53 protein-coding genes and 2 pseudogenes (2 of these 55 running past the window's edge) are annotated in these 56733 nt (G+C 62.7%); 29 read left to right on the top strand and 26 right to left on the bottom strand.

The window, feature by feature from the left end; genetic code table 11:
• From shc to FVF58_RS14965, 6 genes are all read right to left on the bottom strand, one after another.
• Positions 1-412, bottom strand: the 5' portion of a protein-coding gene (gene shc, locus FVF58_RS14990; protein ID WP_149670686.1) for a squalene--hopene cyclase. The gene continues 1658 nt to the left of window position 1, outside the view; the window shows 412 of its 2070 coding nt (coding positions 1-412); its start codon is at positions 410-412; its stop codon lies beyond the left edge, outside the window.
• Positions 409-1677 carry a hydroxysqualene dehydroxylase HpnE gene (gene hpnE / locus FVF58_RS14985; protein WP_149670685.1) on the bottom strand — a complete coding sequence of 423 codons (1269 nt, stop codon included), beginning with the start codon at positions 1675-1677 and terminating at the stop codon, positions 409-411. Before hpnE ends, shc begins: the two co-directional genes overlap by 4 nt.
• A gap of 4 nt (positions 1678-1681) precedes the next feature.
• Positions 1682-2530, bottom strand: a complete 849-nt coding sequence (gene hpnD / locus FVF58_RS14980) for a presqualene diphosphate synthase HpnD (RefSeq protein WP_149670684.1) — start codon at positions 2528-2530, stop codon at positions 1682-1684.
• Positions 2531-2851: 321 nt separating this feature from the next.
• The gene (locus tag FVF58_RS14975) at positions 2852-3790 is read right to left on the bottom strand and encodes a sensor domain-containing diguanylate cyclase (protein WP_149670683.1); all 939 of its coding nucleotides are present in this window, start codon (positions 3788-3790) and stop codon (positions 2852-2854) included.
• Positions 3787-4410, bottom strand: a complete 624-nt coding sequence (locus tag FVF58_RS14970; protein ID WP_149670682.1) for a chemotaxis protein CheC — start codon at positions 4408-4410, stop codon at positions 3787-3789. The genes FVF58_RS14975 and FVF58_RS14970 overlap by 4 nt, the downstream gene beginning before the upstream one ends.
• Positions 4403-4771: a response regulator gene (locus FVF58_RS14965; protein ID WP_149670681.1), complete on the bottom strand. Its 369-nt coding sequence runs from the start codon at positions 4769-4771 to the stop codon at positions 4403-4405. Before FVF58_RS14965 ends, FVF58_RS14970 begins: the two co-directional genes overlap by 8 nt.
• A gap of 691 nt (positions 4772-5462) precedes the next feature.
• Here FVF58_RS14965 and FVF58_RS14960 point away from each other — a divergent pair.
• Positions 5463-7772 (top strand): hybrid sensor histidine kinase/response regulator, encoded by a 2310-nt coding sequence (locus FVF58_RS14960; RefSeq protein ID WP_149670680.1) that lies wholly within the window; start codon positions 5463-5465, stop codon positions 7770-7772.
• 453 nt (positions 7773-8225) lie between these two features.
• Positions 8226-9281, top strand: coding sequence for a hypothetical protein (locus tag FVF58_RS14950; protein WP_149670679.1), 1056 nt, complete (start codon positions 8226-8228; stop codon positions 9279-9281).
• 108 nt (positions 9282-9389) lie between these two features.
• Here the strand turns inward: FVF58_RS14950 and FVF58_RS14945 are convergent, their stop codons facing one another.
• The gene (locus FVF58_RS14945; RefSeq protein WP_149670678.1) at positions 9390-9944 is read right to left on the bottom strand and encodes an NADPH-dependent FMN reductase; all 555 of its coding nucleotides are present in this window, start codon (positions 9942-9944) and stop codon (positions 9390-9392) included.
• A gap of 521 nt (positions 9945-10465) precedes the next feature.
• Positions 10466-10597 carry a hypothetical protein gene (locus FVF58_RS54175; protein WP_257030615.1) on the bottom strand — a complete coding sequence of 44 codons (132 nt, stop codon included), beginning with the start codon at positions 10595-10597 and terminating at the stop codon, positions 10466-10468.
• Positions 10598-11061: 464 nt separating this feature from the next.
• Between FVF58_RS54175 and FVF58_RS14940 the strand changes: the two genes are divergently transcribed.
• A complete protein-coding gene (locus FVF58_RS14940; RefSeq protein ID WP_149670677.1) occupies positions 11062-11670 on the top strand; it encodes an RNA polymerase factor sigma-70 in 609 nt (202 codons plus the stop codon).
• Complete coding sequence (locus FVF58_RS14935) at positions 11657-11860, top strand: zf-HC2 domain-containing protein (RefSeq protein ID WP_149670676.1); 204 nt, start codon at positions 11657-11659, stop codon at positions 11858-11860. The genes FVF58_RS14940 and FVF58_RS14935 overlap by 14 nt, the downstream gene beginning before the upstream one ends.
• A 96-nt stretch (positions 11861-11956) precedes the next feature.
• Here FVF58_RS14935 and FVF58_RS14930 read toward each other — a convergent pair whose 3' ends face one another.
• Together FVF58_RS14930 and FVF58_RS14925 are read right to left on the bottom strand one after the other, a co-directional pair.
• On the bottom strand, positions 11957-12247 hold the full coding sequence (locus FVF58_RS14930; RefSeq protein WP_149670675.1) for a DUF1272 domain-containing protein: 291 nt from the start codon (positions 12245-12247) through the stop codon (positions 11957-11959).
• Between the two features lie 136 nt (positions 12248-12383).
• Positions 12384-13754 carry a GntT/GntP/DsdX family permease gene (locus tag FVF58_RS14925; protein WP_149670674.1) on the bottom strand — a complete coding sequence of 457 codons (1371 nt, stop codon included), beginning with the start codon at positions 13752-13754 and terminating at the stop codon, positions 12384-12386.
• 224 nt (positions 13755-13978) lie between these two features.
• On the opposite strand from FVF58_RS14925, the gene FVF58_RS14920 reads away from it, so the two are divergent.
• Entirely contained in the window at positions 13979-14962 is a 984-nt protein-coding gene (locus tag FVF58_RS14920; protein WP_149670673.1) for a sulfonate ABC transporter substrate-binding protein, read from the top strand.
• Positions 14963-15016: 54 nt separating this feature from the next.
• Here the strand turns inward: FVF58_RS14920 and arsC are convergent, their stop codons facing one another.
• From arsC to FVF58_RS54170, 3 genes are all read right to left on the bottom strand, one after another.
• Complete coding sequence (gene arsC / locus FVF58_RS14915) at positions 15017-15376, bottom strand: arsenate reductase (glutaredoxin) (protein WP_149670701.1); 360 nt, start codon at positions 15374-15376, stop codon at positions 15017-15019.
• 676 nt (positions 15377-16052) lie between these two features.
• Positions 16053-16385 (bottom strand): hypothetical protein, encoded by a 333-nt coding sequence (locus tag FVF58_RS14910; protein WP_149670672.1) that lies wholly within the window; start codon positions 16383-16385, stop codon positions 16053-16055.
• Positions 16386-16662: 277 nt separating this feature from the next.
• Positions 16663-16788, bottom strand: coding sequence for a hypothetical protein (locus FVF58_RS54170; protein WP_281291208.1), 126 nt, complete (start codon positions 16786-16788; stop codon positions 16663-16665).
• Positions 16789-16829: 41 nt separating this feature from the next.
• Between FVF58_RS54170 and parA the strand changes: the two genes are divergently transcribed.
• On the top strand, positions 16830-17492 hold the full coding sequence (parA, locus tag FVF58_RS14905; protein WP_149670671.1) for a ParA family partition ATPase: 663 nt from the start codon (positions 16830-16832) through the stop codon (positions 17490-17492).
• 25 nt (positions 17493-17517) lie between these two features.
• On the top strand, positions 17518-18576 hold the full coding sequence (locus FVF58_RS14900; protein WP_149670670.1) for a ParB/RepB/Spo0J family partition protein: 1059 nt from the start codon (positions 17518-17520) through the stop codon (positions 18574-18576).
• 92 nt (positions 18577-18668) lie between these two features.
• On the opposite strand, the gene FVF58_RS14895 is transcribed toward FVF58_RS14900, so the two are convergent.
• Positions 18669-20018 (bottom strand): replication initiation protein, encoded by a 1350-nt coding sequence (locus FVF58_RS14895; RefSeq protein WP_149670669.1) that lies wholly within the window; start codon positions 20016-20018, stop codon positions 18669-18671.
• A 2090-nt stretch (positions 20019-22108) separates the two neighbouring features.
• Here FVF58_RS14895 and FVF58_RS14890 point away from each other — a divergent pair.
• Positions 22109-23317: a DNA-binding protein gene (locus FVF58_RS14890; RefSeq protein WP_149670668.1), complete on the top strand. Its 1209-nt coding sequence runs from the start codon at positions 22109-22111 to the stop codon at positions 23315-23317.
• Between the two features lie 69 nt (positions 23318-23386).
• Here FVF58_RS14890 and FVF58_RS14885 read toward each other — a convergent pair whose 3' ends face one another.
• The 3 genes from FVF58_RS14885 to FVF58_RS14875 form a co-directional block, all read right to left on the bottom strand.
• Positions 23387-24469 (bottom strand): tyrosine-type recombinase/integrase, encoded by a 1083-nt coding sequence (locus FVF58_RS14885; RefSeq protein WP_149670667.1) that lies wholly within the window; start codon positions 24467-24469, stop codon positions 23387-23389.
• Positions 24470-24527: 58 nt separating this feature from the next.
• A complete protein-coding gene (locus tag FVF58_RS14880; RefSeq protein WP_149670666.1) occupies positions 24528-24926 on the bottom strand; it encodes a DUF2471 family protein in 399 nt (132 codons plus the stop codon).
• Between the two features lie 126 nt (positions 24927-25052).
• Entirely contained in the window at positions 25053-25691 is a 639-nt protein-coding gene (locus tag FVF58_RS14875; protein WP_149670665.1) for a helix-turn-helix domain-containing protein, read from the bottom strand.
• Positions 25692-25852: 161 nt separating this feature from the next.
• On the opposite strand from FVF58_RS14875, the gene FVF58_RS14870 reads away from it, so the two are divergent.
• Together FVF58_RS14870 and tdh are read left to right on the top strand one after the other, a co-directional pair.
• The gene (locus FVF58_RS14870; protein ID WP_149670664.1) at positions 25853-27052 is read left to right on the top strand and encodes a glycine C-acetyltransferase; all 1200 of its coding nucleotides are present in this window, start codon (positions 25853-25855) and stop codon (positions 27050-27052) included.
• 13 nt (positions 27053-27065) lie between these two features.
• Complete coding sequence (gene tdh / locus FVF58_RS14865; RefSeq protein WP_149670663.1) at positions 27066-28097, top strand: L-threonine 3-dehydrogenase; 1032 nt, start codon at positions 27066-27068, stop codon at positions 28095-28097.
• Between the two features lie 39 nt (positions 28098-28136).
• Here the strand turns inward: tdh and FVF58_RS14860 are convergent, their stop codons facing one another.
• On the bottom strand, positions 28137-28787 hold the full coding sequence (locus FVF58_RS14860; RefSeq protein ID WP_149670662.1) for a YceI family protein: 651 nt from the start codon (positions 28785-28787) through the stop codon (positions 28137-28139).
• Positions 28788-28896: 109 nt separating this feature from the next.
• Between FVF58_RS14860 and FVF58_RS14855 the strand changes: the two genes are divergently transcribed.
• From FVF58_RS14855 to FVF58_RS14845, 3 genes are all read left to right on the top strand, one after another.
• Complete coding sequence (locus FVF58_RS14855) at positions 28897-29628, top strand: TetR/AcrR family transcriptional regulator (protein WP_149670661.1); 732 nt, start codon at positions 28897-28899, stop codon at positions 29626-29628.
• 13 nt (positions 29629-29641) lie between these two features.
• A complete protein-coding gene (locus FVF58_RS14850; protein WP_149670660.1) occupies positions 29642-30121 on the top strand; it encodes a nuclear transport factor 2 family protein in 480 nt (159 codons plus the stop codon).
• Positions 30122-30338: 217 nt separating this feature from the next.
• On the top strand, positions 30339-30857 hold the full coding sequence (locus tag FVF58_RS14845) for a hypothetical protein (protein WP_149670659.1): 519 nt from the start codon (positions 30339-30341) through the stop codon (positions 30855-30857).
• Here FVF58_RS14845 and FVF58_RS14840 read toward each other — a convergent pair.
• The 3 genes from FVF58_RS14840 to FVF58_RS14830 are packed head-to-tail and all read right to left on the bottom strand — an operon-like array spanning position 30836 to position 32298.
• Positions 30836-31030, bottom strand: coding sequence for a hypothetical protein (locus tag FVF58_RS14840; protein WP_149670658.1), 195 nt, complete (start codon positions 31028-31030; stop codon positions 30836-30838). The two genes, FVF58_RS14845 and FVF58_RS14840, sit on opposite strands and share 22 nt — an antisense overlap.
• Positions 31031-31068: 38 nt before the next feature.
• The gene (locus FVF58_RS14835; RefSeq protein WP_149670657.1) at positions 31069-32064 is read right to left on the bottom strand and encodes a TauD/TfdA dioxygenase family protein; all 996 of its coding nucleotides are present in this window, start codon (positions 32062-32064) and stop codon (positions 31069-31071) included.
• Positions 32065-32067: 3 nt separating this feature from the next.
• Positions 32068-32298: a hypothetical protein gene (locus tag FVF58_RS14830; RefSeq protein WP_188130818.1), complete on the bottom strand. Its 231-nt coding sequence runs from the start codon at positions 32296-32298 to the stop codon at positions 32068-32070.
• A 367-nt stretch (positions 32299-32665) separates the two neighbouring features.
• On the opposite strand from FVF58_RS14830, the gene FVF58_RS14825 reads away from it, so the two are divergent.
• The gene (locus tag FVF58_RS14825) at positions 32666-33805 is read left to right on the top strand and encodes a collagen-like domain-containing protein (RefSeq protein WP_149670655.1); all 1140 of its coding nucleotides are present in this window, start codon (positions 32666-32668) and stop codon (positions 33803-33805) included.
• 444 nt (positions 33806-34249) lie between these two features.
• On the opposite strand, the gene FVF58_RS14820 is transcribed toward FVF58_RS14825, so the two are convergent.
• Together FVF58_RS14820 and FVF58_RS14815 are read right to left on the bottom strand one after the other, a co-directional pair.
• Positions 34250-34528 (bottom strand): hypothetical protein, encoded by a 279-nt coding sequence (locus FVF58_RS14820; RefSeq protein WP_188130817.1) that lies wholly within the window; start codon positions 34526-34528, stop codon positions 34250-34252.
• Positions 34512-35117, bottom strand: a pseudogene (locus FVF58_RS14815) (winged helix-turn-helix domain-containing protein); the annotation flags it as partial. The pseudogene FVF58_RS14815 and the gene FVF58_RS14820, both read right to left, overlap by 17 nt.
• Here FVF58_RS14815 and FVF58_RS14810 point away from each other — a divergent pair.
• From FVF58_RS14810 to FVF58_RS14785, 6 genes and pseudogenes are all read left to right on the top strand, one after another.
• Positions 35105-35830 (top strand): annotated as a pseudogene (locus FVF58_RS14810) (efflux transporter outer membrane subunit); the annotation flags it as partial. The pseudogenes FVF58_RS14815 and FVF58_RS14810 overlap by 13 nt on opposite strands.
• A 371-nt stretch (positions 35831-36201) precedes the next feature.
• The gene (locus FVF58_RS14805) at positions 36202-38601 is read left to right on the top strand and encodes a HAMP domain-containing protein (RefSeq protein WP_149670654.1); all 2400 of its coding nucleotides are present in this window, start codon (positions 36202-36204) and stop codon (positions 38599-38601) included.
• A 32-nt stretch (positions 38602-38633) separates the two neighbouring features.
• Positions 38634-39368: a methyl-accepting chemotaxis protein gene (locus tag FVF58_RS14800; protein WP_223191149.1), complete on the top strand. Its 735-nt coding sequence runs from the start codon at positions 38634-38636 to the stop codon at positions 39366-39368.
• Positions 39365-39898 carry a hypothetical protein gene (locus FVF58_RS14795; protein WP_149670652.1) on the top strand — a complete coding sequence of 178 codons (534 nt, stop codon included), beginning with the start codon at positions 39365-39367 and terminating at the stop codon, positions 39896-39898. Before FVF58_RS14800 ends, FVF58_RS14795 begins: the two co-directional genes overlap by 4 nt.
• Positions 39899-39959: 61 nt before the next feature.
• Positions 39960-40931, top strand: a complete 972-nt coding sequence (locus FVF58_RS14790) for a chemotaxis protein CheX (protein ID WP_149670651.1) — start codon at positions 39960-39962, stop codon at positions 40929-40931.
• Positions 40932-40951: 20 nt separating this feature from the next.
• Positions 40952-41317, top strand: a complete 366-nt coding sequence (locus FVF58_RS14785; RefSeq protein ID WP_011490379.1) for a response regulator — start codon at positions 40952-40954, stop codon at positions 41315-41317.
• Positions 41318-41992: 675 nt separating this feature from the next.
• On the opposite strand, the gene FVF58_RS14780 is transcribed toward FVF58_RS14785, so the two are convergent.
• Both FVF58_RS14780 and FVF58_RS14775 read right to left on the bottom strand, forming a co-directional pair.
• Positions 41993-42751, bottom strand: a complete 759-nt coding sequence (locus FVF58_RS14780) for an SDR family oxidoreductase (RefSeq protein WP_149670650.1) — start codon at positions 42749-42751, stop codon at positions 41993-41995.
• A 101-nt stretch (positions 42752-42852) separates the two neighbouring features.
• Positions 42853-43815 carry a GlxA family transcriptional regulator gene (locus FVF58_RS14775; RefSeq protein WP_149670649.1) on the bottom strand — a complete coding sequence of 321 codons (963 nt, stop codon included), beginning with the start codon at positions 43813-43815 and terminating at the stop codon, positions 42853-42855.
• 226 nt (positions 43816-44041) lie between these two features.
• Between FVF58_RS14775 and FVF58_RS14770 the strand changes: the two genes are divergently transcribed.
• From FVF58_RS14770 to FVF58_RS14750, 5 genes are all read left to right on the top strand, one after another.
• Positions 44042-44344: a hypothetical protein gene (locus FVF58_RS14770; protein ID WP_149670648.1), complete on the top strand. Its 303-nt coding sequence runs from the start codon at positions 44042-44044 to the stop codon at positions 44342-44344.
• A gap of 77 nt (positions 44345-44421) precedes the next feature.
• Complete coding sequence (locus FVF58_RS14765; protein WP_149670647.1) at positions 44422-45393, top strand: LysR family transcriptional regulator; 972 nt, start codon at positions 44422-44424, stop codon at positions 45391-45393.
• Between the two features lie 105 nt (positions 45394-45498).
• On the top strand, positions 45499-46692 hold the full coding sequence (locus FVF58_RS14760; protein WP_149670646.1) for a CaiB/BaiF CoA transferase family protein: 1194 nt from the start codon (positions 45499-45501) through the stop codon (positions 46690-46692).
• Positions 46689-47639: a hydroxymethylglutaryl-CoA lyase gene (locus FVF58_RS14755; protein ID WP_149670645.1), complete on the top strand. Its 951-nt coding sequence runs from the start codon at positions 46689-46691 to the stop codon at positions 47637-47639. Before FVF58_RS14760 ends, FVF58_RS14755 begins: the two co-directional genes overlap by 4 nt.
• Before the next feature lie 67 nt (positions 47640-47706).
• Positions 47707-49038: an MFS transporter gene (locus tag FVF58_RS14750; RefSeq protein ID WP_149670644.1), complete on the top strand. Its 1332-nt coding sequence runs from the start codon at positions 47707-47709 to the stop codon at positions 49036-49038.
• 419 nt (positions 49039-49457) lie between these two features.
• On the opposite strand, the gene FVF58_RS14745 is transcribed toward FVF58_RS14750, so the two are convergent.
• Positions 49458-50183 carry a GntR family transcriptional regulator gene (locus FVF58_RS14745; protein ID WP_149670643.1) on the bottom strand — a complete coding sequence of 242 codons (726 nt, stop codon included), beginning with the start codon at positions 50181-50183 and terminating at the stop codon, positions 49458-49460.
• Positions 50184-50344: 161 nt separating this feature from the next.
• On the opposite strand from FVF58_RS14745, the gene FVF58_RS14740 reads away from it, so the two are divergent.
• The 4 genes from FVF58_RS14740 to FVF58_RS14725 form a co-directional block, all read left to right on the top strand.
• Positions 50345-51565, top strand: a complete 1221-nt coding sequence (locus FVF58_RS14740; protein ID WP_149670642.1) for a pyridoxal-phosphate-dependent aminotransferase family protein — start codon at positions 50345-50347, stop codon at positions 51563-51565.
• Between the two features lie 256 nt (positions 51566-51821).
• The gene (locus FVF58_RS14735; protein ID WP_149670641.1) at positions 51822-53108 is read left to right on the top strand and encodes an MFS transporter; all 1287 of its coding nucleotides are present in this window, start codon (positions 51822-51824) and stop codon (positions 53106-53108) included.
• 39 nt (positions 53109-53147) lie between these two features.
• Complete coding sequence (locus FVF58_RS14730; RefSeq protein ID WP_149670640.1) at positions 53148-53897, top strand: 2-keto-4-pentenoate hydratase; 750 nt, start codon at positions 53148-53150, stop codon at positions 53895-53897.
• A gap of 49 nt (positions 53898-53946) precedes the next feature.
• Positions 53947-56733, top strand: the 5' portion of a protein-coding gene (locus tag FVF58_RS14725) for an FAD-binding and (Fe-S)-binding domain-containing protein (protein WP_149670639.1). 234 nt of this gene lie beyond the right edge of the window; 2787 of the gene's 3021 nt are visible here — the first part of the coding sequence; the start codon lies at positions 53947-53949; its stop codon lies beyond the right edge, outside the window.

Below are 56733 nucleotides of genomic sequence, written 5' to 3'. Positions count from 1 at the left end.
CGAAGTACGCCTTCACGCTAGCGCTGACGTCGAGCGCGCCGTCGGTGAAGAGCGGCCAGCCGCCGTTGGGCAACTGGATGCGGCGCAGATAGCGCGCGATCTTCTGCTCCAGTTCGAGATTCGGCGTTTCGCCGAGGTAGTGAACCAGTAGCACGTATTCGGCGGGGATCGTCGCGTCGGCTTCGAGTTCGTAGACCCAGTGGCCGTCCGGCTTTTGCGCGGCGAGAATGGCGTCGGTCGCGCGTGTGATCGCGACGTCCAGCGACGCTGTCGGCGTTACGGCCGCCTGCTTTTCGGCTTGCGTTTGCACTTGTGTCTGCGCTTGTGTCGCGATAGCCGGCGCGTCGAGCGACGCGCCAGCGGATTCAGGCAGGTCGGCGTCCAGCGCCTGGGCTTGAGATAAATCGTTCATCGGCGTTCCATCGGTTCATTCAGCAACGTATCCGCGGCCTTCTGGCCGGAGCGGATCGCGCCTTCAATCGTCGCGGGCAGGCCGGTGGCCGTCCAGTCGCCCGCGAGCATCAGGTTGTTCCAGCGAGTGCGCGTGCCCGGACGCAGCGTTTCCTGGTCGGGCAGCGCGGCAAACGTCGCGCGTTTTTCCATTACGACCTGCCAGGCCGGCAGCGGCGCGGCAGGAAGATTGGCGGCCTGGGCCACCTCGGCCCAGACGCTGTTCGCGAGGGCTTCGTGCGGCATGTCGAGCAGACGCTCGGCCGCGTTGACCGTGACCGACAGGCGGTCGTCGAACGCGATCAGCCATTCGGCCGTCGAGTTGAGCAGACCGGTGACCGGCGGCACACCGAACGGCGGCTCGACCGCGAAATGCACATTGACGGTCGCGGCGAAGCGGGTGGGCGCCCGCAGACCCGGCACGAGGGTCGGTGCGATCTCAGGCGGCAACGCGAGAATCACCGCCTGGTTGGCGTCGAGCGTGATGTCGCCGTCGACGAAATTCAGCACCTGCACGCGGCCACCGTTGGCGGCGAACACGATTTCCCTCAAGCGCGAACCCAGCTGGATCGTCGCGCCGCCATGTTGCAGCAGGCGCAACGCCGGATCGACGAACGCGCTGCCCAGGCCGTTGCGCGCCACCAGCGGCCGGCAGGCGAGGCCGCCGGCCAGCAAGGCCTCGCGCACCATCGCGCCGGTCAGTTCGGCCGACGCTTCACGCGGCTCGACGTTCAGCAGCGCGTGCAACAGCGGCCTGAGCAGCCGGTCCCACAGCGGGCCGTTGCAACGCATGGTCTGCGCGACGCTGCGCCCGGGCTTGGCGAAAAGCAGTGGCACGAGCGCCAGATAGTCGCTTGGGCCCGTATTCGGCACCCGCGCGTTCGGGTCGAAGATCCACCACGGCAGGCGTCCCGGCGACAGGCGCACGCTCCAGCGCGCCCGCGTGGCGAGATCCACGAACGGAAACTCGGGCTGCTGCGGGCCGGCGAGTTCGTCGGCGGCGCCGATCGCGCGCGCATAGTTGAGCGTCGCGGCATTGCCCGACAGCACCATGTGATTGCCGCTGTCGATGGTCGCGCCCAGCTTCGCGTCGTAGTACGAACGGCAGCGGCCGCCCGCCTGGGCCGCTGCTTCATGCAGCACGACCTGGGCGCCGCGCCGCTGGAGCTGCACCGCGGCGGCCAGACCGGCGAGGCCCGCACCGACCACATGTACGAGCTTCGGCATCAGCTCAGAAGAGCGCGTAACGCGCGACGATCCACAGCATGCGCAGCTTCGGCTTGCTGACCTTCGTGCGCGGAATGTCGAAGCCGCGCTCCAGCGTGCGTTCGAACAGCAGGCGATAGACGCCCGACATGATGCGCGGCGCCCGCACATGGCTGCGCGGCTCGCGATCCATGATCGCGTCGGACGCGGCAAAGTGTTCCCGCGCGCGCTCGGCAAGCGTCGCGCACACGCGCGGCAGCGACGGGTCGTCGGCGATCTGCGCCGGGCTCGTCACCGCGATGCCTTCGCGCGCCAGCAGTTCATGCGGCAGATAGCAACGGTTGATGCCGGCGTCTTCGTCGATATCGCGCAGGATGTTGGTCAGTTGCAGCGCGCGGCCCAGGTGGTGCGCGAGCAGCCGGCCGGGCTCGTCCTGCATCCCGAATATCCTCACCGATAGACGGCCCGCCGCGCTGGCGACGCGGTCGCAGTAGAGGTCGAGCGTGGCGTCGTCGGGCGCGCAGATGTCGGCGGCGGCGTCCATCGCCATGCCGTCGATCATCGCGTGAAAGTCTTCGCGCTGCAGATGAAACGTGTGAATGTGCCGCGTCAGCGCGCGCAACGACGCACGCGGCGCGCCGGCGTAACACGCGTCGATGTCGGCGCGCCAGCGTTCGAGCGCGGCGGCACGTTCGGCGCGCGGCATGTCGCTGTCGGCGATGTCGTCGACTGCGCGGCAGAAGGCGTAGACCTGATACATCGCATCGCGCTGCGCGGCCGGCAGGATGCGCATGGCGAGATAGAACGAGCTGCCGGACGTGGCGGCAGCGGCGTCGATTTCTGTATCGTCCACGACAAGATTGGAAACAGCCAAGACGATCTCCGCTGGAGGCGCCCGCTGAAAGGCGTTCAAAGAGGGTTTATGCCTACCCGCAGGGCAGGTAGCCCGCGCGCGCGGACACGCGCGAAATACCCGGCTGGCAAGCCGGAAACGGCGAAAAGTATATCAACGTTTGCAAGACGCCGCAGTTTCGTGGGTGAATTGGGGCAGGAAGGAAAGGTTGGCTGCGTGGCGGACGACGACAGGCGGTGCGCAGCGCGGCGTGTGCGCCGCGTCGTGTCGCGTCGTTTGGCGACGAAACACGCCGTTCTGGCCGCCGCCCGTTCCGCCCCTTGCCTCACACGCCCCACACCGTCAGCCAAACGAGACCGAGCGGTTGCGCCCTTGCCGCTTCGCGCTGTAGAGCGCCGCATCGGCTTCGTTGATCAGCACGTCATACGCCGGCACGCCCACGCGCGCCCCAGCGCCGCCGACGCTCGCTGTCACCGGCACGCTCGTGCCCTGCACCTCGACCGGCGTGTCGGCGATCACGCCGCGGATTTTCTCGGCGACGCGCATCGCGTCGGCAAGCGGCGTACAAGGCAGCAGCAACGCGAACTCCTCGCCGCCGAAACGCCCGAAGGTGTCCTGCGCCCGCACCACCCCGGCGACGCGCTGCGCCATCACGCGCAGCACCGTGTCGCCGACGCCGTGGCCGAACTGATCGTTGATCTTCTTGAAGTGGTCGAGATCGAACAGCAACATCGACATGTCGCCGCCATAGCGCTGCCAGCGCGTGAACTCATCACGCAGATGCGCTTCGAAGAAGCGGCGGTTGGCGATGCCCGTCAGACCGTCGCGGTCCGCGTATTCCTGCAGCTTGGCGACCGCCTCCTCGCGCTCGCGCTGCACGATGCTCACGTGCGTGACATCCGAGATCGTCACGCACACGGCGACCACTTCGCGATCACGCGTGAGCGGCATGAACGTGACGTCCTGCTGCATGAAATCGACGCCGCCGGTAATCGGCCGGTCGTGATCGAACCTGAACAGATACGGCCGCTGTTCCCACGAGCTGAACGCAAAACTGCCCAGCTGAAACACGCTTTCCAGCTTGCGCGAGAACCACACGCGCGGCAGTTCCGGAAAGTGGGTGAACAGTGACTTGCCGACCACCTGCTCCGACGACAGCCCGCTGTGGTCCTGCATGAAGCGGTTCCACATGAGCACGTTCATCTCGCGGTCGAGCACGAAGATGCCGAAGCCGACGCGCTCGACCACCAGATCGCTCAACGAATCCACGGATACGCTCATAGGCTCGACAGCAGCGCGTCGAGCGCCACGCTCATGTGACGGATGGACTCCTCGGCCATCAGCACCACGAGGTGCGCACGGAACGTGTGATCCTCTAGCGCGAAGTTCACTTCGACCAGCAGCGCGACTTCCCATTGCAAGACGCCGGGCTGGAACACTTCGTCGAGCGTCATCGCTTCGCCGAGCATGCCCGGCGCGGAGAACACCGGGGTACGGCCGAGCTGGTCGAGAATCGACGACACGCACGCGCCCGTCAGCACGTTGGCGACGTCGAACATCAGCTCCGTCTGACTCACCGCCTCATAGCTCGAACGCGCGTACGGATCGCTGACGAGCGAGCACAACTGCGCGATGCAGTCGCTGCGGCAGATCACCAGCGCCTCGCCCTTGATGTCGGAGCGAAAGCCCTGGCGCACCGCGCTCACCGTGTCCTCGATCCCGGTCATCTCGCGCAGCGCCTGCGCCGCCTCGCTGACCGCCACCAGCTTCACGCGCGGCACGGACAATTCGATGAACGAATCGAGCAGCCGCGCAAGCCGCGTCGCGGCCTGGCCCATCGCCAGATTGGCGACCTCTTGCAGCGCGTCGCGCTGGTCTTCGGTGAGGATTGGCTCAGACATACAACCCGTACTCCTTGAGGATGGGCAGTACCGCCTCGGGCGTCACGGGCTTGGCGATGAACGCGGCGGCGCCGAGCGCGCGCACGCGCGCCTGGGCCATCGGCTGAACATCGGCGGAGACGACGATCACGAAGGTGTTCAGATCCTCGTGCTGCAATGCTTCCAGCACCTGATAGCCGGTCATGTCCGGCATCGTCAGGTCGAGGAACATCACCGACGCCTTGCCTTCGCGATACAGAGCGAGCGCTTCGCGCCCGTTCGATGCGTAGGACACGTCGACTTCCCAGTCCGGCGGCAATGCCCGGGTGAGCACCTTGCGGGCAAGCAGCGAATCATCGGCGATCACAATGGGCAAAGACATGGGCGACTCGGAAAAACGAAATTATCTGTTACGCATTAACGGCGAACCAAGACGATTTCTTTAGCGCAAGCGCTGTCGACTCGCGGTAAAACGCGATGCAGCGGGCTGGGACGCAGGTTGCTGGGTGCGAAGAACGTGGAGCGCGCGCGGTGACGCGCCTTTGATGGATCGGACGGGCCCGTATGGATACAAGCGCGCACCTTGGACGACGGCTATGACCGGCATGTTCGAAGCCTTCCCCGTAGATCGATCTGCGCGGCTCCGTGGATCAGGCTGGCCCCCTGCCGCGCGTGGTTCCGCGCGCACCTCGGCGCACGCGTAGTGACGCATGCTCTGGAGGCCCTCGCGGCGAAGTCGTCGTCCGAACATGGCAGACGGATTTTTATCGTTGGACGGATTCTCGAATCAAAACCGCGTAAAGGCAACTCGCCAAATTGTTATTCAATAAAGATATTTTCCCACAAGACGCGGTTTCTAAAAACGTTTCGATAGCTCTGAAAGACTTTCTTTGATATTTATACTTTTGACTACGTTTGCGCTTCCGGATTCGTCGCTGTTTAAAGAACAGACGAATGCCCGCGCCAGCGCCGGACGATGCGCCGAGGTAACTTCTACCACCGCTCTGTGTATGCTTCTTGTATGTAGCCGGTTGCCGGCCTTTTGGTCCTGAATGATTTTGGCATTAACGAAAATGACACCAGACCGGTTCGACCCGCCTCGCGCGAGCCGCTTGTTCCGCGGTTCCCGCCACTCGCGCCGCACGGGTGCTCAAGCGGACGGGGCGTCGTTTCCCGTCGTGCCGGAGCAGAATTTCCACGTGCGGCGCATCACGCTGATCGCGCTGCTGGCCGCGGCGATCGTGCTGCCGTGTCTGTATGTCGCGGCAATGGCGCTCACCGATCTGCGCACGCGCGAGGCCGACGCCACCGACATGACGTTGCGCACGGTGCGGATCGCGGAAGAGCACGCGCTGAAAGTGTTCGACATGAACGAGACGCTCAACGCGCGCATCATCGACCTGACCGAAGGTCTGGACGACGACGGCATCCGCGCCCGCGAAGCAGAGATTCACGACAAGCTGCGCACGATGGGCGGCGGCTATCCGCAAGTCGCCGCCGTGTCGATCTTCGGGCGCGGCGGGGACTTGCTCGCCACCAGCCGTTATTACCCGTCGCCGATACTGTCGATCGACCAGCGCGACGACTTCGTCGGCATTCGCGGCGGCAAGGATCTCGAACACGTGTCGAAGGTAATGACCGGGCATGTGGCTGGAGAACAGGTGTTCAACATGGGCGTGGAGCGGCGCGCCGCCGACGGCTCGTTCGCCGGGGTGGTCTCGGTGGCGCTGCGGCCCAGCTACTTCGACGCGTTCTACCGCGAACTGCTCGGCGGCAGCAACAGCACGCCGATGATCATGAGTCTCGTGCGCACGGACGGCGCGATCCTCGCGCACTATCCGCGCAGCCCGCGTGAGCCCACGGCGATGGCGCCGGCTTCGCCGTTCGCCGAAGCCATCACGCAGGGGCGTCGCGCCGGGGTCGTACGCATGCGCTCGAACGTCGACGGCGACAATCTGATCCTCGCGTTCCGGCATGTCGGTTCGTATCCCGTGTACGTGCTGTGCGGCTATCGCACGTCCGCGATCTGGGCCGCGTGGTACCGGCACCTGAGCGTGCTGATCGTGTCGATGTTCATGCCGTCGATCGCGCTGTGGTGCGTCATCTGGCTGTCGCTGCGGCGTCTGGGCGCCGAAGAGGAAGCGTGGGAGCGCTGGCAGGCCGAAGCGTCGATGCGCCGCTCGATCGAATCGGCGTATCGCCAGTCGCGCAAGATGGAGGCGCTCGGTACGCTGGTCGGCAGCGTCGCGCACGACTTCAACAACCTGCTGATGATCCTCTCGTCGAACGTGCAGATCGCGCGGCGGCTCGGCGTGGCCGGCCTCGACCGCGAACTGTCGGCGATGGAGCGCGCTCTGAAGAGCGGCCAGTCGCTGACCCGGCAATTGCTCGGCGTCGCGCGCAAGCAGCCGTTGCGCACCGAAACGCTGGCGCTCGAACGCTGGCTGCCGACGTGCCGCGAATTGCTGCGCGCGTCGCTCGGCGCGAAGGTGTCACTCGTGATCGACCCCGGCGTCGAGACCTGGCCGATGCGCGTCGACGTCGCCGAACTCGAACTTGCGCTGATCAACGTCGCCGTCAACGCGCGCGACGCGATGCCGAACGGCGGGCGCTTCACGTTGCGCGCGAGCAATATCACCTTCCGTCACGAGGACGGCTTTCCGCTGACCGGCGACTTCGTGCAACTGTCCCTCGAGGATACCGGCGTCGGCATGGCGCCCGACGTGCTGGCGCGCGCCTTCGAACCGCTTTTCACGACCAAGCCGAAAGGCATGGGCACAGGGCTCGGCTTGCCGCAGGTTTTCGCGTTCTGCGAGAGCTCAGGCGGGCTGGCCGCGATCGACAGCGCGGTCGGCGCGGGCACCTCGGTGCGCCTTTATCTTCCGCGCGCCGCCGCCGAGCCTGAGGCGCCCGGACCGGCCGAAACGAGCGCCGACGAGAGCGCTGCGGCGCAGGGGCTGCGCATCCTGCTGGTCGAGGACAATGCGGAAGTGGCCGCCGGCACCGAAGCGCTGCTGCAGATGATGGGCCACCAGGTCACTTGCGTGTTCAATGCCGACACCGCGCTGCATCTGTTCGACGATGCCAATGCGCGGCGGGCGCGCACCGGCGAGCCGCTACCGTTCGATCTGGTGCTGTCGGACATTCATATGCCGGGGACGAAGAACGGCATCGATCTGGCCGAGGCGATCCTGGCCTTCGACGTGAAGCTGCCGGTGATTCTCGTCACCGGTTACGCGGAAGAACTCGACCGCGCGCGGCGGGTGGACGTGAGGGTGCTCTCCAAGCCGTTCGATATCGGCTTGCTGGAAAAGCTGCTCGAAACGATCCAGCGCGACGTGGCGCAGGCGGGTAGCGATCCGGCCACGCATCCGGCGGAGTAAGGGGCAGCGTTGGCGGGCTTGTGCGGGGTCAGCGGGGTCAGCGGGGTCAGCGGGGTCAGCGGGGTCAGCGGGGTCAGCGGGCTCAGCGGGCTCAGCGGGCTCAGCGGGCTCAGCGGGCTCAGCGGGCTCAGCGGGCTCAGCGGGCTCAGCGGGCTCAGCGGGCTCAGCGGGCTCAGCGGGCTCAGCGGGCTCAGCGGGCTCGGTGGGCTCAGTGGGCTCAGTGGGCGTCGGCAAGCTCACGCGAGCCGGGTGTCATTTACCTGTGGTTGTAAAAGCGTGGCGGCGCGGCAGCGCATTTTGTGCGCGGGTTTGCGCAACCGGCTCCGCGCTGGCTCGTGTGACGGGCCGCGCGGCCGCGTGAACTCGCTCCGGCATGATCGTTGCAGCGCAAACTGACGAGGGGGCGGCGCGTTCCCGCGTTGCCCGTTCCGCCTAAAACGCCGGGAGACAGCCATGCAATATACCGTGATTGGTTTATTCGACACCTACACGCAAGCGGAAGGCGCGCGTGACACGCTCGTACAGATCGGCCTGGCGCGCGACACGATCGAGTTGCAGGCGAATCCGGAACCGTCGGTCGACTCGGCCACCGGCGAAGTCGCCAACTCCGGCGTGCTGGCGAATATCGAGCGCTTTTTGTCGAGCCTGTTCACCAGCAGTTCGCGCGAATCGGAAGCCGCGCGCTATGCCGAAGCCGTGCGGCGCGGCGCGGTGCTGGTGTGCGTCCACGCAACCAGCGAAGCGCATGCGGAACTCGCCCGCACTACGTTGACGAGGCTTGGGGCCACCGACATCGGTGACCGCCTGCCCGGCTGGGATGTGCAAGCGCCGGCAAGCCGCGATCATTCGATCCTCGACGAACTGGGCATCGGTGCGATGACGTCGGGCACGCCGCGGACTTCGAGCATGACAACACCTGCTACGTCCGGTATGACTACGCCGAGCGCAACGACTACGACGACGACCACCGCAGCCACGCGGCCGGCCGGAACGGGCGATCCGTTGCATCCGGTGCCGCCGGCAACCACGCCTGCCGAACCGTTCGTGCCGCCGCCTGTCAACGAACGGCCTACCGTCGATCCGGTCAATGAGCCGGTGATCGATCCTCTTGTCGGCGATGCAGGCCGCAGCGCGATCGCCGCCGGTTCGGTGCCGGGCTCAGGCGCGGTGATGCAGCCGCCATCGGAAGTCGTCTCGGAAGCGGGGCAGCCGACCGCCGGTCTGGGCGGCCAGATGCCGAACGAATATCTGGAATACGAAGAAGATTTCCGCTCGCACTATGACGAGCAGTACGCGGCCGACAGTGCGCGCTATGAAGACTATGTGCCGGCTTACCGGTATGGCGCGGAGATCGGCCAGGACGCGCGGTTTCGTGATCGTCCGTGGGACGACATCGAGCCGGAAGCTCGGCGTCATTGGGAAACCACGTCGCCGGACAGCACCTGGGAGCGTTTCAAGCTAGCGGTGCGCCACGGGTGGGAACGGGTGACGGGGCATCACCACGTATAGAGAGGTAAGCGCGGCGGCGGCCCTGCATGGAAGCTGGGTGCCGCCGACGCGTCGCATCGCACACGGCAAGCCGGTCTGCGAGCCACGCGAGTCATGAGGGGACGTCGGTCACGCAGCCGTGTGCCGCTTGACCCAGACGACGTAACTATCGACGAAAGTCTGCAGGAACTTGCGCGTACGGTCGTTCACGATCTCGCCCTTTTCGTTGATGACCGCCGGATCGTGCTTGATGAACACCTCGGGTTGCCCCATGGTCGCGACATCGAGATAGGCGAGCACATTGCGCAGATGCTGCTGCGCCAGCGCCGAGCCGGTTGCGCCGACCGAGGTGCCGAGCACCGCGGCGGGCTTATTGCGCCATGAGTTCGTGCCCCACGGACGCGATGCCCAGTCGAGCGCGTTCTTCAGCACGCCGGGGATCGAGCGGTTGTATTCGGGGGTGACGAACAACAGGCCATCGGCCGCTTCGACGCGCTGCTTCAAGTGCTTGCCGGCCTCGGGATAGTCGGGGTCGTATTCCTGGCTGTAGAGCGGCAACGAGGCGATGTCGATGAATTCGAAGGTGAAGTCGGACGGTGCCAGCGAGATCACCGCTTGAGCCAGTTGTCGGTTGAACGAATCCCGTCGCAGGCTGCCGACGACAACTCCAATGTGATGGGCCATGGTTCGCTTCCTTGATGTGAGGCGCTCGACGCGCAAAGGGTACGAACTGCCCATCATAGGCAAAAGCCTCGCGAGGGGGGCGACAGGAGAAGCAGATGCCAAGGTCCCGGCGCACCGAAACCGTCGTGCACGAACAGGCGGTGGATAACCTCACGCCTCGCAAAGTTATCCACAGAATCGCTGAATAACCTTGTGGATAACTGGTACTTTTGCCTTGTCAATCAAGCATGCCTCCGGTCCATGACGATTTGAGGCAAACGGGTGCTGCGGGGGTTCCTGACCGGAGACAAACCGGAGCCGCCGGCAGCAACGAAGAGCGACGTTGCTATGTGCGCCAGCGCTCATTGAACCTCGCCTCGCGGCGATCTTGGAGCGGACGAACGGGCAATTGGGGGCAAGTAAATTCCCGTTTTCGCAAAAAGGGCGCCGTTTTCATTCGGCGCCCTTTTTTTGCTTCAAAACTTCCTCGATGACGGACTTTCGTCGTCGGCACGACAGTCCGTGACGTGCCCGTCAGCCGATTAGTTACCGAAGAACACGTTGCAGTACGATGCCGGGCCGTTGCACTGCGCCGGAGCCGCAGCGTGGGCTGCGCCGGAAGCGGCTGCAAACAGGGCGACAGAAGCGATCAGGGCGGACAGAATGCGTTTCATGGTGCTACTCCTCTTCAGCGTTTGGTTCGCGATCAGGTGCGATCGATGGCTGAAGAATAGCGATCCAGTGCCTGCTTACAAATACCGAAGACGAGAAGATATTTTTTCAATTACCGAAACAATCTGTAAGGGCTCCGAGGTGACGGTACTTGCTGAAGATCGTCTATTTATACTCCGTGGGCGTGAGAGGACGGGGCCAGATAGCTGGGACTCTTGATTTCAGTTTTCGCAATAATTTTTTTCTTCTGTCGCAACGTGTCATAACGCGCCCGCCCCCGCGACCAAGCTCATCCGGTTATCGCTTTGTCGATGGGCATATGTTCAACACCAATTCGCTTGCGCAAGAGCGTGAGGGAGAATGGCGCACGCACGCGCATCCCGCGCCAGGACACCTACACGTTCATGAACTACCTCGTTTCAAGAGATCACGCGCTTCAGCCGAAGGCGCGGCGGCGGAGCATGCCATGGCGCAGGTAGGGACTGCGGCGCTCGACGATCCCGTTTATCTGACGCAATTGCGGCGCGATCTGGTGCGCTTCGCCCGTTTGCAGTTGCGCGACGCCGCAGCCGCCGAAGACGCCGTGCAGGAGGCACTGGCCGCCGCATGGACGCACGCCGAGCGCTTCGACGGGCAGTCGGAACATAAGACCTGGGTGTTCGGCATCTTGCGCCACAAGCTCGTCGACACCTTGCGAGCCCGGCAACGCACGATCAACCTGTCGGCGCTCGAAACCGAACTCGACGGCGAAGCGCTGCTCGATCGCGAACTGTTCAAGGACAACGGCCACTGGTCGCGCGACACCAAGCCGCGCCCATGGCCGACGCCCGAAACCGCCTTGCGTCGGCAACAGTTCTGGACCTTGTTCGAGATGTGCCTGGAAAATCTGCCCGAACATATCGGACGCGTTTTCATGATGCGCGAATTCCTCGATCTCGATACCGAGGCCATTTGCGCCGAACTGCAGATCAACGCCAACCACTGCAGCGTGCTGATCTACCGTGCGCGACTGCGCTTGCGCACTTGCCTCAGTGAAAAGGGCCTGGCCAGCGAGGATGCGAATGGGGAACTGTAAGAACATCACGCGCCTGTTATCCGACGCGCTGGACCGATCGTTGACGACCGGCGAATGGGTGGCGATCCGGCTGCATCTGCCGACTTGCAGTGGTTGCCGCAACTATCGCAAGCAGATCCGCCTGTTGCGTGTGGCGGCGCATTCGGTGAGCGGGATCGAGACGATGGATGGGGCGGCGCGCGACGAGTGAAGCCTGGCGTGGGTGCGTGGCTAAGCGTCGGCGCCTCCGCGGCATCGCAAGCGTGTATCCACGCGCAGTTCACCGCCTATGCACACCACTGCGGCGTCAACGCTCGTCAGCCGGCGTGTCCCGATAGCGTTCGAAAAACCGCGCGTGCGACGCTTCGTCGATCGCGACAGAATGCGCATCCGTGCTCGCCGGATGCTTCGCCAGCTGCGCGCGCGTGCGAATCGGCCGATGCTGGAAATTGCCGCCGCAATTCGGACAGACATTGCGCAGCCGGCTGAGCGCGCAGACTTCGCAGAACGTGCATTCGTACGTGCAAATCATCGCGTCGGACGCGTTCGGGGGCAGCGACTTGCCGCATCCTTCGCAGGACGGCCTGAGTTCGAGCATGGCGGCGACTCCGCTTTTCTGAGGGCGCAAGGCACGGGGCGCGCCTCGCTTGCCGGCAAGTGTAAGCGGCGCTGGCCGCCCGGAAAAGGCCGCGTGACCATCACATCCCGTCGACGCCCTTGCAGCCGGTGCGTGGTCAGGTCAACACGCTCCACAACACGAGCGTCAGCGCAAGGCCGACGACGGACACGATCGTCTGCAACACCGACCAGACCGCCACCGTCTGTTTCAATTGCAGCCCAAAATATTCGCGCACCATCCAGAAGCCGGCGTCGTTCACGTGACAGAAGAACACCGATCCCGCGCCGATCGCAAGCGCCAGCAGCGAATTGTGCGTCGCGCTCAGGCCGGCGACGACCGGCGCGACGATACCGGCCGTCGTGGTGGTAGCGACAGTCGCCGAGCCCGTCGCCTGACGCAACGCGACGGCGATCAGCCAGGCCAGCAGAATCAGCGGCAGGTGCGCACCCACCGCGATCTTGCCGATGGTCGTGCTGATGCCCGCGACCACGAGTGCCTGCTTCAGTCCGCCGCCCGCGCCGATGGTCAGCAGCAGCGCGGCGATCGGCGGCAAGCTTTTACGCAGAATGCCGCCGACGCGCTCGCGCGCCATCCCACGCGACCAGCCGAGCGCCACCACCGCGAACAGCACGGTGAGGCCGAGCGCGACGAGTGGTTCACCCAGGAAATTCAACGTGTTGAACAGGAACGTCTCGGGCTGAAGCAGCAGCTTGGCGACCGTGCGGCCTAGCATCAGCACCACGGGCAACAGGATCGTGATGAGCGAGATCGCGAAGCTCGGCGGCTCGGCGGTGTTTTGCTGCGCGCTGAAGAGCTTGCCCAGTTCTTCCGGTTCGGCCACATGCATGCGTTTGGACAGCCAGATGCCGTAGAGCGGACCCGCAAGAACCACTGCGGGAATCGCGACGATCAGGCCGAGGCCGAGCGTCAGGCCGAGGTCGGCATGCAGCGCGCTGACCGCGATCAGCGGACCCGGATGCGGCGGCAGCAACGCGTGCAGCGTCGTCATGCCAGCCAGCGCGGGAATCGCGATGCGCAGGATCGGCTGCTGCGAACGGCGCGCCATCACGAAGATGATCGGCACCATCATCACGAGGCCGACTTCGAAGAAGAGTGGCAAGCCGATGATCAGCGCGACCACGGCCATCATCCACGGCAGCGTGCGCGGCGTGGAGTGCTTGAGAATGGTCGAGACGAGCCGGTCGGCGGCCCCCGATTCGGCCATCAGCGCACCGAGCATCGCCCCCAGCGCAATGATGATGCCGACGTCGCCGAGCAACGCTCCCGCGCCTTTGCTGAATGCACTCGCGACCGCTTCGAGCGGCAGGCCGGCGGCAAAACCGGCCGCGAACGTGCCGACCAGAATCGAGAGAAACGGCGCGAGCTTTAGCGCGCTGATGAAAATGATGATCAGTGCGAGCCCAAGCGCACATGACAGTATGAGTTGAGTGTCGTGGGATGCCCACGGCGTAAGTGTTGTCGTCACAGTGTCCCTTTCAATCGAATGACGCAGCCGCGGTCTTGCGGGGAGGACGAATTGTAGCGGCCAGTGGTGGCGCGAGGCGCCGACGCGCGCAGGAGGCGGCCCAGATGCTTCGCCCGCACGCGTGATTTGCTTATGCGAATTTATCGGTTCGCCCAGCTTTGCAGACGAACTATTGTCGGAGCCAATCGGTCCGTTTCGCGTCCGTCTTCTTAACGAGCATCTCCATGTCTCATCATTTTCAACTTACGCGCCGCGCGTTCCTTGCCGGCGCGGGCGCATCGCTGGCCGCCGCCGCGTTGCCCGTCATTCCCGGTTTCGCTTTTGCCGCCGACGCGCACGCCAAAGAGCTTCGCATCGGCTATCAGAAAGCGGCCAGTACGCTGGTGTTGCTGAAGTCGCATGGCACGCTCGAAAAGCGGCTCGCGCCGCTCGGCGTCGCCGTCAAATGGACCGAGTTTCCGGCCGGCCCGCAATTGCTGGAAGGGCTGAACGTCGGCGCGATCGACTTCGGCTATGTCGGCGAGGCGCCGCCGGTGTTCGCGCAGGCAGCCGGCGCGAATTTCGTCTACACCGCCTATGAAATTCCGACGCCGCACGCCGAAGGCATCCTCGTGCATCAGAGTTCGCCGATCAAGACATTGGCCGATTTGAAGGGCAAGAAAATCGCACTGAACAAAGGCTCGGACGTGCACTGGTTTCTGGTCGCCGCGTTGCAGAAGAACGGCGTGAAGTTCAGCGAGATTCAGCCTGTCTACCTCCCGCCCGCCGATGCACGCGCGGCCTTCGAACGAGGCGCCATCGACGCATGGGCGATCTGGGATCCGTTTCTCGAAGCGGCGAAGCGGCAGTCGAACGCGCGCTTGCTCGCGGATGCCGACGGGATCGTGAGCCACCATCAGTTCTTCCTGAGCGCGCGGCCGTTCGCGCAGCAAAACGGCGAGGTGCTGGCGATCGTGATCGACGAAGTCGGCAAAGAGGGCGAGTGGGTGCGAGGTCATTACAGCGAGGCTGCTGCGCAGCTCGCCCCGATTCAAGGACTCGACGCGGGGGTGATCGAAGCGGGCTTGCGGCACTACGCGCATGTGTATAAGCCCGTCGATGCGAAGGTACTTGCGGAACAGCAACGTATCGCGGATACGTTCAGCGATCTGCACATCATTCCGACGAGGATCATCACGAAGGAAGCGGCGCTGCCGACCAGCGTCTAGGGGCGCTGACGGCTATGTGTTGACCCCGTTATGTGATGCGATTTGTTGGGAGGCTCAGGAGAACAGCGCCGCAACGTTCTCCGGTGGGCGGCCAATCACGGCGCGCCCGTTTCGCACGACGATCGGTCGTTGCAGGAGGATGGGGTGCTTCGCCAATGCTTCGTATAACTGAGCGTCGGTCAGTGTGGTATCGGCAAGTTGGAGTTCTTTGTATTCGGCTTCGGTGTCGCGGATCATCGCGCGGACTGGACAGCCCAATTGAGCGTTGAGTTGTTTGAGTTGTGCGACGCTCAACGGCTGTTTCAGGTATTCGATGACTTCAGTCGTTTCGTTGGCGGTGTTGTAGGTGCTGGTGACTAGCTCGCAAGTGGCTCGGGATTTGGAGCAGCGCGGGTTGTGGTAGATCGTGATCATGGCTGTGAAAGTGAGCGTTGTCTGTTGCGGGGAATTTTTCTGCTGTGGGGATTTTAGCGGGTGGGGGTTGGTCTGGGCAGCCCTTCGCTTTGCGTTGAGGACTCGTTGGTTTACGACGATGAGGGTGGACGGGGAATACGGTAGATCTGTTGGAGATAGGAATTTTGCGGCAGAGGGATTGCATGTGTTGGCGTCGGGGATTTCTCGTTTGGTCAGCGGAGGCGCGTAGTTCACAGTGGATTGCGGAACGGCGTCAGCGCTAGATTTTTTGTTCAGGTGATTACGCTTTTTTTGTTTTTGCATCGCTGCACGGGGCAAGTTTGGCAGAGATGCGTGTCGAGGCGCGGATGTGTTCGAAGGTGATGAGAGTCGGGTCGCACGGGGATCGGCAGGAGAAGGTACGTCGGAAACAGTGCGCCGCTCACCTGCGCTACAGACGCGGCCTAACACGGTTTATGTGTAGACAGCAGCACTTGACTCGACAGACAGTGTCTGTTCATTTCGTCACTCCCGACTTGATAGCTGTCGTTCCGGGGCGAGGAAAAGGTCAAGCCCGAAGCCGGGAAGCGGTGCGCCAAAGGCGCAGGCTTGAGGTTCGACTCGTTCCGGAGAATCATCCCCTCAGTCGGGAGTGGAAGACATCTCTGCTGACATTGTCTGACCGGTCGAGTACCGGCTAGTACAGTTTATGCGCATAAACCGTATGCGAAGATAGGCGGCAAATCGCCACGAATTGATCGCGCACCGTGCGCGTCGATGTCACCGGGGTAGAGAATACTTGATCGAGAGGTCCTTCGCCTTCGCCTTCGCCTTCGCCTTCGCCTTCGCCTTCGCCTTCGCCTTCGCCTTCGCCTTCGCCTTCGCCTTCGCCTTCGCCTTCGCCTTCGCCTTCGCCTTCGCCTTCGCCTTCGCCTTCGTTGCCGTTGCCGTTGCCGTTGCCGTTGCCGTTGCCGTTGCCGTTGCCGTTGCGACGCACGTTACCCACAAATGTCGAAACCGAGTGCTGCACAAGCGCACCACCAGTCCATTGAGCACTAGGAGCCAGTCCAAGTCTAGCTGTCGCAAACTTTATGCGCATAAAGTCGACCGCTCGCTATGCAACATGACAACCGCCCGTCGTGACCGCACTCGTCTCTTCGACTGGTCTCGAAGCGCTTCGAGACTCCTCCAAAGTTGGCCATAACGACGCTCGAATAGCAGAGCCAGGTGGGGCGGACGCACGGAGAGATAGCAACGACCCTCGCCCGTCAGCTACTCCGTTGGACATTGCCTAATGTCCGGCCATCCTATTCCGCCAGACCAGCCTTAATCTCGCCGCCATTTCGCTTGCGCCCACGTTTATGCGCATAAACCTTATCCAAACGGCTAATTCTTATCTTGTTTTCCACAAAACGATTGAAATGCGAATTCATCCAGGTAAAATCCATTTGCGCTTAAAAAGAGGAGGTGAAATTTGGCAGCGGAAATCATCGCGGTAACACAACAGAAGGGCGGGGTCGGGAAGAGCACAATCGCGATGCATCTCGGCGCTGCGTTTCACGAGAAAGGCAAACGCGTCCTCGTCGTAGACGCAGACGGCCAAAACACACTGATCCACTGGGCCAGTGCATCATCAGACGGCGACACCGGCATTCCCTTCGCTGTCGTCAATCTCTCCGAAGCAGGCAGCCAGATCCATCGCGAGATCAAGAAGTTCGTGGCTGACTACGACATCATCATCGTCGACTGCCCGCCGTCCATTACCGAAAAGGTCTCTGGCGTCGTCTTGCTAGCGGCGAGCGTCGCAGTCATCCCGACATCGTCATCACCGGCCGACTACTGGTCGAGCATCGGGCTGGTCAAGCTGGTGCAGCAAGCCCAAGTGATGAACGAAGACCTGCGCGCAGTCTTTCTGCTCAACAAGACGGAAGAAAAACGGATGCTGACGCGCGAACTGAAGCGCGCTTTGGAAGAACTCGGCTTCCCTCTGCTGAAGACCCAGATCCCGACGCGCGAAGCCTACAAGCAGGCAATGGCGTTAGGACAAACGGTGCTTCAGATGAACGACCGCGGCGCCAAACTCGCCGCCATCGAAGTACGGGCATGCGCGAACGAAATCGCAGCGTTGCTCCCGTGAAATTTATGCGCATAAAGGACCCTGAATGAAACCCTCCCAATTTGCCAAAGGCTTTCAAGCACGTCCTGATACGACAAGTAGCGAAAAGCGAACCGCTCTCGACCGTCTGAATGCCATCGACGGCCTGGTCAAGAACGGCCCCACGAGTAGCGAAGCCGCAGGACGCGCAATGTCGGCTGTCGTCGTGCCGCAGGACGTCCTGCAGGCCGACACCGCCGACGCAGCCGATGAATCGGCGGCCTACCGCGCGTGGAGGATCGAGCATGGATACCGACCGAACCAGGTCATCGAACTCCCGCTGAAGAGCATCAAGCCGAGCCCATTCAATCCTCGCCACTTCTATCTAAAGGCGTCGATTGCGGAGCTTGCCGTCAATCTGGCAAAGCAGGGGCAGCAGCAGGCGATTCACGTCATTCCCGATTACGACAATCCCGGCACCTACTTCGTCAGCGACGGTGGCCGCCGCGTGCGAGCGTTGAAAGAAGCGAACAAGGAATCGGTGAAGGCGATCGTCATCGATCTGCCGATCGGCATCCAGAGCTACAAGCTCGGCTATGACCTGAACGTCCAACGCGATTCGCAGACGGTCTTCGACAACGCGGTAGTCTGGAAACGCTTTCTCGACGATCGCCACTTTCAGAGTCAGAAGGAGCTTGCCGAACATCTCGGCCTGGACGAATCGACCGTTGCGGTCGCCCTGTCCATCGCGAAGTTGCCGGAGGCCGTCATGCATGAAATGGTCGCGCGCCCGGACCGCTTTGGCTCAAACATGGCGTATCACGTGGGTCGATATCACACCGCCCGGGGTGCCGACGCCACGCTGCGTCTGATCAACAAAATCGTCTCTGACGATCTGAGCACGCGGCAAGTCGCGGACATCGTCAAGGGAAGGGCGAACGCGCAGGAAAGCGTCAAACCGGCGGGCCGGCAGCGCTACGCGCAGCGACTGGAAATCAAACTCGACGGTGTGCCGGTCGGCGATCTCAAATCGTACGGAGATGATCGAATCGAACTGCGTTTGAAGGGTCTCGCGCGCGAGAAGCGTGACGACATCCTGCGACAAATTGAAAAGATGCTGAAGTAAGAGGGAACAGTAGCAACGCGAGAGAGTGGGGCGGCACGCGACTGCGGCCGCCGCTCAGTGAGCGTACTGAGCCCACCAAACTAACCGATCGATCAAGCCACGCGCGATTGGCTCAGCGTGAACGCGAGCAGGTCGCCATCGGTCGGCTCGCCCCAGGTTTTACGCGCCAGCCAGTCGAAGAATGCCGTTTCGACAATTTTCGAATCCAGCCCACGACGACGCCAGTCGTCCCGCATGTGCGTGCCGAGCGCCGGCAACTGTTCTTCCTCGAACGATTGCCGCGCGATTTCCCGCTCAGACTCACCTTGCTCGTTGTACAGTTCGTACGCTTCCTTGCGACGGTGTGCCGAGTATTCGTCGAGCAATCGCGCCTTGAGGTCGTCGGCGGGCGCCGCGACCGCGGCCTTGCCGCCGCCGCCTGAGGGCAACGCTTCGACGGGCGGCGCGTAGCCTTTCTTCAACGCGTCCTTGAACAGCGCGGGCGCGCTGCGCACAGGCGGCAACGACGTGCTGCGCATGCGCTGCTCGGTCATCTGCAAAGCGGCGCGAATACGATTTTCTTCACTGTCGGCATACAGCGTTTGCGCTTCTTTCAGCGGAATGCCGATCTTCACCATCCGATCGACCAACGTGCTGTCGAACACGTTCGGATGTTCGTCGAGCGCGAGCATGGGTTGCTTGCGCTCGGTCACACGAAACTGGATTTCGGCAACACGCCGGCCTTCGCGATGCTCGATCAATTCGACGAAGATATTGGTGACCGCGTTGACTTCGGCAATTGCCGGGCGCAGGTAATCGCGCTTGAAGTACTTGTATTCACGCTTCGCCTCGTCGCCCGCTTCCGTGTCCGGCGTCCCCGACAGAATAGGGCGCCACCATTCCCACGTCTCACGCATCGTCAGATGACTCGGGTTGGTCAGATAGCGCACGCAAATCTCGTACAACGCAAGGCCCGCGCTGCTGCGCAACTGGCTCTGGAATTGGAGACTCAGACGCGCATACTGAACCGGGTCGAGCAGCTTCTTCTTGATCTTCGGCGCAAATGAGAATTCCACCCAGACGCGGCGGGTCGTGGGGTCTTCCAGAATTTCCGCGTCGGCGATCAGTGTAGAAATGCCCCACTTGCGACCCGGCTTCTGGCTGGACGTGCCCGTGCTCCATTCGACCTGCACCGACACCATGCGCCGCAAGTGCTCCTTGACGAGCGCGGTGTCGTTGGAATCGAAAGCGGAATTGGCGACGATGTCGGACAGCAAGGCCCGATACGTGTCGCCCGCTTCATCGGCTTGCTGGGCCACGGCGAGAAGGACGTTGAACAGCTTGCGGGTGAGCAGCGTGATTTTGCCGCTCTTCGGCTGAATCGCAATTGCCTCTACGGCCTTGCGCAATTCGGCCGAGCTCGGGCTGACTACATCGGTCTTCTTGGCGCGTTTCGTGGCCATGCGTCTGGTCAGGGAGGGATTTGGCGAGAGCATACCGGCTGTGGTGATACGCGTCTATAGCGTGCGTCTCACCGTTGCCGGTGAAGCGAGTTTACGAAGCGCGACTCACCTCGAGCAGCTCCCGAAAACCCTCACCTCAACCGTTTTGCACAGATTCGGGCCGTCCTTGCAGGTCGCGGCGTCCGCAAATTCCGTCTTTTCTCCAGCGCGCGCGAACGGCGACCACTTGATCCCGAATCTTCTCACCGTAAAAAATTTTCGCGAATTCCTGGCGGGAACGCGGCCACGCGCAGAGGCGGCCACCTCGAGACGATTCATTAAAGCGCTGCGCACAGTTTCGGCGGCGGGGGAGGGGAGAAGCCGTGGGGGGATCGCTGGTCCTTGCGAGAGGATTTCAGATTGGCACGCGCAGCATGGACGACATCGCCGGTGCATTCGCCGGGATGAACGCGCAACGGATCTCACAGGGAGGCGGTTTGGGGCCCGTGCGATTGGCCCAGCACGGCGCGGCAAGGCCTTGCGCCATGCATCCGAGCGCCGATTCGCACGACTGTGAGCGGCTATGGCGCGGTACTGCCGACTAATGGATGCAGACGAAGTTACTGGAAATGCATACCGACTCAACAGCGGCCTGACTGATCGCGCTAGGGATCTACAACTGCTCGACGATGCCTTTTGGCGGTCACCGACCTGCAGCCCGTCCAACCTCCCCTGAAAAAGCTCACCTTTACTCTGACCGCCGACTTGGAACGACGCGGGCTTCCGAGGCGTCGTGCCTTTGATCGACCGAAAAACCCTCCTGAAAAACCTCACCTTTATACGTCGCAGATGGTGATGGCGGCCTAAACGATCACCTCCCGAAAAACCTCACCATTGAATAGGGAACGATAATATTTCATTAAATTCAATGAGTTAGATTTTTATCCCTCGCAGCGCCGCGTCGTCCACTCCCGTTTTCTCTCACCTTTAGACGGTTTCTGACAGAAGACGGCAGTTGGGATTGCTATCCCAAAGGTCCCGAAAAACCTCACCAATAGAAACTTGGCGCCGCATCGCAGCCATTGTCACGGCTGCATCTGTTGGGCTTTTCCGGGCAATGGAAGCCGTTTTGGTCCCGTATTTCCTCACCTTTATGCCTATAAGGCACTTCCCAAGCTCCCGAAAAGCCTCACCTTTGACCAAAACCGGCAGATCCGGCAATCGAGCAGACCGGCCTCGAAGCCAGTTCCCGAATTTCCTCACCTATAAGATCGCAGGGTCCACCCGCTCGTCGATATCACCGGCGCATTGCTAACGAGAACACAGCCCTGCATCCCGCAAACCCTCACCTTTGGCGCGTGACTGCCCAGAAATCAGGCAGAAATGCCCGTCCGGCCCCGTAAAATCTCACCTTCGCTTCGCGTTTTCTCCTGACTTGGCTCACCATTGGGGGTTACGGCCTCAAATCAGGCCCAAAAATCAGCAGCTGAGACCATCCCGAAAGCGCTCACCTTTGGTTCGGCCGCCACCGGAATGGACTTTCAAGCGCTGCCGGGCGATTCACCCCCACGAGCCCCTGCAAAGTCTCACCTTTGACCAAACCACATGTTTACCTGGTCTCCTGAACCCGCTCACGTTCTGTCCCGGACCCGCTCACCCCGGTCCCCGAACCTCATCACTCCAGCATCCCGCAAGACCTCACCACGTCTCCCGCAAAGCTTCACCTTCCCAGTCTGAAACGCCCGCCAGATAAGGCTTTGCCGTGGCGTTAACGTTTTTAACATGGGTTCAAAGGTGTTTACTTTTATTACTCTCTAGCATTCGCCCCGCGAGTCCTCCGGACAACCACTTTCACCCAACATCGATGCGATTCAATGTTCGTGAAACAGTCGACAATTTACTCATAGCAATCAAAAACTCTTTCTTTACAAGAACTTATTGGCTATTCTTCGCTTTGTTTCACGGCAAATATCAACGACCGCGAGTTGATCGACATCTCCAACACGTAAAAGCACGCCAATTCCACGACATCCCCGTGACAGGAACAAATAGGTAGCAAACGCTACGTAAATTGTTATGATCCATCCAATTCGAGCGACATCGAGGTTGATATGAATCTGGACCAGGAGCGACAAGCCATTCGTGGTGAGCTTGAGGCCATGCGTATTCAAGGGGCGCGGCGGCAGGATTTGTCGCTGCATGCATGCAAGCGGCTGTTTTTCGACCTGGGTATCCGCCCATCCATGGCCGCGGTCCGTGATCTGACGCAGACCGGCAGCGCGAGCGATATTCCGAAGGACATCGACCATTTCTGGGAACGCATCCGCAATGTGTCGCGTGTAAAAGTCGGTGCGGGCGCGATCCCGAAGGCATTGGAAGATCGCGCCGGCGAACTGCTGGGCGCGTTGTTTGAAGAAGCCGTTGCGCATGCGCGAACTACGCTCGACAGCGAACGCGAGGAAATACACGCGCAAATTGCCGCCGCCGAGCAACTCGCACGAGACGCGGAAATCCGTCGGGACGCCTCGGACGAGGCAGTCAAACGTAGCGAACTACGCGCCGAAGCCGCGTGGGATCGGGTTCGAGCGCTCGAAGCCGAGCTATCGAGCGCCACTACGCATGGAAACGTCCACCAGGAAGGCTTGCAGGCAACGGTGCGACGGCTCGATCACGAAAACGAAGCGCTCCGTCAGCGTCTGGACGCCGAGTTCGCAACCAATGCAACACTGCGCGACCGAATCGACGCATTGCACGTCGAATTGCGTCAAAGCACGGAACACTATGCGCAGCAGATAAAAGACGCGGTTGCGGAAGCCGAACGGCGCGTCAAGCCGATGCTCGTTGAACTCGACTCGCTGCGCAGCATGGCGGCCACGTACCAATCGGGCGTGCGCGACGCGAGCCGAAAGGAATTTGAGTTCATTCAACAGATTGCCGCGGCCAAGGCGCGCGGCGACCGGCTCGACGCGCAACTGCGCGAGCAATCGGACGAAGTGGATGCGTTGACGAAAGAAGTTGCCGTGCTGCGCACCCAGCAAGGCATCGACCCGGCGATCGCCAGTCTGCTTTGCTCGCTGGTTGAAGCGGGCCGGCTCACCAGCGACGAATTGAATGCGGTCGGCACTGCGGCGGACGGCCATGTCTCACTTCCGCTGCGCTGCCCAAAATGCGACGAAGGTGAGCCGGAACTGTCGCAAGTTGATCACCGCTATGAATTGCTCTGCCCGGAGTGTGAGCACTCGTCGGGACTCGGCGCATCAAGGCTCGCAGCGGTCAGCCGGTTTCTGTCGAGCGACATGGCCGCGGCTGCGGCCCGGTAGTTCAACACGGTGCGCTAGCGGATAAAACGTCAAAGGTGAGGAAATTCGGGACCAGAAAGGTGAGGCTTTTCAGGGCTCGCCCGCTCCCGGTTTTCTCGTCAAACGCCCGTCGCTTCTGGGCGCGTGCAACGGCGGCGCAGCCGGATCCGGCACATCGGCGGCGGGCGGTTCCTGCTGATCCATCCACGTTTGCCAGGCGCGATACAAACGGTTCGCGGATACGGCTTGCACAAATCCCAGCCATTGTCCGACCAGTTCTGCCTCTACCCCGCTCTCGAATAAATCCGCAGCAAAAGTGTTGCGCAAGGTTTGTGGGCTCGCGCGAGACTTTCGCGACGCGGCAATCCCGGCACCGTCGACCAACGCGTCGACCGCGCGCAGCATGGTGGCTTTGTGCATAGGCCGCCCAGAGGGTGACGCGGGGAACACCAGATTGCCGGCGAGTTCCGCGAGACGACGTTCGGCAAGCCACGCGTCGAGAATGGCTGCCGCGAACGGGGCGAGCCGGGTCCGGCGCGTCAGCAGCGGATTCGCGGACTCGATCGTCACCCACGGCGAGCCGGCATTCACGCAACTAACCGTAAGCGCAGCGGCCTCGCCTGTTTTCAATCCGCCGCCGAGAAACACGGCGATCAACGCGCGATCGCGCCGCTCTCTCCAACGCTGCGCCGCCGACAAAACCGGCAATGGAGAAAAGAGTTGCGCGATCAGCGCGGTTCGTTCGGCATGGGTGAGAAAACCGGTCGGTTCATTGTCGCGCGCGTTTCGCCACGCTGCTTCGCCATCCTGAGCAATGAAGCGTGCCGGGTTTGTCGACGCGGATTCAATTTCGCGTACATGATCCAGCACCCGTTCGATCAGCCGCAAATACCTGATCCGTTGGGGTTTGCGGATATCGAGCCCGGCGACGAATTCGGCGATCTCGTGCATGTCGACCGTGACGGGATTTTTCTGACGCGCACCGAGCCAGTCGAGGAAAAGCCCCCACTGCGCCCGGTAGACGTCAGCGGAAGAACGTCTGAAATGCTGTCTGGCCAGCCACGCGTCGAAAGCGATTTGCGGATCGCGACGCCAGTCCTCGCGTTGCTGATCGAAGAGATCGGTCGATGGCGCAGGGCGGGCAACCGGGTCGGACAGATGAGGAGGTGACATAAGCTATTCTTCCGTTAGTTGCAGCTATTGTAGGCGGCAACAGGCGAAAATACAGCGTTCAGCCGCCCCAAGGCCGAGAGCGCTTCAAGCCCGGGCGGTCCGGCGCAGGCTGAGCGGCGCGGCGCGCGGCTTCCTCATAAGCACTGACGGCGAACGCGAACACCGCCGGCAGCGCAGTGGACGTGCCGAAATCCACGGCTTCGTCCGTTTCCGGATAAGGCAGATCGGACGGACGTTGAAACAGGCCCAGCAGCAACGCGTCGTGCCGGCTGGCGAAGCCGAGGTCCGCCAGCGCCTCGGCTTCGATCGCATGCAGCAGACGCCACGTAAGCGGCACCTGCTGCACGATGTAGCGCGCGGCAATATTGCGCACGATATGTTCGAGATCGCGCGCCGCGGTTTGATAGCGCAGTGCGGCCAGAGCTTGATCGCTAGGATCGGCTTTCGGATTGTTCATTTTCGGCTCCAATCGACAGCCTATACTGTACAAATACACAGTGTTCCGCGCAACCTCGGCTGAATGGCCAATTCAGCCAACAACTAGCCACGACGCGCCCGCCCGACAAGGCCGACGCGCCCGGCCTCAGCCGTGAATCACCACCAGCAGCGCTTTCGCCTCGCCCTTCCCGGCGTTGCGGATCGCGTGCGGTTCGTCGGCGACGTAGCGGGCGGTGTCCGCGGCTTTGAGCCGTTTCGTCGTGCCGGCCGCTTCGATTTCGACCGATCCATGCAGCACGGTCAGGTGCTCGCGCGTGCCCGGTTCATGCGCGTTCGATACCAGCGCTCCGCCCGGCTGCAGCGTCAATTCATACCATTCGAACTTGCCGGCCAGATCGATCGGCCCCCACACCCGCAACTGATATTTGGCCTCGTGCCCGCTCAGCGTGGGAATGTCGTGCGGCCCGGACACCGCGATCGCTTCGGGCGCCTTCGGCGGCGCGAACAGCGAGTCGAGACTCACGCCCAGCGCATTGGTCAGACGCCAGGCGACCGCGATCGTCGGATTGGCCTTGTCGCGCTCGATTTCCGATAGCATGGATTTCGACACGCCTGCCGCACGCGACAAATCGTCGAGCGTCATGCGCCGCTCCGCGCGCAGGCGCTGAATCTGCTCGCCGACGCGCGGCGGCGCAGCGCTCGCCGGCACCGAAGTTGCGCCTGACGTAGGCGCCGCGTTGGCCGCGACGCGGCGGATACCCGAACTTGCCATTTCCTGACCCATCGTTTAGAGTTGTTCGATATACCGGATTTTAGTTCGGAAAAACGAAAATATCCGATAAAACTGACAGCCGACTATAACAGGCCGCCTCGCCGTCGCCCGAGCCGGAACGTTGAGGCTGACGTTCATGCGGCGGCCCTATCACCTATTCAGGAGTCTGGTTCATGCGTGACCAATACCTCGCCCATTTACGCGGCACCCTCGAACAGATCCGCGCCGACGGCTTTTACAAAAACGAGCGGGTGATCGCGAGCCCGCAGTCGGCCGACGTGCGTCTTGCCGACGGCACGGCCGTGCTGAATTTCTGCGCGAACAACTATCTCGGCCTTGCCGACGACGCCCGGCTGATCGAGGCCGCGAAGCAAGGTCTGGACAACGACGGCTTCGGCATGGCATCGGTGCGTTTCATTTGCGGCACGCAAACCGTCCACAAGGAACTCGAACGTGCGCTCGCCGCGTTCCTGCAAACCGACGACTGCATTCTCTACTCGAGCTGTTTCGATGCGAACGGCGGCCTGTTCGAAACGCTGCTCGACGAAAACGACGCGATCATCAGCGACGAGCTGAATCACGCGAGCATTATCGACGGCGTGCGGCTCTCGAAGGCCAGGCGCTTCCGCTATAAGAACAACGACCTCGCCGATCTCGAAGCGCGCCTGAAAGAAGCGGACGCCGCCGGCGCGCGCTTCAAGCTGATCGCGACCGATGGCGTGTTCTCGATGGACGGCATCATCGCCGACCTCGCCGGCATCTGCGATCTGGCCGATCGCTACGGCGCGCTGGTGATGGTCGACGATTCGCATGCGGTGGGTTTTGTCGGCGAACACGGGCGCGGCACGCCGGAGCATTGCGGAGTGCTGTCGCGCGTCGACATCATCACCGGCACGCTCGGCAAAGCGTTGGGCGGCGCATCGGGCGGCTACGTCGCCGCGCGCAAGGAGATTGTCGAGTTGCTGCGGCAGCGCTCGCGTCCCTATCTGTTTTCGAACACGCTGACGCCGAGTATTGCCGCCGCGTCGCTGAAAGTGCTCGAACTGCTGGCAAGCGACGAAGGCGCGCAATTGCGCGCACGTGTGCGCGAAAACGGCGCGCACTTCCGCAGCAAGATGAGCGCGCTCGGCTTTACGCTCGTGCCGGGCGAACATCCGATCATTCCCGTGATGCTCGGCGACGCGCAACTCGCTTCGAAAATGGCGGACGCGCTGTTGGAGGAAGGCGTCTACGTGATCGGCTTTTCGTTCCCGGTGGTGCCCAAAGGCCGCGCTCGCATCCGCACGCAAATGAGCGCCGCGCATACGCCCGAACAGATCGACCGGGCCGTCGACGCCTTTGCGCGTGTCGGCCGCGAACTGGGTGTTATCTGAATCAGAGGCGCATATGAAAGCATTGGCAAAACTCGAACGCGCGCCGGGCCTCACGCTCACCGACGTGAAGAAGCCCGAAGTCGGCCACAACGACGTGATGATCCGCATCACCCGCACCGCGATTTGCGGCACCGATATTCACATCTGGAAGTGGGACGACTGGGCGCAAAAAACCATTCCGGTGCCGATGCACGTCGGCCACGAATATGTCGGCGAGATCGTCGAGATGGGTCAGGAAGTGCGCGGCTTTGCGATCGGCGATCGCGTGTCGGGCGAAGGACACATCACCTGTGGTTTCTGCCGCAACTGTCGCGCGGGACGCCGGCATTTGTGCCGCAATACGGTCGGCGTCGGCGTGAATCGGGAAGGCGCGTTCGCCGAATACCTGGTGATTCCGGCGTTCAACGCGTTCAAGATTCCGCCCGAGATCTCCGACGATCTCGCGGCGATTTTCGATCCGTTCGGCAACGCGACGCATACGGCGCTGTCGTTCAATCTGGTCGGCGAAGACGTGTTGATCACCGGCGCCGGACCGATCGGCATCATGGCGGTGGCGATCGCGAAACACGTCGGCGCGCGCAATGTCGTGATCACCGACGTCAACGATTACCGCCTCGAGCTCGCGCGCAAGATGGGCGCGACGCGCGCGGTGAACGTGTCGCGCGAATCGTTGCGCGACGTGATGAGCGACCTGCACATGACCGAAGGCTTCGATGTCGGGCTGGAAATGTCCGGCGTGCCGAGCGCGTTCACCGGCATGCTCGAAGCGATGAATCACGGCGGCAAGATTGCGTTGCTCGGCATTCCGCCTGCGCAGACCGCGATCGACTGGACCCAGGTGATTTTCAAAGGCCTCGAAATCAAGGGCATTTACGGACGCGAAATGTTCGAGACCTGGTACAAGATGGTCGCGATGCTGCAAAGCGGGCTGGATCTGTCGCCGATCCTCACGCACCACTTCAAGGTCGATGATTATCAGCAGGCATTCGCGACGATGCTTTCCGGCGAGAGCGGCAAGGTCATTCTGGACTGGACCGCTGCGTGAGCTGACGCGATCGCGCCCCACCCCACGCCCGCACTGCGCTCAGCCGCCTGCGGGCGTTTTCACGAACTCCGCCTGAATGCGCACATGAATCTCGTCGCCCACGGCGGGATACCACGTCGACAAACCGAACTTCGCGCGGCTGAAGCGACCGTCCGCCGAAAAACCTAGCGTGTCTTTCTTCGTCAGCGGATCGGGCGCGAAGCCGTTGAACGTGACATCGAGCGACACCGGTTGCGTGACGCCGCGAATCGTCAGATCGCCGGTCAACGTGCCGCGCGATTCGCCGGTACGCTCGAATCGCGTGCTCACGAAGTGAATCTCCGGATAGCGTGACACGTCGAGCATGTTCGCGCCCTTCACCATTTTGTCGAGCAGCGGCACATTCGTATCGATGCTGGCGGCGTCGATCGTGACCGAAGCCGTGCTCCGATCGAGACCGCCCTCGTTCCAGTCGAGCTGCCCCTGCTTGCGATCGAAGCGCATCGTAAAGCGCGAGTATTTGAAGTGATCGATGTCGAAGGTGATGCTGCAATGGTCGGGGTCTATCACGTAGCGGCCGGCCGGCACGCGCGCTTCGTTCTGGCTGACCGAATGCGTGAGCACCTGCACCGGCGTGCAGGCCATCGCGGTGAGCAGAGTTGCGGCTAGCAGCGCGCGCGCCAGCGTGACGCGGACAGATGAGGGGCTCATGAAATTCGTTCCAGTTAACCGATCGCCATCACGATAGCAGCAAGCGTAGCCAGCCGCCGAAACGCACGAAAAACTTGACGAGGGAGAATGATCGTTCTACCTTACGTGCATGGCTACCGAAACTCTCACTGAAGCCGCGGCGCCCGGCAGCGCGCGCGAGCGTCTGCTGGACGCCGCGGAAGTGTTGATCTACGCCGGCGGCATCCACGCAACCGGCGTGGACGCGATCGTCAAGAAGTCCGGCACCGCGCGCAAAAGCTTCTACACCCATTTCGAATCGAAAGACGCGCTGGTGGCGGCCGCGCTGGAACGGCGCGACGAGCGCTGGATGAACTGGTTTATCGCGGGCACACAGCTGCGCGGCAAGACTGCGCGCAAGCGTCTGCTCGGCATGTTCGAGGTACTGCGCGAATGGTTCGCGTCGGAAGATTTTCACGGCTGCGCCTTTTTGAACGCGGCCGGCGAGATTGCATCGGCGCACGACCCGATCCGGATCGTCGCGCGCAAACACAAGGAGCGCCTGCTCGATTTCGTGCGCAGCCAGTGCGACGCGTTCGCGGCGGAGTCCGACATGGATGCGCGCCGCGCGGTGCGTTTGTCGCGCCAATGGCTGATTCTGCTCGACGGCGCGATCGCCGTGGCGTTGGTGAGCGGCGAGGCTGATGCCGCGCTCGATGCGCAGACCGCAGCGCGCGTCTTGCTCGACGCCGAGACCTCGTTCGCCGGCGAGCGAGGCGCGTCCACGAGCCATGCCACGACCCCATCGGCAAGCAAGACCGCAAGCAAGCCTACTAACGCTCCCGCAAACAAGCGACCGCCATCCCGGCGCATCGCACCCTGACTGAGGAACCATCATGGCCGACACAATCGAAACCCGCCCGCCGCTGCCGCCGTTCACACGCGAATCCGCGATCCAGAAAGTGCGCGCCGCGGAAGACGGCTGGAACACCCGCGACCCCGAGCGCGTGTCGCTCGCGTACACATCGGACAGCATCTGGCGCAACCGAGCCGAATTCGTGCATGGCCGCGCGGAGATCGTCGGCCTGCTGCGTCGCAAATGGGCGAGGGAACTCGACTACCGGCTGATCAAGGAACTGTGGGCATTCACCGATAACCGCATCGCCGTGCGTTTCGCGTACGAATGGCACGACGATTCGAACAACTGGTTTCGCTCGTACGGCAACGAGAATTGGGAGTTCGACGAACATGGGCTGATGGCGCGCCGTCACGCCAGCATCAACGATCTGCCGATCCGCGCAGCCGACCGCCTGTATCACTGGCCGCTTGGCCGCCGTCCCGACGATCATCCGGGACTGTCGGACCTCGGTCTTTAGACTTCGTCAAAGATGGCCGGTGGATGCGCGCGCATTCACCGCTTTGCCATCGGTTCTCCGTTATCGTTGTGGCTTTGGGCGCGTGCAGTTCCCGTACCCGAGCGCCCGAGCGCATCCTCAACATCGCGTGTGCGGGTTGCGGTACAGTGCGCGACGGGCGGCACACTCATAGCCAGAACATGGAAGACATCGGCGCTCGACTGGTGACGGAGAGGACATGCATTTTCGGCAGATCAAGAAGAATATCCGACGTACTGCAGTGGCGCTCGTCGCGAGTCTGGCGGCGGCCTCCGCCGCGCACGCAGGCAATTGGTGCGAGGGCGGCGTGTGGGTCGATGCCATGCTCGGCTCGTATCACATCAACCCCGATCCGAATACTGATTTCGAACAGTTCAACCCCGGCCTGGGCGTCGAATGCTGGCTCAACAATCAATGGGCGCTGACGGCCGGGGGCTTTCGCAACTCGCTGCGCCGGCCTTCGTATTATGGCGGCGGCGTGTGGGCGCCGGAGTTCGCGCACTGGGGCATCGTGCGCATCGCGGCGATCGCCGGGATCATCTCAGGCTATAACTACGGCAACTGGGGCCTGGGTCGCAACCATACGATCGGTCCGGTGGCCGCGCCGATCGTGATGGTCGAATACAAGCGCGTCGGCGCGAACTTCATCGTGATCCCGCCGATTCCATCGGACAATCTGCCGTTTACGGTGGGGTTTCAGGTGAAGGTGAAGTTCTGAGCGGCGTCCCAGAGGATTCCGTACAGTTTGCCGTCCTTGCCGGTCTCCGGAGCCAGCGCGCCCGGCAGGAAATCCTTGACGTCCCAATCAGCCGGTGTCAGCGTCCATCCCCGGCAGCAGCGCCGAAGCGCCCAGTGCCGCGCGGCCTGAAGCAGGCGTCGACGTTGCGTCATGATTGGAAGGCCACGCTAATCGTTATGGTGGTTTTCGTTCAAGCGGCGGAGGCGACCGGGTCGCGTGCGGCCTGCTGCAACCCGGCTTGCGACTGCGCTTGCGGTTGCTGCTCCGGCCGCCGAAGCGTGCGGCTATGATGCCCATCGACTGATATCGCGCGCTCGCCCGCAACCGTCACGCGGCGAACAAGGCGCTCCTGGGTGCCGTAGTCGTTGACCGCATAGTGCTGGGTGGCGCGGTTGTCCCAGATCACGACATCGTTCTGACGCCACTGCCAGCGCACCGTGTTTTCGAGGCGGATCACGCGGTTTTGCAGAATCTCGAAGATGCGCGCCGACTCCGAACTCGACAAGCCGACGATGCGTTTGATGAAGTGGCCCAGCAGCAATGCCTTTTCGCCCGACACCGGATGCACGTGAACGATCGGATGCTCCGCCTCGTACACGGTCGAAACGAACACGTTCTGATGATGCGCAAGACGCACCTCGGCGGACTGCGAGTCCGTGCCCGCGATGCGCTCGGCGCCGTAGTCGTAGTCATTGGTATGCACGGCCCACAGCGAGTCCGCCAGCCGTTTCAGGTCGTCGGGCAGACGCTCGTACGCGACGGCGGTGTTGGCCCAGACCGTGTCGCCCCCATACGCCGGAATCTTGACGCCCCGCAGAATGGAGATCTTCGGAAAGGCGTCGATGAAGGTGACGTCCGTGTGCCAGGAATCCGCGCGGCCGCCGCCTTTGGACGCATCCAGCTCGAACAGCTTCGTGCCTTCCAGCGAAGGCACCGTGGGATGCGCGACGGTGTCGCCGAAACGTGCGCCGAACGCATGATGCTCGGCGTCGTCCAGATGCGATTGATCGCGGAAGAACAGCACCTTGTATTTCACCAACGCGCGATGGATCGTGTCGATCGCGGCATCGTCGAGCGAGGCGGAGAGCTTGAGGTCCTGAACTTCTCCGCCAATCAGTCCAGCGACGCGCCGGATACGGAGATTTTCGAATGACGTGTCCAGATTCGTTTGGGCGGGAGAACTCACGGATCACACTCCTATATGAAGAGGTAAAAGTGTAGAAAGCCGCGTGTGACGCTCAAACCAATCAATCGGAATATCAATTCCCTTTTCAGGCCTATAAGCTTCAGGCGCATTCCAACGCGCCGGCTTGTGCCTGAACCGCGCTCTTGCCGTTTTTGTCGACCCGAGCGAGGCCTGATTGCTCGCGTAGAAGATGCCATTGTCGGCAATGCCAAATAAAGTGACGCTGCTTTCCACGAAGGCGTGACCGGAGAGAGGCATCGTCAGTAAGCTGCAGTAGAGGATTTTTTTGGTTTTTAATGGCCTGCTTATGCCTGCGATTCTCCCGTGTCATTTAGAGTGGAGTAGCGGCGGGAACACGGTTCTCGTGCTTCTATTCCCTTCTGGTTCGAATGGGAGCAGTGAGTGTAGAAAATTCGTCGTGCGATTAACAGGAAGCAATCGGTATATGGATTCCGATTGGCAGTATTTGCGGAAGGCGATGGTCGATGTTATGGCCGACGTGGCCTGGGCGTTTTGCTTTATGCTCGAACAGCGATAGTGGGGCTGGAGTATCGGCGGGTAATACCGGTGAATCGGGATCGATCAGCCAAAGGGGCAAGTCATGCGATGGCTCACGACGTCTTTTCTATTTGCACTATTGCTGTCCGCCTGCACGTCAGGTCTCGACAAACCCAGTGGCCAATCCAATCCCTCTTCAGGTACTCAAAACTCTGCGAATGGCGGATCAAGTAGATCGTCGGTGGACGGACAAGGCGGTGTGGGCGATCTCTCTCTTTCTGGGGGGAATGTCCGCAACGAAACGACAGTCGCAGTTGCGCCAGCAGGAGCGTCATCGAATGGTGGTGGATCGAGGCCTGGATCAAGAGACGGCGCAAATGGCCAGGCTGGGAAAAATGGCGCGGCTGGGATAAACGGACGGGATGGTGTCAATGGCAGGGACGGCGTTAACGGCCGCGATGGCATCAATGGCGGGAATAGACAGAATGGCATCAACGGCCGCGATGGCGTAATGGGTCGTGACGGGCGCGACGGCAGAGATGGCCGGGACGGGGCGAACGGCAGAGATGGCCGCGACGGCCGCGATGGCTCCAACGGGTCTAACGGCTCCAACGGCAAAGACGGTACAAACGGAAAAGATGGCGCAGGCGGTGCTGGACAGGTTGCGCCTAAGGATTGTGCAAAGTGTGATGGAGGGGCTTCCAAGGACAAAGACAAAGACAAGGGCAACGACAAAGAGAAAAACCCAGTCGGCTTTCTCGACTATATGAAAGGGCTTACAGCGCTGATCACTGCGCTCTCGCCCGCACTTCTGGCGTGGCTGCAAATTGTCAAAGAGCGCACGAAGCAGTCGCGCGCCGGGTCCCCCAGCAAGACGGCGCGAGAGATGACGAAAGCAGACGCGGCTGAGGACCCGTTAGGGAGGTCACTGGATGACAACCTATTGATTCGCCTGGGTCTGACTTTGGCGCAGGTCGCTATTTTGCTGTTAGCCGCCTGGTTCTTTGCCTACCTGGCGTTGTCCTTTTTGACGACGCTGTTGATATTCATCTGCGCGTTCATGGTTTCGTCCGCGATACTAATCTTGTGTGTTGCGTTCGCGGTCAAGCTCCTGCAGGACGGCCGAAACAAGTCAGTAGACCGTGAGTTCGATCTACTGATGCAGAGGGAAAGACAGAACCATCAGCAGAAAATGCTGACGCTTCGATTGGAGAGAAGACGTTTCCGCTCTGACAATCCTTAAAGACACGAACCGCAGCCATCCGCCAAAGGTGAGCCGTTCCAGGATGGTGAGGATTTCCAGGGGTGGTGGTGTCGTGCCGAACGGTGAGGTTTCCCAGGAGATGCGATCAGTCGCGCCCAAAGGTGAGGAATTCCAGGAGATAGCCTCATACGTGCCCAAAGGTGAGGAATTCCAGGAGATAGCCTCATACGCGACCAAAGGTGAGGAATTCTAGGAGATAGCTTCATACGCGACCAGAGGTGAGGAGTTCCAGGAGCCAAATGGCACCGTGGAAGCCTCCAGAAGTGCCTTAAAGGTGAGGCGTTCCAGGAGATCAACGGCAAAGGTGAGCGATTCCAGGAGGTGAGCGATTGCCACGCTGAATTTGCACCTATGCCACGGTGAGGATTTCCAGGGAGTCCGTCGCATTGCCACTTGAGGTGACGTGCCACGGCTTCAAAGAACTCACCCATCATTGTTCTCGCAAGGCGCGGGGCAGCCATACGGAATCGCGTCGTTCGCGTTGACCCTGGCGATGCCGAGCGTCGCCGCGATCTGCGCAGGGGTGAGCGCGCCTTCGTGTTCGGCCTCTACCGCGAGCAGCGCCGCGCGTTGCGCATGGCGGGTGTCGATCTGGCCGCGCTCGCGGTCCACGAGCACCATCGCGGTGATGTGCACCAGCACGATCAGGCTCACCGTCATCAACGAAAGCCGGCCAAACAGCGTGTTAAAGGGATTGTTCATCGTCACTGCCGCCGGGCACGAACATATAACCGGTGCCGCGCAGGGTCTGAATGCGGCGCGGGTTGGCGGGATCGTCTTCGAGCAGACGGCGCAGGCGCCACACCGGCACGTCGATTCCGCGCTCGGTCACGTCGGAGTGCGGACCGTGCAGCACGTCGACGAGCTTCGAGCGCGACAGCGTTTCCATCGGATGCAGGGCGAACACTTCGAGCAACGCATATTCGCTGCCGGTCAGTTTGAGCGGCTCGTCGTCGCAAAACAGCGTGCGGCTCGCGAAATCGAGCCGGAAGCGGCCGAAGCGCAGCGCGTCGCGCTTCTCAGCGGGTGTAGGCACGGCCGCCGGTTGTGCGTGCCGCCGCAACACCGCTTGAATGCGCGCGAGCAGTTCCTGCGGCATGAACGGCTTGCCGAGATAGTCGTCGGCACCGAGCTCCAGACCGATCACCCGATCCACGCCGTCGGCGCGCGCGGTCAGCATGATCACGGGAATCGTGTCGCCGTTCGCGCGCAATTGCCGCAGCGCGCTTAGACCGTCGACACCCGGCATCATCAGGTCGAGCACGATGATCGACGGGCGCTCGCGTTCGAGCCAGCCTCGCGGCATACCGGCGCGCGGTTGCGCAGGACCGCAATAACCTGGTGGCCGTGCTCGGCGCGCCGATTCCCGACGACCTGCCGCCGCCCCGCGAATTCGACGACGAGTCGATGTTCGCCGACATCGGTGCGGGCGTGCCGTCGATGCTGCTCACGCGTCGTCCGGATATCGTCCAGGCGGAACACGCGTTGAAGGCAGCGAACGCGAACATCGGCGCCGCGCGCGCGGCATTTTTTCCCAAGATCGAGTTGACCGCGTCGGCCGGCACGTCGAGTTCGACGCTCTCGAATCTGTTCAAGGGCGGCACCGGCGCGTGGGCGTTCGCGCGCAGCGTGTCGGTGCCGATCTTCGATTACGGCAGCAACAAGGCGTCGCTCGATGTCGCGAAGATCGAGAAGCAGATCGAGGTGGCGAACTACGAAAGCGCGATTCAGACCGCGTTCAAGGAAGTGGCGAACGCACTGACGGGGCGCGCCACTTACGTCGATCAGGTGCAGGCGGATCGCGAATATGTGGCGTCGGCGCAGCGCTACTACACGCTCGCCGAAGCGCGCTACAAGGCAGGCACGGACAGCTTCCTCACTTTTCTCGACGCGCAGCGCACGCTCTTCACCGCGCAGCAGCAACTCGCGACCGATAGCCTGTCGCGGCAAGCCAATCTCGTGACGCTGTACAAGGTGCTGGGCGGCGGCTGGGAGAACGGCTGAAAGCGGATAGGTGAGAAGATTCGGGACCCGGCGAGGTGAGAATCTTGCTACCTGTCAGCGCACTTCGGATGCAAAGGTGAGGAAATTCGGGAGCGCTTCTCGACGCGCCAGCGGGTCTGCATTAATCGCCGCTTTATCGCCGCTTCACACGCGTCATCTTCGCCGTAAAAGAAAGGCCGTTGAATAACGGCCTCTCGCACGAAAACTTGAGAACTAAATTTAACCCCTCTGGCACGCACAAAAACCAGCTAGTCATCGCTGAGTAACATGCATCGGCAATACTCGGCAGCGCCGTAAGTCAGATTACGTTTCGCACACAACGCGCGCTCCGATCGAGAGCGAACGCGAAGGCCAGACCCCGGGGGGTTCAAATGACGATCCGTCATCGCATCACGCTATTGGTTGTTCTCATGTTCGTCGCGTTGTCGGCGATCGGCGGCTATGCCGTCTATCAGACGCGCGGCAGCGCCGCCGAAGTGCGCAAGGTGACCGAGGGCGTGGTGCCCAGCGCGCTCGCATCCGCTGACCTCGTGTCGCAAGTCAAGGACGTGCAACTCGCCACGATGACGCTGGTCTACGCGCCCGACGCCAACATGGTCGCGCAAGCCCAGGACGAGCTGAAGAAGAAAAAAGCCTCGCTGCAACAGGCGCTCGCGTTGCAGGCCAAACAGGCGGCAAGCCACGCGCAACAAGGCCTCGTTGCCCAGGCGAACGACAGTCTGGAGAACTATTTCTCCGCGATTGCCGAGACCGCGAAAATGAAGGCCGACGGCAAGAACGAACTCGCGCAGGCGTATCTGTTTGCCAACGTCGCGCAGTATCGCGATGAACTCGAAGGCATCGTCGAGACCTTGCGCGTCGAGAAGAATCGCGAGAAGGACGACGCGATCACGTCGCTGAACGCCACGCTCGCGACCACCGCCACGGCAATCGCGTTCGTCACCGGCATCGCGATCATTTTGCTGACTTCGATCGGCGCGCTGTTGTATCGCCAGATCACGCGGCCGTTGAGCCGCATGCAGGCCATGATGAGCGAGATCGCGTCGAGCCAGGACTTCACGCGCCGCGTGCCGGTGGGGCGGCTCGATGAGATCGGTCATTCCATCGTCGCCTTCAACGGCATGATCGAGAAGATTCAGGAAAGCTCCGCGCAGCTGAAGCAGAAAACCGCCGACATCCAGGCGATGTTGCGGAACATGCAGCAGGGCATTCTGACGGTGATCGACGGCGCAGTGATCCACGCGGAGTACTCGGCGTATCTGGAAGACATCTTCGAAACGAAGGACATCGCCGGGCGCGCGCTGATGGATCTGGTTTTCGCGGACACGGAGCTGGGCGCCGACGCCCTTTCGCAAATCGACGCGGCAACGCACGCGTGCCTCGGCGAAGACTGCATCAACTTCGCGTTCAATCAGCACTTGCTGGTCGGGGAGATTGCGAAGCGCATGCCGGACGGCCGCGTGAAGATACTCGACCTGAGCTGGTCGGCCATTACCGACGAAAACGACACCGTGGTGCGTCTGATGCTGTGCGTGCGCGACGTCACCGAGCTGCGCAAGCTCGCGGCCGAAGCGAGCGAACAGCGCCGCCGTCTCGACATGATCGGCGAGATTCTCGCGGTCAGCGAAGAGAAGTTCCAGCACTTCATCGAAAGCTCGGCTGGCTTTGTCAGCGAGAACGAGCGCATCATTCGCAAGCATTCCGAAGCGGATCACGCGGCGATTGCCGAGCTGTTCCGCAACATGCATACCATCAAGGGCAATGCGCGGACCTACAACCTGCAGCATCTGACCAACGTCGTGCACGAAACCGAGCGTAGCTATCACGAGTTGCGCGAGCCGGACGCGGATCGCTCGTGGGATCAGGAGCATCTGATGCGCGAATTGACGCGGGTGCGCGAGGCGATCGAGAGCTACGCGAAGATCAACGAGCAGAGCCTCGGGCGCAAGAGCAAAGGCCAGGCTAACGGTGCGGGAACCGCGGGCCGTTACGTGATGGTCGATAAGGACGAGATTCAGCGCACGCTCAGCCTGCTGGACCAGACCAATACCGGCGAACTCCACGAACTGCAAGCGATGCGCAACGCGCTGCGCCGCACGCTGCGCGCACTCGGCAGCCAGAGCGTGGGCGACGCGCTGTCCGGCGTGCTGGACTCGCTGCCGTCGCTCGCGCAAGAGCTGGGCAAGCCGGCGCCGGACGTGCGAATCGACGACAACGGTTACCGCTTGCGCGGCGACGCGGGCGGCACGCTGAGCAACGTGTTCATGCACCTGCTGCGCAATTCGCTCGACCACGGCATCGAAACCGCCGAGGCCCGCAGTGCGCAAGGCAAGCCACAAGCCGGCACGATCGATATCGAAGTGGGCGTGGACAGCGGCGCTATGCAGATCACGCTTGGCGACGACGGCCGTGGCCTCGCGCTCGAACGGATTCGCGGCATCGCGCTGGAGCGCGGCTGGATTGGCGGCGACGACACGCTGAGCGACGAGGCCATCGCCGAGTTCATTTTCCGGCCGGGCTTTTCGACGGCGCAGACGGTCACCGAAGTGTCGGGCCGTGGCGTCGGCATGGACGCCGTGCGCGACTTTCTGCGGCGCGAGCACGGCAGCATCGAGCTGCGCTTTACCGATGACCACAAGGGCGCGGCATTCCGTCAGTTCCAGACGATCATCTGCCTGCCGGACAGCGTCGCCGTCGACACGTTGAGTGAACAGGCGCGCGGGGACACTGGCGAAGCCGGCGAACTGCAACTCGACGCGATGGCGAGTTAAGCGCGCATCGACGGACTTCGCAAGGAATGGTTGTGATTCAACAGTACTTATTGGCGGCACTGATTGGCGGCGCATTGACCGCGCTGCTGGCATGGACCGCGCACAAGCTGCACAGCGCGAAGCTAACGGCACGGCTGCGCGCCGAAGCGCAAGCGCAAATCAACACGCTCGAAGCGGAACACGCGGCTCATCAGGAAGCGCTGCGTGAACGGGAGCAGGCGGAGCAAACGCTGCACGCGTTGACCGCGCAATTGCGCGATGAGTTGATGCAGCAATCGGCCAGCGCCGCCGAACTGCGCGCAACGCTCGACGCCCTGAACGACGCCCGCGAACAGTGGACGAATCAGGCGCGGCAGATCGCCGCCGAAGCCACGCGTCTGAAGCATCTCGGCGCGACGTTCGAGCGCTGGCACGAGCAGATGATTTCGCTGATGACACAGAACCACGACATGCACGCGAAGAATCAGGAGTTGTCGTCGATCGTGCGGCATGTGGTGATCGTGTCGCTGAACGCGTCGATCGAAGCGGCGCGCGCGGGTCCGGCAGGTCGCGGCTTCGCGGTGGTGGCAAGCGAAGTGCGCGCGCTCGCCGCGCGTTCCGAAGAATTGTCGAAGAGCTATCGCGACAGCCTGCACCGCAATGACTTGACCACCACGTCCACGTTCCAGGACATCCAGGCGGGCGGCAAGATGATCGCGGCGTCGCTTGCCAGCGTCGAATCGCTCGCCAACCGGTTTCGTGCGCAGCTCGATGAGGTGCCGATGTGATCTCGGCCCACGCGAAGGACAGCTTCGATCGCATCTTCCGCAAGGCGGCGCAAGCGCGTCTGCCGGTGGCTGCCGGCGACCTGTGCGAGATCGTGCCGATTGCGCAGGCCGACGCCAGCCGCGACTCGCGGGTGGTCGTGTTGACCATTTCGTCGATCGTGTTCCGGCTATTGCTGATTCTGCATTTCGACGAAGACGACACCACGCGCGGCTACTACCTGAACGACGGCGACGAACAGCCCTTTCAGGAAGCATTTCTGGAAATCTGCAACCTGTGCTGCGGTGCGATGAACCAGGAACTGCTGCGCTATTTCCCGGACCTCGGCATGTCGACGCCGTATGTGTTGAACGCGCGTTGCCTGCCGCATCTGCATGAATTGAAACCGGCGCTCGTGTCGTCGTATTCGGTCGTCCTCAACGGTGCGGTGCGGCTTGCCGCGACCGTGTGCGTGTGCACGCATGCGCCGCTCGACTTCGTTGCGGACACGAGCGCCGTCGAAGAAGCCAGCGGCGAGCTGGAAATGTTTTGAGCGCGGCAGCGATCGCCGCCGTAATCAGGAAAATGAGCAGGAAAATGAGCAGGAAAGCGAAATGAACCTCGACGAACCGGTCAGCAAGGTGCTGGTGCTGGACGACTGCCCGGTGCACAAAGAAGCGCTGAAGCGATTTTGCGACGAGAACCATCTGGTCGGCGTGAAAGTGGGCAAGAACCGCTTGCCGTCGGTACTGCGCTCGAACATCGATCTCGGCGCGGTTCTGTTCGCCGAGAGTTATGGCGGCTCGCCCGAGGCCAGCGCCGAACTTGCGGTCAGGATCAACGCAGTGCGTCCCGAGTTGCCGATCATCATGCGGCGGGACCATGACCCGAGCATGGACGGCCTGCCTGAGAGCCTGCGTCGCGTGATCTGCGCGGCTTACGTCGCGCACGATATGGCGCCGTTGCGCCGCGTGATCGATGAATACATCTTCAGCCTCGACTATCCGAACGCGCTGGTGCGCGGCATCGCCGAAATGACCCAGGCGATTCTCGGCGACGTGTTCAAGGATCTAACCATCACGTGCGACACGCCATATATCGTGCGCGACCGCATCATCTTCGGCGAAGTGTTCAGCCTGATTCCGCTGGAAAGCGCATGGTGCAGGGGCTACATGACGATGCAGGCCGAAGAGGCGCCGATTCTTGAACTGCTCGACCGTTACCGGATGACCGGCAACGCGCCGGACGGCGAGGCGGATTTCCGCGATCTGAATAGCGTGCTCGGCGAAGTGACGAACCTCGTGTGGGGCTCGTTCAAGAACCGCTATGCCGGCGATGCGCACGCGTGGCAACGCAGTGATGTGCAAGTGCCGCTGCTGGTGAATCACAAGCATAAGTACATCTCGTTCGGCAGCGGCAATCCGCAACTGTGCTTCATGTACTGGCTGAGAGACCCGCAGTCGGGCCGCGCGGTCAGGTTGCATCAACGTTTCGTGTTCAGCCTGAACTGGTCGCCGGAAGACTTCACGGAAGTCACGGGCGATGTCGGCGCGATGGTCGCGGCAGGCGAACTGGATCTGTTCTGAGTAGTGTCAAAGGAAACAACATGTCGAAAATTCTGGTGGTGGATGATTCGAGCACGGTGCGCGACGAAGTGGCCGGCTTTCTGAAGAAGAACGGTCTGGATGTCGATACGGCGGTGGACGGCAAGGACGGTCTCGCCAAACTGAAGGCCAGTCCCGGCATCAAGCTGGTGATCAGCGATGTCAACATGCCGAACATGGACGGCTTGACGATGGTCGAGAAGATTCGCGGCGAGCTGGCGAACAAGACCGTCAACGTCATCATGCTGACGACCGAGAGCAGTCCGGCGATGAAGGAGCGCGGCAAGGCGGCGGGTGTCAAAGGCTGGATCGTCAAGCCGTTCAAGGGCGATGCAGTGCTGGAAACGTTCCGTAAGCTGGCGGGCTAAGCGGGCTCAGGCGTGGCGCGGCTCGGCACGGGAAAGGTGAGGGTTTTCGGGAGTGGCACGCGAGACGTTTTCAAAGTGCGGTTGCGTGGCGCGATGTTTGTCGAAACCCCTTAATTTCAGGGGTAAATCGATCGAGGCAATGAGCGCGGCCGCGCTTGCGCAGCAGTCTGTTTGCGCAAAAGGTGAGGACATTCGGGAGCGTAGTCGCGATGAGCGATACGTGAGTGCGTATGCTTCGTTGCGCCTCACCCTTCGCCTTCGGACATGCCGGCGACGATCTTGCACACGTACGTGCTTGCTCACGGCTCACATGACCCGCTGTAACGTGGTCCAGCACACAGACAGCGCAACGCACGCGAGTTACGCGATTGCGTCGGCTACCGCATCTGCGCGCGGCTCATCACCCGCGCACTTTCTTCAACGCGCGAACCACGCCAACCTGCAAGCTCTTACCTGGGTATGCAGACTACCCCGCCAGTGCTAAAGGTGAGGGTTTGCGGGAGTAGCCCATTCCGAACCTTCTGCGCCAAGCCCAGCATGCCTTTGCGCTGTGCCCCCAAGCTCGAAAGGTGAGCGTTTTCGGGAGTTATCCGGTGGATGCCTTGCGCCGAACCCGCACCGCTTCGTGTCAAAGGTGAGGCTTTTCGGGAGCCGCCGATAGCGCCTCCACGACCATCACACAGGCTTTGCGATCTCGCGAATGTCGGCCACCGGCGTCTGTCCGAACGCATCGCCAAGCGCGTAGTCGATCAGTTGAGCCGCGCACTGTTCCGGCGACGACAACTGCCCGTTGCGCTTGAGGTCTTCGAATTTCGCGCGCATCGGGAACTGCTCTTCGCCGCTGCCGCGAATCTCCGCCTGCATGTTCGTATCGATCACGCCCGGCGCGAGACTGCAAATACGCAGCGCGCGATTCGCGTCGAGCGAGACGGCGTGCGCGTGATGATCGAGCGCGGCCTTCGTCGCGCAGTAGATGCTCCAGCCAGCGTACGCGTTGCGGGCCGCACCGCTCGAAATGTGCACGATGCGCCGGTCGCTCGCATCGGCGGCGGCGCTGGCGAGCGCGCTTGCTAGCATCAGCGGCGTGGCCACGTTCAGGCTCACCGCGCTCGCGATGGCCGCCGCGTCCTGCCCTTCGATCGGCCCAATGGGCTGCACCATCCCCGCGTTGTTGAACAGCACGACCGTTTGCGCGCCGCTGACGAATGAGCGCAGCGCATCGGTCGCGATCCATTGCGCTACGCGCGTGGGGTCGGCCAGTTCCAGTTCGATTTCCTGGAACTGGGCCGGGAAGCGCGTGTTGAGCGTCGCATGACGCGAGCGGGACAAGCCCAGCACCGCAACATTGCGCGCGAGCAGTTGTTCGGAGAGTGCCGCGCCCAGGCCGCGCGTGTGGCCGGTGACGATCGCGCGAATCGGGGAAGTGGAAATCATGTCGGTCCTTGTGAGCGTTGGCTTGCGAAGGCCGTCATTTTCTCACGCAGCATTTCATGCGCGCAGCGGCGCTCTCATCCACGTTTGCCCGCGCAGCGCTTTCAGGTCGAGCGAAAGCGCTCGCGATACTGCATCGGCGTCACGCCGATCCGCTTGCTGAACACGATGCGCATGCGGTCCGCGGTGCCGAAGCCGCAATCGTATGCAACGGCCTTGAGGGCCGCGCCGCTGCTTTCGAGCAGCTTGCGCGCCGCATCCACGCGCGCACGCTCGATGAATTCGTGCGGGGTCACGCCTGTCTCCTGCACGAACACGCGCGCGAAGTTTCGTGCGCTCATGCCCGCGACATCGGCCAGTTGCGTCACGGTGAAGCTCTCGCTGATCCGTTCCATGACGTGCGCCTGCACTTTGGCGACCGGCGAGGTGTCGTCGGAGGGCGCCGTAAGGTAGGGGCTGAATTGCGACTGGCCGCCCTGGCGCTGCGCGAACACCACCAGCCGCTTGGCGACGGCCAGCGCGGTGTGCGGACCGTGATCCGCTGCGACCAGCGCGAGCGACAGATCAATGCCGGCCGTCACGCCCGCCGACGTGACGAGTGGCCCGTCGCGTAGATAGATGCGATCGAAATCGACACGCGCGTGTGGAAATTGCGCGGCCAGTTGAGCCGCATGTTGCCAGTGCGTCGTGACGTTGTGCGCGTCGAGCAAGCCCGCGTGGCCGAGCGCGAACGCGCCGGTGCAGATCGAGCCGTAGCGGCCGCAGCGCGCGGCGACGTTCGTCAGCCAGTCGAGCAGGCGCGCATCGGGCGCGTGGTTGTCGGGGAGCGCGGGGCCGCCCGCGACCAGCGCGAGATCGAAGGGCTCGCGCGCGTCGCCGAAGGTGGCGTCGGCGACCAGCGTCATACCATTCGACGCGCGCAGCGGCACGGACTCGGCGCTGAGCAGTTTGACCTCGTAGTGCTGCTCACGCGCAATGAACAGGTTGGCTTCGGAAAAGACATCGACGGGACCGGCGACATCGAGCGCTTGCACGCCGGGGAAGATCGCGATCGCGACAGTGGGCATCGAAACACTTCCTTTGACGAGGGACGGAATCCGCGCGTCGCAGCGGTCGACGCGGTGCGTTTGGCAGCGATCGGCGGTCCGTGGCGACGCGTTGACCAATACTGGACTTCATCTGACGCGCGGCCTGAACCGCATGAAGAGCGCCGTAGACCAGCATACCAAACGCGGTTTGAAGTCGCGAGGATAGCGCGTCCCGTTCATCCGAATCCGTCACGGGGCACGTCACATGACCATGATCGCAGGCATTCGGATTCCAGACAGCATGATGGCGCCTGGGGCCACGCAACGCGTGCACGATACCGGAACCCGACTGCTGTATTACCAATCGCGGCGCGTCTTTCTATTCGGCTCGCTGGCCGGTGCACACGAACAGTTGAAGTACGATTCCGAACTGCTCGCACACGGCACGATTCACAAACCGGAGACGATCTTCGGCAACGTGAAGGCGGATGTGCTGGCGCTGAAAGACCCGCATTACCATCGCGAGAATTTTTGGACGATGACTCTCGGCTCGGCGTGGAAGGATTGAGCGATTGACAGGGCGTCGCCCAGTTTTGCGCATCTGGCGTCAGAATAGATGGATCGCACACAACGCGGCGCCCCGCCATGGTAATCAAAAACCTTCTCCGAAGGCTCGACCTCACCACGCTCCAGCTCTTTCTCGCCGTCTACGAAGAAGGCACGCTCACGCGTGCCGCCGAGCGCGAGGCGATTGCCGTGTCCGCCGCGAGCAAGCGTCTGCTCGAACTCGAACAGGCGGTCGGCGCGACGCTGTTTCAGCGCAATGCGCGCGGCATGACGCTGACGCCGGCCGGTGAAACGCTGCTGCATCACGCGCGGCGCGTGATGCGCGACATCGAGAACATCGGCATTGAACTGGCCGGCCATGCAAGCGGCGTGCGCGGCTACGTGCGAATGATGGCCAATCTGTCGGCGATCGTCGAATTTCTACCTGAGGATTTGCGCGCGTTCCAGTTGCAGCACGAGCGCGTCAAGCTCGACCTCGAAGAGCGGCCGAGCGGCGGCGTGGTCGAAGCCGTCGACGATAGCCTCGTCGATCTCGGCATCTGTTCCGGCGACGCCGACACACACGACCTGCACGTCACGCACTACCGGCACGACTCGCTGGTGCTCGTGATGCGCGACGATCATCCGTTGGCGGGGCGCGCCAGTATCGCCTTCGCCGAAACCCTGGACGGCGATCACGTCGGCCTGCATGCCGCGAGTTCGATCAACGCTCGCACTCACCTCGCCGCGCGCCAGGCCGGCAAGCCGCTGCGCTTGCGCATCCATGTGCCGGGTTTCGACGCGGTGTGCCGGATGGTGCAAGCCGGCATGGGTGTCGGCGTGCTGCCGCGCAAGGTGTTTCAGCTGCTGGGTGCGCCGCTCGGACTGGTCGGCACGCCGCTCGAGGACGATTGGTCCGAGCGCAGCCTCGTGCTGGTGGTGCGCGACGTCGATGCGCTTTCGCCGGTGAGCCGCCTGCTGTTCGACCACCTGCGTTCGATCGAGGCAGCGGAAGCCGCCGAAGCCGCCAACGCATCCCCCCAAGCCCCGCCGGCCGCCGCCAGGCGCTGAGCGTTCGCCGTTCGCGAACGGTCGTTGGCGAATTGCGGTTGGACGCCGCCGCCGCGCCGCTCCTAAGCTGTCTCCCAACACGAAACCAGCTTCGGAGACAGCATCATGGGTGGACCCCTTCAGGGTATTCGCGTCGTCGAGATCGGAACCCTCATCGCCGCGCCGTTTGCCGCGCGCCTCATGGCCGAGTTCGGCGCCGACGTCGTCAAGATCGAAGCGCCCGAAACCGGCGACCCCCTTCGCAAATGGCGCAAGCTGCACGAAGGCACCTCGCTCTGGTGGTATCTGCAGTCGCGCAACAAGAAGTCCGTGTGCGTGAATCTGAAGTCCGCTGACGGCGTCGAAATCGTCAAGCGGCTCGCCGCCGAAGCCGACGTGGTGATCGAAAATCTGCGTCCCGGCGCGCTCGAAAAGCTCGGCCTCGGCTGGGACGTGCTGCACGCGATCAACCCCAAACTGACGATGGTCCGCATCTCCGGCTATGGCCAGTCCGGCCCGTATCGCGACCGGCCGGGCTTCGGCGCGATCGGCGAAGCGATGGGCGGGATCCGCTATACGACCGGCGAAGTGGACGGCGCGCCGGCGCGCGTCGGCGTGAGTCTCGGCGATTCGCTCGCTTCGCTGCATGGCGTGATCGGCGCGCTGATGTCGCTGCTGCGCGTGAAGACGGGCCAGGGCGAAGGCCAGGTGGTCGACGTGTCGCTGGTCGAGAGCGTGTTCAATCTGATGGAAAGCCTCGTGCCGGAATACGATCTGCTCGGCCATGTGCGCGAGCGCAGCGGCGGCGCGTTGCCGGGCATTGCGCCGTCGAACACGTATCGCACCGAAGACGACGGCTATGTCGTGATCGCTGGCAACAGCGATCCGATCTTCAAGCGCCTCATGTATCTGATTGGCCGCCCCGATCTCGCCGACGACCCCGCGCTCGCGCACAACGACGGCCGCGTGAAGCACTGCGCGCTGCTCGATCAGGCGATCAGCGCATGGACCTCGCATCACGCAATCGACGAAGTGCTGGCCGCGCTCGAACGCGCCGAGGTGCCGGCGGGCCGCATCTATTCGGTGGCCGATATCGTCGCCGATCCGCACTACCAGGCGCGCGATATGTTGCTGCAAGCGCAATTGCCGGGCGGCGCGTCGGTGAAGATGCCGGGCATCGTGCCGAAGCTTTCGGACACGCCGGGCGAAGTGCGCTGGCAAGGGCCGTCGCTCGGCGAGCACACCGGCAGCGTGCTAGCCGAACTCGGATTCGCCAACGAAGACATCGAGCGGCTGCGCCGCGAAGGAGCCGTGCAATGAGCGCCGTCAACGACACCCCATCCGACAAACTGATCGTGCAGGAAGTGTCCCCGCGCGACGGCTTGCAGATCGAACCTACGTGGGTCGAGACCGCCGACAAGATCGCGCTGATCGACGCGCTATCCACCGCGGGTTTCACGCGTATCGAGGCCGGCTCGTTCGTGTCGCCGAAAGCGATTCCGGCATTGCGCGACGGCGAGGCCGTGTTCCAGCAGATCGAGCGCCACCCCGGCGTGATCTACGTCGCGCTGGTGCCGAACCTGAAGGGCGCCGAGCGCGCACTCGCCGCGCACGCCGACGAACTGAACCTCGTGATGTCCGCGAGCCAGACCCACAACCGCGCCAACATGCGCATGAGTTGCGAGTCCTCGCTGCTGGCGTTCGACGACATCGTGCGGCACGTCAAGGGTTCGGGCGTGCTGCTGAACGCGACGGTGGCGACCGCGTTCGGCTGTCCGTTCGAAGGGCGCATCAACGAAGACCGTGTGGTCGGCATTGTCGATACGTATCGCGAGATGGGCATCGAGGGCGTCACGCTCGCCGACACGACCGGCATGGCAAGCCCGCGCCAGGTGGCGCGGCTGGTGACGCGCGTGCTCGAACGCTTGCCGGCCGAGGCGCTCACGCTGCACTTTCACAACACGCGCGGGCTGGGCCTCGCCAACGTGCTGGCCGCCTACGAAGCCGGCGCGCGCCGCTTCGATGCGGCGCTGGGCGGCTTGGGCGGCTGCCCGTTCGCGCCGGGCGCATCCGGCAACATCTGCACGGAAGACCTCGTGAATCTGTGCGACGAGATGGGCATCCCCACCGCGATCGATCTGGAAAAGCTCATCGCGCTGTCGCGCGGCTTGCCCGGTTTGCTCGGCCACGACGTGCCGGGGCAACTGGCGAAGGCAGGCCGCAATTGCGACCTGCATCCGGTACCTGAATACGTTCTACAGATCTGACCAACCCCGCACCTTTAACTGATTAAACGACCGGACGGCATCACCGTTTCCGGCATTGGAGACAAGCATGAGTGACCTGGGCGCAGTCGCAAGCGACAGCCGTGAGCATAGCGCGGACGATGTCGCGGCCATCATCCGTAAAGTTGCGTGGCGGGTGATGCCGCTCATCATGATCTGCTATCTGTTCGCGTTCTTCGACCGCATCAACATCAGCTTCGCGAAGTTCCAGTTGCAGAGCGATCTCGGCTTGTCCGATACCGCGTATGGTCTGGGCGCGAGTCTGTTCGTGATCGGCTATGTGCTGTTCGAAGTGCCGAGCAATCTGTTTCTGTACAAGGTCGGCGCGCGGCGCTGGATCGCGCGGATCATGATTTCGTGGGGCCTCGCGACAGCGGCCATGGTGTTCGTCAGCAACGAATGGCAGTTCTACGGACTGCGTTTCGTGATCGGCGCGATGGAAGCGGGCTTTGCGCCCGGCGTGCTGTACTACCTGACGCTGTGGTTTCCGCCGAGCTATCGCGGGCGCATCACGTCGATGCTGTTTCTCGCGTCCGCGTTCTCGGGCCTGGTCGGCGCGCCGCTCGCGGGCCTCGTGATCGGGCACATGAACGGCGTGCTGGGGATGCCGGGCTGGCACTGGCTGTTTCTGCTCGGCGGCTTGCCCTGTGTCGCGCTCGGGATCATGGTGTTGAAGCTGCTGAAGGATCGTATCGAGGACGCGGGCTGGCTGTCGTCGTCGGAGAAGACTTTTCTGGCGGGGCAGATTGCGCAGCAGAGCCGTCATCAAGACGTGGGGCGTTCGTTGATGGGGGCCATCAGGACACCCGGCTTTCTCACCCTGGGACTGGTTTATTTCCTGATTCAGGTGGCGTCGTACGGGTTGAATTTCTGGGCGCCGCATCTGATTCGCGTGTCGGGCACTCACAACCCGACCTTCATCGGCTTGCTGACAGCGGTGCCTTACGTGTGCGGCGCGATCTGCATGGTGGTGGTGGGACGCCTGTCCGACGCAACCGGCGAGCGGCGCAAGTTCGTGTTCGGCTTGCTGGTGATGTCGGCGATCGGCTTCTTTGCCGCGGGGTTCTTCGACAAGCAGACCGGCTTGCTGGTCGTCGCGCTGGCCGTGATGGGCGCGGGCGTGGTGGCGTCGATTCCGGCCTTCTGGGCGCTGCCGCCCAAGCTCCTGGCGGGCGCCGGCGCGGCTGGCGGGATCGCGTTGATCAATACGCTGGGACAGCTTGGCGGGATCGTCAGCCCGGTCATGGTGGGGCGTGTGATGGATCTGACCGGGAGCACCACGCCGGCGCTGTATGTGATCGGCGCGATGAGCGTGGTTTGCGCGTTGATCGTGTTGTACGGATTGCCGGAGTCGCTGCGGCGGAAGGAAGTGGTGCAGTGAGCGTGGTTTGAATAGGTGTGGGCGGCCTGTCGGCATTCGGAAAAACGATGCGCCGGAGGCTGCCCGCGACTGAGCCGGTGGTAGATAGCCTTGTGGCATCAATCACTTGGCCGGGCTGTGCGCAGGTTGTCCACAGGCTTGTGCCCAAATTATGTGGACAACTGGAAGTTGGGTCGGCCGCGGCTCGTATGGCGTCCTTGCTAAACGAGCTCCGCAGCATGAAGGACCACGTAACAACCCCCCGTGCCTACACATCAACCGCAAGCATATACTTCTGCTGCATCAACCACTTGGCTCGGATATGCGAATGTTGTCCACAGGCTTGCGAACATTTTAGGTGGACAAGTTTTTGCCTTCGGCGCGGGCGTTCGGACGGCGCCAGCCATCTCGACGCCGAACGCAAAACACCTTTAGGTGGCTTAAGTCTTCAACGGCGAAGCCGCCGCCGCTTCCTGCGACTGCACCTGCAAAACCGCATCGCGCTTGTCGAGCAGATGCTGCCGGAGAATCGCACTCAGCTTTTTGCCGTCGCGCGCTTCGAGCGCCTTCAGCATCTCGTCGTGATCGTGGATCGCACTGTCCCACTTGGGAGTCTGAAAGTTCGAGCGGAACCTGAGCGCCTGCAAGCGCCGGTTCACCGCGATATAAGTCTGCCGCAGCGCTGAATTGCGCGCTGCCTCATTGATCTTGTCGTGGATCGCCTGGTTGCGGCTGTAGTACCCAGGCAGATCGTTTTGCGTGCGGCACGCGAGCATCGCGTAATGCAGCGCCTTGATCTCGGCAAGCTCGGCGGCGGTCATGCGCTCCGCCGCCAGCTCACCGGAAAACGCTTCGAGACCGCTCATCAATTCGAAGGTCTCGCGCAACTCCGCCTCAGACATCTTCGACACCGACGCGCCCCGATTCGGCGAAATCTCGATCAGCCCTTCCGCGGCCAGCACCTTCAGCGCCTCGCGCAGCGGCGTGCGCGAAATGCCGAGCGTTTCGCACAGCTCCCGCTCGTTCAGTTTCTTGCCCGGCTCCAGCGCCCCTTCGACGATAAAGCGGCGGATGTGCTCCACCACCGTGTCGTGCAGGCGCTGGCGCTCGACTTTCGGCATCAGCGGGGACGCGGTGACACCCGGATTGAAATCCGAATTTTGCATACAAAAACCCTCATCTCGCATGAATTGGGATTTTATCGGAAGCTGAAAGATTAGTTAATAGCAAGGGTAAACACCGGTCTGCGGACGCCAATTTCGACTTGGGAGCGTCGGGTTTCGTCTGATATAGTTTTTTGCATGCAAAATTCAATTGGAGGAGCCCAATGCTCAAGCTAGACTTTCATCCCGCTGGACGTCACTTTCTGCAGATTCCGGGTCCGAGCCCGGTGCCCGACCGCATCCTCCGGGCGATGAGCTATCCGACCATCGACCATCGCGGCCCGGAGTTTGGCGAACTCGGTCTGAAGGTGCTCGACGGCATCAAGAAGATCTTCAAGACACAGCAACCCGTGGTGATTTATCCGGCGTCCGGCACGGGTGCGTGGGAAGCCGCGCTGTCCAACACGCTGAGCCCCGGCGATCAGGTGCTGATGTTCGAGACCGGCCATTTCGCGACGCTGTGGAAAAAGATGGCGGAAAGCCTTGGCCTCAAGCCTGAGTTTCTCGGCTTGCCCGGCATCGAAGGCTGGCGGCGCGGGGTGCAGCCGCAGATGCTCGAAGAGCGTCTGCGCGCCGACCCGCAACACGCGATCAAGGCGGTGTGCGTCGTGCACAACGAAACATCGACCGGCGTCACGTCGGATATCGCCGCCGTGCGCCGCGCGATCGACGCGGCGGGCCATCCGGCTCTGCTGCTGGTCGATACGATCTCGGGTCTCGCATGCGCCGACTATCGCCACGACGAATGGGGCGTCGACGTGACCGTGTCGGGCTCGCAAAAGGGTTTGATGTTGCCGCCGGGCATCAGCTTCAACGCGATCTCGCCGAAAGCGATGGCCGCCAGCAAGCACGCGAAACTGCCGCGCAGCTTCTGGGACTGGAGCGAAATCGTCGAGATGAACAAGACCGGCTACTGGCCGTACACGCCGAACACGAATCTGCTCTACGGCTTGCACGAAGCGCTGGAGATGATTCTCGGCGAAGGGCTCGACAACGTCTTCGCCCGTCACGAGCGTCTGGCCGAAGCGACCCGCCGCGCGGTGCGCGCGTGGGGCCTGGAGATCCAGTGCGCGGACCCGGCCGTGTATAGCCCGGTGCTGACCGGCGTGATGATGCCCGACGGCGTCGATGCCGACGCGGTGCGCAAAGTCATCTACGAACGCTTCGACATGTCGCTCGGCACGGGTCTCGGCAAGATGAAAGGCCGCATGTTCCGCATTGGCCACCTGGGCGATTGCAACGATCTGATGCTGCTCGCCACGCTGGCCGGTTGCGAAATGGGTCTGCGTCTCGCAGGTGTGCCGCTCAAGGAAAGCGGCTTGCCTGCCGCTATGGAGTGGTTGAGCCAGCCGGCCAAGGCCTCGAGTCTGAAAGCCGCAGCCTGAAGCGCGCCGCGCGCAATGGCACGGCGCGGGCCGCAAGCGCCGCGCCGTCAGCCTTAAAACGAACAGGCAATAGATAAGCAACAAGCAGCAGGCGGAAAGGGAAGGCGGTGAGCACTTCCCTCGAGACTAAAAAAGCCGCGCACAGAACGCGGGCCGAACAACATGCAAGAAGTCCGCAGCGACGTGTGCCGCTGCCGGTCAACGACGCAGCGCGCCATCCCCGGCGCGCCGTCGACACATGCAATGGAGAGAGACGATGAAGCGGTTTCGTTTGACCAGCGCGCCCAGTATCGTGTTAGTGATGCTGTGCATCATGTACTTCATCACCTACCTCGACCGCGTAAACGTCAGCACCGCGGCCGCGGGCTTCGGCAAGGAATTCCAGCTCTCGCATACGCAGGTCGGCCTGGTGTTCTCGGCCTTCGCGTATCCGTATCTGGTCTTTCAGGTGGTGGGCGGCTGGGTGAGCGACCGCTTCGGCGCGAAACGCACGCTGCTGTGGTGCGGCGCGATCTGGGGTGTAGCCACCGTGCTGACCGGTCTCGCCGGCGGCCTCGCGTCCCTGCTGGCCGCGCGCGTGCTGCTCGGCTTCGGCGAGGGCGCCACGTTTCCCGCCGCGACGTCCGCGATGTCGCGCTGGGTCGCGAAGGAAAACCGCGGCTTCGCGCAGGGCATCACGCATGCGGCGTCGCGCATCGGCAATGCGATCGCGCCCGCGCTGATCGTGCTGGTGATGGCGACCTGGGGCTGGCGCGAATCGTTTTACATCTGCGGTGTGCTCAGCCTGTTGTGGGTCGCCGTGTGGGCGGTCACCTTCACCGAGCATCCGAAAGATCATCCGCGCATCACGACTGAAGAACTCGCGGCGTTGCCCACGCCGAAGCCGAAAGCGGCTGGCGTACCGTGGAGCAAACTGTTTCGCCGCATGGCGCCGGTCACGATCGTGTACTTCTGCTACGGCTGGACGCTGTGGCTGTTCCTGAGCTGGATTCCGCTGTACTTCCTGCGCAACCATCATCTGCAATTGCAGAAGTCGGCGATCTTCGCGTCGGTGGTGTTCTTCGCCGGCGTGCTCGGCGATACGCTCGGCGGCATCGTGACCGACTGGATCTTCAAGCGCACCGGCAGCCTGAAACGCGCGCGCAGCTGGATGGTGTCCGTCTGCATGCTGTTCTGCCTGCTCTCGCTGATTCCGCTGATGTTCACGCACAGCCTGTATCTGTCGATTGCGTGTCTCGCGTCGGGTTTCTTCTTCGCCGAAATGACGATCGCCCCGATGTGGGCGATTCCGATGGACATCGCGCCGGAATTCGCGGGCACCGCGAGCGGCATGATGAACACCGGCTCGGCGCTGGCCGCGATCATCTCGCCAGTGGTCGGCGGTTTTCTGATCGACTACTTCGGCAACTGGGATTTGCCGTTCGTCGGCAGCATTCTGTTAATGGGCGTCGGCGTGGTGCTCGCGTTCCGCATGCAGCCGGAAAGCAAGTTCGCGCTCGATACTGCGGACAACGCACACGTCTCCACCAGCATGGGCGTGTAAGCGCAATCCACTGTTCACTCACTGTTCGCGATTGAAGACATGACCTCATCCCTCAGCCGGCGCCTTGCCGACGCACGCCGCGACCGCGTCACGCTCGGCACGTTGCCGCCGGAGCAGGTACCCGCCGACGCCCGCGCGGCCTACGCAATCCAGCACGAGATCCTGAGCGCGTCCGGCGCGCGGATCGGCGGTTGGAAGATCGGCGCGAAGTCCGCGAGCGGCCCGATCCAGGGCGCGCCGTTGCCCCATGTCGACCTGCACGCAGATGGCACGCGTTTGTCGCGTGACGGCTTCGCTCCGCTCGGGCTCGAACTGGAAATCGCGTTTCGCTTTGGCCGCCGCTTCGAGCCGTCCACGACGCCTTATAGCGAAGACGAAGTGAAGGCGGCCATCGGTTCGATCGGTGCGACCATTGAAGTCGTTGCGAGCCGCTATGCCGCGTGGCCCGACATCGACAAGCTCGCGCAACTCGCGGACTTGCAGAATCACGGCGCGCTGATCGTGGGCGAGTTCATCCCGTATCGCGAGGACTTTCCGTTCGTCGCGCCGTCTTTGCATTTCAGTTTCGACGGACGCGACGTGGTCGAAACCGCGCCCGCAAATCCCGCCGGCGATCCGCGGCGCTTGCTGACGTGGCTCGTCAATCACGCGAGTTCGCGCGGTATCGCGGTGACGCCGGAAATGATCGTGACCGCGGGGTCGTACACCGGGATGTTTTTTCCGCGCAAGGCGGGCACGGCAAGCGGGCGCATCGAAGGACTCGCGCCGGTCAGCGTGACGTTGTACTGAGCGGCTTCGCCTGCTTTTCAGCTCCCCAGCTTTCCCACAAGCCGACGATATGACGAACCCCACTTCCGCTTTACTCGTCAAGCCGATTCATCTGGTTCCTTCTGCCGCGCGCCTGACGAGTCCGCTCGCGCAGCATCTGCGCAAGTCGCTGCGCGGCGACGTGCTGTTCGATGCGGCGAGCCGCGGCCGTTACGCAACCGACGCGTCGATCTATCAGATCATGCCGGTCGGCGTAGTGGTGCCGCGCGATCAGGAGGATCTGCGCATCGCGCTGGAGATCGCCCGCAGCGAGAAAGTGCCGCTGCTCGCGCGCGGCGCGGGCACGAGCCAATGCGGCCAGACGGTCGGCGAAGCGTTGGTGATCGACACGAGCAAGTGGCTGAACAACATCGTCGCGTTCGATGCCGAAGCGCGCACCGTGACGGTCGAGCCAGGCGTCGTGCTGGATCATCTGAACGCGTGGCTCAAGCCGCACGGCCTGTGGTTTCCGGTGGACGTGTCGACGGCGGCGCAGTGCACGATCGGCGGGATGGCCGGCAACAACTCGTGCGGCTCTCGCTCGATCGAATACGGCAACATGGTGCACAACGTCGAGGCGATCGACGCGATTCTCGCCGACGGCAGCGAAGCGCGCTTCGCGTCGCTGCGCGAGACGCCACAAGGCGCGCGCGTGCAGCAGATTCTCGACGGCGTGACGCGCATCGCGCAACGCGAGCGCGATGAAATCGTCGCACGTGTGCCGAAGGTCTTGCGGCGCGTGGCGGGCTACAACATCGACCTGTTCGATTGCCAGAACCCGCGCGCTTATACGGACGACGGCATCGCGAATCTCGCGCATCTGCTGGTCGGCTCGGAAGGCACGCTCGCGTTCAGCCGGCAGTTGACGCTGAAGCTCGCGCCGCTGCCCGTGCATAAAACGCTCGGCGTGGTCAACTTTCCGACGTTCCGGCAATCGATGGAACTGACGCAGCACATCGTCAAGCTGAAGCCGGTGGCGGTGGAACTCGTCGATCGCACGATGATCGATCTGGCGATGAGCAATCCCGCGTTCCGTCCGGTGATCGGCCGCGCGCTGGTCGGCGAGCCGCAAGCGATCCTGCTGGTGGAATTCGCGGGCGAGGACCGCGACGCGCAGCTTGCGTCGCTCCGGCAGCTCACGGAACTGATGGCCGACCTGGGCTTGCCTGGTTCGGTCGTCGAGATGACGGACGCGAACGAGCAGAAAGCGTTATGGGAAGTCCGCAAAGCCGGGCTCAACATCATGATGAGCATGAAGGGTGACGGCAAGCCGGTGTCCTTCATCGAAGATTGCGCGGTGCCGCTCGAACATCTGGCCGACTACACGAGCCGTCTGACCGAGGTGTTCCATCGGCACGGCACCGAGGGCACCTGGTACGCGCATGCGAGCGTCGGCACGCTGCACGTGCGGCCGATTCTCGACATGCGGCGTGACGGCGCGGTGAAGATGCGCGCGATCGCCGATGAAGCGGCGGCGCTGGTGCGCGAATACAAGGGCGCGTATTCGGGCGAGCACGGCGACGGGCTGTGCCGCGGCGAATGGGTCGCGTGGCAATACGGGCCGCGGCTGAACCAGGCGTTCAGCGAGATCAAGGCGCTGTTCGATCCTGACAATCGCTTCAATCCCGACAAGATGGTGCGTCCGCCGAAGATGGACGACACGCGTAATTTCCGCTTTGCGCCGGGCTACAAGGCGCATCGCATCGATACGGCGCTCGACTGGTCGGCATGGAACGTCGAGCGCGATCCGCTGACCGGACAGGAGACCTTGCCGGGCAGCGGCAACGATCTGTCAAATGGTCTCGCGAAGGCCGTGGAGATGTGTAACAACAACGGCCACTGCCGCAAATTCGACGCGGGCACGATGTGCCCGAGCTATCGCGTGACGAAAGACGAGCAGCACGTCACGCGTGGCCGCGCGAACACGTTGCGCCTCGCCATCTCCGGTCAGCTCGGCGAAGCGGGTCTCGCGAGCGACGACGTCAAGGACACGCTCGATCTATGCGTGTCGTGCAAGGGTTGCAAGCGCGATTGCCCGACCGGCATCGACATGGCGAAGTTCAAGATCGAGGCGCGCGCGGCGCGCGTCAAGCGACATGGCCTGCGTCTGCGTGACCGGCTGGTCGCGTTCATGCCACGCTATGCCGCCGCCGCGAGCCGCATGCCGGGTCTGATGGCGCTGGCCGATAACGTGCCGGTGTTATCGGCGTGGTTCAAGCGGTCCGTGGGCTTCGCGCCCGAGCGGAGTTTGCCGCGCTTCAGGAAGTCGTTTCTGTCGGGCGCGGCGCCTCGCAAAGCGGCTCGAAACGGCGCGTTGAAAGAAGTGCTGCTGTTCGTCGACACTTTCAACAACAACATGGAGCCGGATAACGCGCGCGCCGCGCAGCAGGTGCTGGAGGCTGCAGGCTACACGGTGCACTTCAACGTGCGCCAGGGCGAGCGCCCAGTGTGCTGCGGCCGCACCTTCCTCGCGGCGGGTCTGGTCGATGAAGCGAAGCAGGAAGCGCGGCGCATGCTCGATCTGTTCAAACCGTTCGTCGAACGGGGCGTGCCGGTGGTCGGGTTGGAGCCGTCGTGTCTGCTGTCGTTGCGCGACGAGTTTCTGCACTATGGCTTCGGCGAAGAAGCGCAGCGGCTCTCGCAGCACGCGTTTCTATTCGAGGAGTTTCTGGTGCGCGAGGAAAAGGCCGGCCGCTTGCAGATTGCGTTGAAGCCGTTGGCCGCGCGCGAGGCGCTGGTGCATGGTCATTGCCATCAGAAGGCGTTCGACGCCTTCACGCCCGTGCAGACCGTGCTGAAGTGGATTCCCGAGCTGAAG

Origin of the sequence: Paraburkholderia panacisoli, from assembly GCF_008369935.1 — a bacterium.
GTDB classification, from domain to species: Bacteria; Pseudomonadota; Gammaproteobacteria; order Burkholderiales; family Burkholderiaceae; genus Paraburkholderia; species Paraburkholderia panacisoli.
This window is presented reverse-complemented; position numbering and strand designations above follow the sequence as displayed.

Excerpts from the sequence above, each read along its gene's own strand:
- FVF58_RS14750 (WP_149670644.1), top strand. The coding sequence starts at position 47,707 with ATGAGTGACCTGGGCGCAGTCGCAAGCGACAGCCGTGAGCATAGCGCG.
- FVF58_RS14765 (WP_149670647.1), top strand. The coding sequence starts at position 44,422 with ATGGTAATCAAAAACCTTCTCCGAAGGCTCGACCTCACCACGCTCCAG.
- FVF58_RS14770 (WP_149670648.1), top strand. The coding sequence starts at position 44,042 with ATGACCATGATCGCAGGCATTCGGATTCCAGACAGCATGATGGCGCCT.
- FVF58_RS14870 (WP_149670664.1), top strand. The coding sequence starts at position 25,853 with ATGCGTGACCAATACCTCGCCCATTTACGCGGCACCCTCGAACAGATC.
- FVF58_RS14780 (WP_149670650.1), bottom strand. The coding sequence starts at position 42,751 with ATGATTTCCACTTCCCCGATTCGCGCGATCGTCACCGGCCACACGCGC.
- FVF58_RS54170 (WP_281291208.1), bottom strand. The coding sequence starts at position 16,788 with ATGAATTCGCATTTCAATCGTTTTGTGGAAAACAAGATAAGAATTAGC.
- FVF58_RS14880 (WP_149670666.1), bottom strand. The coding sequence starts at position 24,926 with ATGAACAATCCGAAAGCCGATCCTAGCGATCAAGCTCTGGCCGCACTG.
- FVF58_RS14845 (WP_149670659.1), top strand. The coding sequence starts at position 30,339 with ATGCATTTTCGGCAGATCAAGAAGAATATCCGACGTACTGCAGTGGCG.
- FVF58_RS14860 (WP_149670662.1), bottom strand. The coding sequence starts at position 28,787 with ATGAGCCCCTCATCTGTCCGCGTCACGCTGGCGCGCGCGCTGCTAGCC.
- FVF58_RS14895 (WP_149670669.1), bottom strand. The coding sequence starts at position 20,018 with ATGGCCACGAAACGCGCCAAGAAGACCGATGTAGTCAGCCCGAGCTCG.
- FVF58_RS14790 (WP_149670651.1), top strand. The coding sequence starts at position 39,960 with ATGAACCTCGACGAACCGGTCAGCAAGGTGCTGGTGCTGGACGACTGC.
- FVF58_RS14820 (WP_188130817.1), bottom strand. The coding sequence starts at position 34,528 with ATGAACAATCCCTTTAACACGCTGTTTGGCCGGCTTTCGTTGATGACG.
- FVF58_RS14775 (WP_149670649.1), bottom strand. The coding sequence starts at position 43,815 with ATGCCCACTGTCGCGATCGCGATCTTCCCCGGCGTGCAAGCGCTCGAT.
- FVF58_RS14920 (WP_149670673.1), top strand. The coding sequence starts at position 13,979 with ATGTCTCATCATTTTCAACTTACGCGCCGCGCGTTCCTTGCCGGCGCG.
- FVF58_RS14730 (WP_149670640.1), top strand. The coding sequence starts at position 53,148 with ATGACCTCATCCCTCAGCCGGCGCCTTGCCGACGCACGCCGCGACCGC.
- FVF58_RS54175 (WP_257030615.1), bottom strand. The coding sequence starts at position 10,597 with ATGAAACGCATTCTGTCCGCCCTGATCGCTTCTGTCGCCCTGTTTGCA.
- FVF58_RS14940 (WP_149670677.1), top strand. The coding sequence starts at position 11,062 with ATGGCGCAGGTAGGGACTGCGGCGCTCGACGATCCCGTTTATCTGACG.
- FVF58_RS14825 (WP_149670655.1), top strand. The coding sequence starts at position 32,666 with ATGCGATGGCTCACGACGTCTTTTCTATTTGCACTATTGCTGTCCGCC.
- FVF58_RS14875 (WP_149670665.1), bottom strand. The coding sequence starts at position 25,691 with ATGGGTCAGGAAATGGCAAGTTCGGGTATCCGCCGCGTCGCGGCCAAC.
- FVF58_RS14945 (WP_149670678.1), bottom strand. The coding sequence starts at position 9,944 with ATGGCCCATCACATTGGAGTTGTCGTCGGCAGCCTGCGACGGGATTCG.
- FVF58_RS14890 (WP_149670668.1), top strand. The coding sequence starts at position 22,109 with ATGAATCTGGACCAGGAGCGACAAGCCATTCGTGGTGAGCTTGAGGCC.
- FVF58_RS14855 (WP_149670661.1), top strand. The coding sequence starts at position 28,897 with ATGGCTACCGAAACTCTCACTGAAGCCGCGGCGCCCGGCAGCGCGCGC.
- FVF58_RS14975 (WP_149670683.1), bottom strand. The coding sequence starts at position 3,790 with ATGAGCGTATCCGTGGATTCGTTGAGCGATCTGGTGGTCGAGCGCGTC.
- FVF58_RS14760 (WP_149670646.1), top strand. The coding sequence starts at position 45,499 with ATGGGTGGACCCCTTCAGGGTATTCGCGTCGTCGAGATCGGAACCCTC.
- FVF58_RS14970 (WP_149670682.1), bottom strand. The coding sequence starts at position 4,410 with ATGTCTGAGCCAATCCTCACCGAAGACCAGCGCGACGCGCTGCAAGAG.
- hpnE (WP_149670685.1), bottom strand. The coding sequence starts at position 1,677 with ATGCCGAAGCTCGTACATGTGGTCGGTGCGGGCCTCGCCGGTCTGGCC.
- FVF58_RS14745 (WP_149670643.1), bottom strand. The coding sequence starts at position 50,183 with ATGCAAAATTCGGATTTCAATCCGGGTGTCACCGCGTCCCCGCTGATG.
- FVF58_RS14885 (WP_149670667.1), bottom strand. The coding sequence starts at position 24,469 with ATGTCACCTCCTCATCTGTCCGACCCGGTTGCCCGCCCTGCGCCATCG.
- FVF58_RS14740 (WP_149670642.1), top strand. The coding sequence starts at position 50,345 with ATGCTCAAGCTAGACTTTCATCCCGCTGGACGTCACTTTCTGCAGATT.
- tdh (WP_149670663.1), top strand. The coding sequence starts at position 27,066 with ATGAAAGCATTGGCAAAACTCGAACGCGCGCCGGGCCTCACGCTCACC.
- FVF58_RS14900 (WP_149670670.1), top strand. The coding sequence starts at position 17,518 with ATGAAACCCTCCCAATTTGCCAAAGGCTTTCAAGCACGTCCTGATACG.
- FVF58_RS14960 (WP_149670680.1), top strand. The coding sequence starts at position 5,463 with ATGACACCAGACCGGTTCGACCCGCCTCGCGCGAGCCGCTTGTTCCGC.
- FVF58_RS14805 (WP_149670654.1), top strand. The coding sequence starts at position 36,202 with ATGACGATCCGTCATCGCATCACGCTATTGGTTGTTCTCATGTTCGTC.
- FVF58_RS14850 (WP_149670660.1), top strand. The coding sequence starts at position 29,642 with ATGGCCGACACAATCGAAACCCGCCCGCCGCTGCCGCCGTTCACACGC.
- FVF58_RS14735 (WP_149670641.1), top strand. The coding sequence starts at position 51,822 with ATGAAGCGGTTTCGTTTGACCAGCGCGCCCAGTATCGTGTTAGTGATG.
- FVF58_RS14965 (WP_149670681.1), bottom strand. The coding sequence starts at position 4,771 with ATGTCTTTGCCCATTGTGATCGCCGATGATTCGCTGCTTGCCCGCAAG.
- FVF58_RS14840 (WP_149670658.1), bottom strand. The coding sequence starts at position 31,030 with ATGACGCAACGTCGACGCCTGCTTCAGGCCGCGCGGCACTGGGCGCTT.
- arsC (WP_149670701.1), bottom strand. The coding sequence starts at position 15,376 with ATGATCACGATCTACCACAACCCGCGCTGCTCCAAATCCCGAGCCACT.
- FVF58_RS14950 (WP_149670679.1), top strand. The coding sequence starts at position 8,226 with ATGCAATATACCGTGATTGGTTTATTCGACACCTACACGCAAGCGGAA.
- FVF58_RS14755 (WP_149670645.1), top strand. The coding sequence starts at position 46,689 with ATGAGCGCCGTCAACGACACCCCATCCGACAAACTGATCGTGCAGGAA.
- FVF58_RS14935 (WP_149670676.1), top strand. The coding sequence starts at position 11,657 with ATGGGGAACTGTAAGAACATCACGCGCCTGTTATCCGACGCGCTGGAC.
- FVF58_RS14785 (WP_011490379.1), top strand. The coding sequence starts at position 40,952 with ATGTCGAAAATTCTGGTGGTGGATGATTCGAGCACGGTGCGCGACGAA.
- FVF58_RS14930 (WP_149670675.1), bottom strand. The coding sequence starts at position 12,247 with ATGCTCGAACTCAGGCCGTCCTGCGAAGGATGCGGCAAGTCGCTGCCC.